At 33.5% G+C, this 50162-nt stretch carries 44 protein-coding genes and 1 CRISPR repeat array; of the genes, 5 read left to right on the top strand and 39 right to left on the bottom strand.

All coding sequences use genetic code 11. From position 1 onward, the window contains the following. Window positions 1–228 (top strand): transposase (locus BHF71_RS12210; protein WP_084024083.1); only part of this gene is annotated, 228 nt, incomplete at its 5' end. Window positions 229–329: 101 nt separating this feature from the next. Here the strand turns inward: BHF71_RS12210 and hydG are convergent. From hydG to BHF71_RS01715, 6 genes are all read right to left on the bottom strand, one after another. Further along, on the bottom strand, window positions 330–1745 hold the full coding sequence (gene hydG / locus BHF71_RS01740; RefSeq protein ID WP_069655947.1) for a [FeFe] hydrogenase H-cluster radical SAM maturase HydG: 1416 nt from the start codon (window positions 1743–1745) through the stop codon (window positions 330–332). A 47-nt stretch (window positions 1746–1792) separates the two neighbouring features. Next, entirely contained in the window at window positions 1793–3538 is a 1746-nt protein-coding gene (locus BHF71_RS01735) for an NADH-dependent [FeFe] hydrogenase, group A6 (RefSeq protein ID WP_245683801.1), read from the bottom strand. A 4-nt stretch (window positions 3539–3542) separates the two neighbouring features. Next, window positions 3543–5411 (bottom strand): NADH-quinone oxidoreductase subunit NuoF, encoded by a 1869-nt coding sequence (gene nuoF / locus BHF71_RS01730; RefSeq protein ID WP_084024081.1) that lies wholly within the window; start codon window positions 5409–5411, stop codon window positions 3543–3545. Window positions 5412–5427: 16 nt separating this feature from the next. Beyond that, window positions 5428–5931, bottom strand: a complete 504-nt coding sequence (gene nuoE / locus BHF71_RS01725; protein ID WP_069655946.1) for an NADH-quinone oxidoreductase subunit NuoE — start codon at window positions 5929–5931, stop codon at window positions 5428–5430. A gap of 188 nt (window positions 5932–6119) precedes the next feature. After that, window positions 6120–7178: a [FeFe] hydrogenase H-cluster radical SAM maturase HydE gene (gene hydE / locus BHF71_RS01720; protein WP_069655945.1), complete on the bottom strand. Its 1059-nt coding sequence runs from the start codon at window positions 7176–7178 to the stop codon at window positions 6120–6122. 154 nt (window positions 7179–7332) lie between these two features. Then, a complete protein-coding gene (locus BHF71_RS01715) occupies window positions 7333–7569 on the bottom strand; it encodes a post-transcriptional regulator (RefSeq protein ID WP_069655944.1) in 237 nt (78 codons plus the stop codon). Between the two features lie 184 nt (window positions 7570–7753). Here BHF71_RS01715 and spoVB point away from each other — a divergent pair, with 184 nt between their 5' ends. Then, entirely contained in the window at window positions 7754–9316 is a 1563-nt protein-coding gene (spoVB, locus tag BHF71_RS01710) for a stage V sporulation protein B (protein ID WP_069655943.1), read from the top strand. Here spoVB and BHF71_RS01705 read toward each other — a convergent pair. After that, window positions 9294–9980 carry a DUF421 domain-containing protein gene (locus BHF71_RS01705; RefSeq protein ID WP_069655942.1) on the bottom strand — a complete coding sequence of 229 codons (687 nt, stop codon included), beginning with the start codon at window positions 9978–9980 and terminating at the stop codon, window positions 9294–9296. The two genes, spoVB and BHF71_RS01705, sit on opposite strands and share 23 nt — an antisense overlap. Window positions 9981–10153: 173 nt before the next feature. Between BHF71_RS01705 and BHF71_RS01700 the strand changes: the two genes are divergently transcribed. Together BHF71_RS01700 and BHF71_RS01695 are read left to right on the top strand one after the other, a co-directional pair. Further along, window positions 10154–10543, top strand: coding sequence for a TIGR04086 family membrane protein (locus BHF71_RS01700; protein WP_069655941.1), 390 nt, complete (start codon window positions 10154–10156; stop codon window positions 10541–10543). Window positions 10544–10641: 98 nt separating this feature from the next. Further along, entirely contained in the window at window positions 10642–11442 is an 801-nt protein-coding gene (locus BHF71_RS01695) for a phosphatase PAP2 family protein (protein ID WP_069655940.1), read from the top strand. Between the two features lie 51 nt (window positions 11443–11493). Here the strand turns inward: BHF71_RS01695 and yajC are convergent, their stop codons facing one another. The 10 genes from yajC to BHF71_RS01645 all read right to left on the bottom strand — a co-directional run bounded on the left by yajC (window position 11494) and on the right by BHF71_RS01645 (window position 22882). Then, window positions 11494–11790, bottom strand: coding sequence for a preprotein translocase subunit YajC (gene yajC / locus BHF71_RS01690; protein WP_069655939.1), 297 nt, complete (start codon window positions 11788–11790; stop codon window positions 11494–11496). A 54-nt stretch (window positions 11791–11844) separates the two neighbouring features. After that, on the bottom strand, window positions 11845–12978 hold the full coding sequence (tgt, locus tag BHF71_RS01685) for a tRNA guanosine(34) transglycosylase Tgt (protein WP_069655938.1): 1134 nt from the start codon (window positions 12976–12978) through the stop codon (window positions 11845–11847). A gap of 68 nt (window positions 12979–13046) precedes the next feature. Further along, window positions 13047–14075: a tRNA preQ1(34) S-adenosylmethionine ribosyltransferase-isomerase QueA gene (queA, locus tag BHF71_RS01680; RefSeq protein ID WP_069655937.1), complete on the bottom strand. Its 1029-nt coding sequence runs from the start codon at window positions 14073–14075 to the stop codon at window positions 13047–13049. A gap of 76 nt (window positions 14076–14151) precedes the next feature. Then, complete coding sequence (locus tag BHF71_RS01675; RefSeq protein WP_069655936.1) at window positions 14152–16278, bottom strand: SpoIID/LytB domain-containing protein; 2127 nt, start codon at window positions 16276–16278, stop codon at window positions 14152–14154. 152 nt (window positions 16279–16430) lie between these two features. Further along, window positions 16431–17525 (bottom strand): CaiB/BaiF CoA transferase family protein, encoded by a 1095-nt coding sequence (locus BHF71_RS01670; protein ID WP_069655935.1) that lies wholly within the window; start codon window positions 17523–17525, stop codon window positions 16431–16433. Between the two features lie 183 nt (window positions 17526–17708). Beyond that, window positions 17709–18497 carry an enoyl-CoA hydratase gene (locus BHF71_RS01665; protein ID WP_084024077.1) on the bottom strand — a complete coding sequence of 263 codons (789 nt, stop codon included), beginning with the start codon at window positions 18495–18497 and terminating at the stop codon, window positions 17709–17711. 65 nt (window positions 18498–18562) lie between these two features. Then, on the bottom strand, window positions 18563–19714 hold the full coding sequence (locus BHF71_RS01660) for a thiolase family protein (RefSeq protein WP_069655933.1): 1152 nt from the start codon (window positions 19712–19714) through the stop codon (window positions 18563–18565). Continuing rightward, on the bottom strand, window positions 19714–20577 hold the full coding sequence (locus BHF71_RS01655; RefSeq protein ID WP_084024076.1) for a 3-hydroxyacyl-CoA dehydrogenase family protein: 864 nt from the start codon (window positions 20575–20577) through the stop codon (window positions 19714–19716). Before BHF71_RS01655 ends, BHF71_RS01660 begins: the two co-directional genes overlap by 1 nt. Window positions 20578–20626: 49 nt before the next feature. Next, window positions 20627–21715 (bottom strand): CaiB/BaiF CoA transferase family protein, encoded by a 1089-nt coding sequence (locus BHF71_RS01650; RefSeq protein ID WP_069655932.1) that lies wholly within the window; start codon window positions 21713–21715, stop codon window positions 20627–20629. Between the two features lie 21 nt (window positions 21716–21736). Further along, window positions 21737–22882 carry an acyl-CoA dehydrogenase family protein gene (locus BHF71_RS01645; RefSeq protein ID WP_069655931.1) on the bottom strand — a complete coding sequence of 382 codons (1146 nt, stop codon included), beginning with the start codon at window positions 22880–22882 and terminating at the stop codon, window positions 21737–21739. Window positions 22883–23147: 265 nt separating this feature from the next. On the opposite strand from BHF71_RS01645, the gene BHF71_RS01640 reads away from it, so the two are divergent. Then, the gene (locus BHF71_RS01640; RefSeq protein WP_069655930.1) at window positions 23148–24419 is read left to right on the top strand and encodes a methyl-accepting chemotaxis protein; all 1272 of its coding nucleotides are present in this window, start codon (window positions 23148–23150) and stop codon (window positions 24417–24419) included. Window positions 24420–24579: 160 nt separating this feature from the next. Continuing rightward, window positions 24580–25874: a CRISPR direct-repeat array (repeat unit 37 nt; unit sequence GTTTCAATCCCCTTATCATCGGGTCTAGCTGTGTAAC). A 181-nt stretch (window positions 25875–26055) separates the two neighbouring features. On the opposite strand, the gene BHF71_RS01635 is transcribed toward BHF71_RS01640, so the two are convergent. The 22 genes from BHF71_RS01635 to BHF71_RS01530 form a co-directional block, all read right to left on the bottom strand. Next, entirely contained in the window at window positions 26056–26748 is a 693-nt protein-coding gene (locus BHF71_RS01635; protein ID WP_069655929.1) for a hypothetical protein, read from the bottom strand. A gap of 9 nt (window positions 26749–26757) precedes the next feature. Beyond that, complete coding sequence (locus BHF71_RS01630; RefSeq protein WP_218064911.1) at window positions 26758–27687, bottom strand: DevR family CRISPR-associated autoregulator; 930 nt, start codon at window positions 27685–27687, stop codon at window positions 26758–26760. A gap of 15 nt (window positions 27688–27702) precedes the next feature. Beyond that, window positions 27703–29382: a hypothetical protein gene (locus BHF71_RS01625; RefSeq protein ID WP_069655927.1), complete on the bottom strand. Its 1680-nt coding sequence runs from the start codon at window positions 29380–29382 to the stop codon at window positions 27703–27705. Beyond that, a complete protein-coding gene (gene cas3, locus BHF71_RS01620) occupies window positions 29373–31814 on the bottom strand; it encodes a CRISPR-associated helicase Cas3' (protein WP_141705312.1) in 2442 nt (813 codons plus the stop codon). The genes BHF71_RS01625 and cas3 overlap by 10 nt, the downstream gene beginning before the upstream one ends. 31 nt (window positions 31815–31845) lie before the next feature. Then, window positions 31846–32823 carry a CRISPR system precrRNA processing endoribonuclease RAMP protein Cas6 gene (gene cas6, locus BHF71_RS01615; protein WP_084024074.1) on the bottom strand — a complete coding sequence of 326 codons (978 nt, stop codon included), beginning with the start codon at window positions 32821–32823 and terminating at the stop codon, window positions 31846–31848. 62 nt (window positions 32824–32885) lie between these two features. After that, the gene (gene cas4, locus BHF71_RS01610) at window positions 32886–33461 is read right to left on the bottom strand and encodes a CRISPR-associated protein Cas4 (protein ID WP_069655925.1); all 576 of its coding nucleotides are present in this window, start codon (window positions 33459–33461) and stop codon (window positions 32886–32888) included. 2 nt (window positions 33462–33463) lie between these two features. Further along, window positions 33464–33748 carry a CRISPR-associated endonuclease Cas2 gene (gene cas2, locus BHF71_RS01605; RefSeq protein WP_069655924.1) on the bottom strand — a complete coding sequence of 95 codons (285 nt, stop codon included), beginning with the start codon at window positions 33746–33748 and terminating at the stop codon, window positions 33464–33466. A gap of 1 nt (window position 33749) precedes the next feature. Beyond that, complete coding sequence (gene cas1, locus BHF71_RS01600; RefSeq protein WP_069655923.1) at window positions 33750–34751, bottom strand: CRISPR-associated endonuclease Cas1; 1002 nt, start codon at window positions 34749–34751, stop codon at window positions 33750–33752. 109 nt (window positions 34752–34860) lie between these two features. Next, complete coding sequence (locus tag BHF71_RS01595; protein WP_069655922.1) at window positions 34861–35661, bottom strand: PKD domain-containing protein; 801 nt, start codon at window positions 35659–35661, stop codon at window positions 34861–34863. Next, complete coding sequence (locus BHF71_RS01590; protein WP_069655921.1) at window positions 35627–40675, bottom strand: Athe_2463 domain-containing protein; 5049 nt, start codon at window positions 40673–40675, stop codon at window positions 35627–35629. The genes BHF71_RS01595 and BHF71_RS01590 overlap by 35 nt, the downstream gene beginning before the upstream one ends. 5 nt (window positions 40676–40680) lie before the next feature. Then, window positions 40681–41529, bottom strand: a complete 849-nt coding sequence (locus BHF71_RS01585; RefSeq protein WP_069655920.1) for a copper amine oxidase N-terminal domain-containing protein — start codon at window positions 41527–41529, stop codon at window positions 40681–40683. Window positions 41530–41887: 358 nt separating this feature from the next. Next, window positions 41888–42457, bottom strand: coding sequence for a Fic/DOC family protein (locus BHF71_RS01580; protein ID WP_069655919.1), 570 nt, complete (start codon window positions 42455–42457; stop codon window positions 41888–41890). Continuing rightward, window positions 42450–42632, bottom strand: coding sequence for an antitoxin VbhA family protein (locus BHF71_RS01575; protein WP_069655918.1), 183 nt, complete (start codon window positions 42630–42632; stop codon window positions 42450–42452). Before BHF71_RS01575 ends, BHF71_RS01580 begins: the two co-directional genes overlap by 8 nt. Before the next feature lie 195 nt (window positions 42633–42827). Further along, complete coding sequence (locus tag BHF71_RS01570; protein WP_069655917.1) at window positions 42828–43046, bottom strand: DUF2905 domain-containing protein; 219 nt, start codon at window positions 43044–43046, stop codon at window positions 42828–42830. Beyond that, window positions 43030–44040: a Holliday junction branch migration DNA helicase RuvB gene (gene ruvB, locus BHF71_RS01565; protein WP_069655916.1), complete on the bottom strand. Its 1011-nt coding sequence runs from the start codon at window positions 44038–44040 to the stop codon at window positions 43030–43032. Before ruvB ends, BHF71_RS01570 begins: the two co-directional genes overlap by 17 nt. A 13-nt stretch (window positions 44041–44053) precedes the next feature. Then, window positions 44054–44671, bottom strand: a complete 618-nt coding sequence (gene ruvA / locus BHF71_RS01560) for a Holliday junction branch migration protein RuvA (RefSeq protein WP_069655915.1) — start codon at window positions 44669–44671, stop codon at window positions 44054–44056. Next, the gene (gene ruvC / locus BHF71_RS01555; RefSeq protein ID WP_069655914.1) at window positions 44668–45168 is read right to left on the bottom strand and encodes a crossover junction endodeoxyribonuclease RuvC; all 501 of its coding nucleotides are present in this window, start codon (window positions 45166–45168) and stop codon (window positions 44668–44670) included. Before ruvC ends, ruvA begins: the two co-directional genes overlap by 4 nt. A gap of 120 nt (window positions 45169–45288) precedes the next feature. Then, complete coding sequence (locus tag BHF71_RS01550; protein ID WP_069655913.1) at window positions 45289–46524, bottom strand: MFS transporter; 1236 nt, start codon at window positions 46522–46524, stop codon at window positions 45289–45291. A gap of 190 nt (window positions 46525–46714) precedes the next feature. After that, complete coding sequence (locus BHF71_RS01545) at window positions 46715–47293, bottom strand: BofC C-terminal domain-containing protein (RefSeq protein WP_069655912.1); 579 nt, start codon at window positions 47291–47293, stop codon at window positions 46715–46717. A gap of 68 nt (window positions 47294–47361) precedes the next feature. Then, window positions 47362–48108 (bottom strand): YebC/PmpR family DNA-binding transcriptional regulator, encoded by a 747-nt coding sequence (locus tag BHF71_RS01540; RefSeq protein WP_069655911.1) that lies wholly within the window; start codon window positions 48106–48108, stop codon window positions 47362–47364. 106 nt (window positions 48109–48214) lie between these two features. Then, a complete protein-coding gene (gene nadE, locus BHF71_RS01535) occupies window positions 48215–48967 on the bottom strand; it encodes an NAD(+) synthase (protein ID WP_069655949.1) in 753 nt (250 codons plus the stop codon). Between the two features lie 192 nt (window positions 48968–49159). Beyond that, window positions 49160–50162 (bottom strand): RNA-guided endonuclease InsQ/TnpB family protein (locus BHF71_RS01530; protein WP_069655910.1); only part of this gene is annotated, 1003 nt, incomplete at its 5' end.

Below are 50162 nucleotides of genomic sequence, written 5' to 3'. Positions count from 1 at the left end.
GAAAGAGTATTTGCAGATATGAAAGAGAAACATGGTTTGCGTTGGACTACGTTAAGAGGTTTGAAAAAAGTCTCGATGCAGGCGATGTTAGTTTTTGCTGCCATGAATTTGAAAAAGCTAGCGAATTGGACGTGGAAGAGACGTCCGAATCGCTCTCAATTTTTTATTTCATCCAAGATTTTAAGCATTTTTGACAAAAATAACCTCATACTAGGTAATTTAGCATGAGGTTAGTCTTCAGTCTGAGACCTCACATAAAAGTAAGGTCTTTATGTCTACAAAATTATTTTATCTCTTATCTATAACTTAGGCAAATTACAATTTAGCCACTAAAATCTTAAATCCCTTTCTCCTTCTTCAATCTTCTTTAACCTTTCAATAGTTATCTTTTTAGTTCCTTCCCTAGGTATCTCATTTAAACTCTTATTAATTAATTTTTCTCCTAGTTCAATCGCTTCCTCGTCGCCATAATCTAACAGATACTCTTTTAAGGTTATCAAGGCATTGGGTTGACAGATATTTTGTATTTGTCCAGATTTAGCAAGGGACATGAATCTATCTCCGGTTCTTCCTTCTCTGTAACACGCGGTACAATAACTTGGAATATATCCTCCCTTTATAAGACTCTTTATTATTTCAAGGGGAGATCTATGATCACCAACTTCAAACTGAGGCTTTTCCCCCAAATTTTGTTTTCGATACTCTTCGACATAGCCGCCCACTCCAGTACAGGATCCGGCACTTATCTGCGAAATTCCAAGTTCTAGTACTCGATCTCTAAATTCTGGTTTTTCTCTTGTGGATAATATCATTCCAGTATATGGTACTGATAGTCTTAAAATAGCTACTATCTTCATAAAGTCTTCATCTGAGACTAGATATGGATAACTATCGAGACTAACGTTTTCTGCCGGTTGAAGTCTAGGAACAGAAATTGTGTGTGGACCAACCCCAAATTTTTCTTCTAAATGCTCTGCATGCATAAGCATTGCAATGGTATCATATTTATGGTCATACAATCCATATAAAACTCCGATTCCTACATCATCAATTCCGGCCTTCATAGCACGATCCATTGCAGTAGTATGCCAAAAATAATCATGTTTAGGTCCCTTAGAATGAATCCTTTCGTAGGTTGGTCGATGGTACGTTTCTTGGAATAAGATATATGTCCCAATTTCCGCTTCTTTTAACTTCCTATAGTTTTCTTCAGTCGTTGCAGCTATATTTACATTTATTCTTCTAATACTACCATTATCGTGTTTTACAGAGTAGATAGTTGAAATACATTCTAAAATATAATCAATTGAACAATTTATCGGGTCCTCACCAGCTTCAAGTGCTAATCGTTTATGACCAAGGGTTTGAAGTACTTTAACTTCTTCAACAAGCTCTTCCATCGTAAGTTTTCTTCGTTTAAAGTCTGAGTTTGAATATTTATAACCACAATAATCACAGACATTTACACAATAGTTACTTACATATAAAGGGGCAAATAATACGATTCTCTTGCCATAAATCTTCTCTTTAACCTGATTTGCTGTTTTAAAAATTTCATTTAAAATATTTTTATCTTCTACATGTAGTAATACTGAAGCTTCTCGGTGAGTTAAACCTTTAAATTGTTTAGCCTTATTTAATATTTTTTTTACTTTTTCTTGGTCTTTAGCTGCATCTTTTCCGTATTCGATCGCAGCATTGATCTCTTTGTCTTGAATAAAATCAACAACTTTTTTTTGTTGCATCTTAATCGCCCCTTATATTTTGTTTTGAAGTGGTGAGACAGCCAATATTAGAATTTCTCTCTAGCAACGTAGTTAGTGTGTAAAAGCTGATGACTTAAATGACTATTTGGTTCACCCAAGAACTCATCGTATATTTTCTTAATGTATGGATTCTTATGGGATTTTCTAATTGGTAAAGATTTATCCTCATCATAAATCGCTTTACTTCTTGCTATTTTGACGTCGATGTTTTCTCTAGTTTCTTTATCAACAATTGGTTGTCCACCACCATTAATACATCCTCCTGGACAAGCCATCACTTCAATAAATTGATAGTTCTTTTCGCCTTTTTGGATTAATTCCATAACTTTTCTCGCATTTCCTAGTCCGTTGATTACAGCAGTATTTATTACAGCCCCATTTGGAAGTTCAATTGTTGCTTCTTTAATTCCTTCGATTCCTCTTACAGCATTAAAATCTACAGTATCCAAATCCTTACCGGCAACAAGTTCAAATACAGTTCTCAATGCTGCTTCAGCAACTCCACCGGTAGCTCCAAAAATTACTCCAGCTCCAGTAGCCTCACCGAATGGATTATCAAATTCTTCATCCTTTAGGTTAACAAAATCTATTCCAGCTTCCTTGATCATTTGGGCCAATTCTCTTGTAGTTAACACGTAATCAACATCCTGCATTTGTTGGTTAGATAGTTCTTCACGTTGACTTTCAAATTTCTTAGCTGTACAAGGCATTATGGAAACTACAACAATATTTTTAGGATCAACATTCATCCTCTTAGCAAAATAGCTTTTTATTAAAGCTCCTTCCATCTCATGTGGAGATTTACATGTAGATAAATTTTCCAACATATTAGGGAAATTATGCTCAACGAATTTAACCCAACCCGGACAACAGGATGTCATTAACGGTAAATTTTCTCCTGTTTCTAACCTTTTTATTAGCTCAGTTCCCTCTTCCATAATTGTCAAATCAGCAGCAAAATCAGTATCAAAAACTTTATCGAAACCGATCTTTCTTAGAGCAGCTACCATCTTACCAGTTACCCTTGTGCCAATTGGTAGGCCAAATTCTTCCCCTAATGCTACACGTACTGCTGGAGCTGTCTGTACAACAACCAATTTATCTGGATTTTCAATTTCTCTCCAAATGTCATTGATATTCTCATGTTCATATAATGCCCCAACCGGACAAGCAAGAATACATTGACCACAGTTAATACAAACTGAATCAGCAAGTGGCTTATCAAATGATGGACCTACAATTGTTCCAAATCCTCGATTGATAAAACCAATAGCATTAACTGTTTGGACATTACTACAAGTTGCGATACACCTTCCACATAAAATACATTTTTCAATATCTCTAACAATTGCTGGAGAACTGTAATCTATTTCAGCTCTAGTTCTTTCTCCTTCAAACCTTAATTCTCTAATATTCAAATTATTAGCCAAGCTTTGTAATTCACACTTTTCATTTCTTAAACAGGATGTACACTCTCTTTTGTGATCGGATAAGATTAACTCAACTACCGTTTTTCTTGCTTCCCTAACTTTTTTGGTATTCGTTTTAATATTCATACCATCTTCAGCTTTTAGTGTACAGGAAGCTATAAGCCTTGGTCCTACTTCAACCACACAGGCTCTACAGCTTGATGGTTCGTTTACATTTTTTAAATAACAAAGGGTTGGAATATGAATACCTACTTCCTTTGCAGCCTCTAAAACTGTGGTTCCCTTTTCAACTTCTATTTCTAAGCCATCTATCATAATTTTTACCTTTTCCAATTTATTCACCCTCTTATCCTCTAAATATCGCTTTAAACTTACATGATTCAAAGCACACACCACATTTAATACACTTTTCTGTATCAATTACATGTGGCTCCTTAACTTTACCGCTTATCGCATTAACAGGGCATTTACGGGCACATAACGTACAACCCTTACAAAGATCTGGATCAATAACATATTCAACTAGTGATCTACATACACCGGAAGAACATTTTTTATCGACAACGTGAGCAATATATTCTTCCTTAAAATATTTTAAAGTAGATAATACTGGGTTTGGTGCTGTTTGACCAAGTCCACATAATGATCCAGCTTTTATCTGTTCAGAAAGTACTTCGAGTTTTGTAATATCCTCTAATGTTCCTTTGCCTTCTGTAATTTTTTCTAAGATCTCCAATAATCTTGTTGTACCTATTCTACAAGGGGTACATTTTCCACATGACTCGTCCTTAGTAAAATCGAGATAGAACCTAGCAACGTCAACCATACAATTGTCTTCGTCAAGGACAATCATTCCCCCGGACCCCATCATTGAACCTAGAGCAGTTAGGGTATCATAATCGATTGGTGTATCTAAATGTTCTGCTGTTATACAACCTCCAGACGGTCCACCAGTTTGTACAGCCTTGAAATTTTTACCGTTAGGGATTCCTCCGCCTATTTCATAAATAACTTCCCTTAAGGTAGTTCCCATAGGAACCTCAATTAAACCTGTATTGACAATCTTTCCACCAAGAGCAAAGACTTTTGTGCCTTTACTTTTTTCCGTTCCAATACTAGAGAACCAGCTAGCCCCCTTATTGATGATTGGTGGGATATTAGCAAAAGTTTCTACGTTATTGATTACAGTAGGTTTTCCAAATAAACCACTTACTGCTGGGAATGGTGGTTTAGGATTTGGCATACCCCTTTTTCCTTCAATGGAGTTCATTAGAGCTGTTTCTTCACCACAAACAAACGCTCCAGCACCAAGTCTTATTTCTACATCAAATTTAAATCCAGTGCCTAAAATGTTATCACCTAAAACTCCATATTCCTTAGCTTGTTCAATAGCCACTTCCAATCTCTTTACAGCTATTGGATATTCAGCCCTTACATAGATAAAACCTTTGTTAGCACCAATAGCATAACCACCAATAGCCATTGCCTCAAGCACAACATGTGGATCTCCTTCTAATACTGAACGATCCATAAACGCACCTGGGTCACCTTCGTCAGCATTACAAATAATATATTTTTGGTCATTTTCTTGTTTGGCTGCAAATTCCCATTTCAAACCGGTAGGGAAACCGCCACCTCCACGACCTCTTAGGCCAGATTCCTTAATTTCCTCAATAACTTGTTGCCTTGACATAGAAGTTAAAACTTTTTCTAATGCCTTATAACCATCCATTGCTAAATATTCATCAATATCCTCTGGATTAATAAAACCGCAATTTTTTAGTACAATCCTCTTTTGTTTTTTATAAAAAGGTAAATCATCTAATTTTTCAATCATGTACTTTTCGGCTTGTTCGTCTTTACATAGCAATCTTTGAACAACTTCACCTTTTAATAAATGTTGTTCCACAATTTCTCCTACATCTTCAGGTTTTACTTGTGTGTAGAATGTTTTTTCAGGATGGACAACGATAATTGGCCCTTTGGCACAAAGTCCGAAACATCCTGTTTTTATCACACGTATATTCTCAAGCTGATGTTTCTCTAATTGTTTTTCTAGCTCTTCCATTATCTTTGGTGATAATGAAGAAGTACATCCTGTTCCACGACAAACTAATAGGTGTTTTTCATTTGTCAAAGATTCATTACCATTTCTTGCATTCATCTTCTCCAATGTTTCTTTTCTTATTTGCTCTAATTCTTGTAGAGTTTTCATTTCCAATTTCTCTCCCCTACTTATTGTATTTTTCAAGAATCTCATCGACCATTTCTGGAGTTAGTTTTCCATAAACATCATCATCGATCATGATTACAGGTGCTAAACCACAAGCTCCTAAACATCTTGAAGCTTCAAGTGTGAATTTTTGATCTTCTGTTGTCTTATTTACTTCAACATTCAATTTCTCACTTAATTTGTCTAAAACTTGTTGTGCTCCCTTTACATAACAAGCTGTACCAAGACAAACCCTGATAACATGCTCTCCCTTAGGCTCTAATGAGAAGAATGAATAAAATGTTGCAACCCCATATATTTCTGACATTGGGACAGCTAATTCTTCAGATACAACTTTTAAAGCGTCTTCATTTAAATAACCATAAATTTCTTGAACGCCATGTAATACAGGAATGAGTCCACCTTTTACATCCCTATATTTCTGTATAAGTTCATTCAATTTATCATTTCTTTCATCTTGCTGATTACCACAGTTACAGCACATTGTTTGCGTTTGTTCCATAAGAAACCCTCCTTGATTTTGTTAAATTATTCACAATTTACATTGGGATATAGTGTCTTTACATCATAAAAATACTTGTTTATATCTTATGTTTATGACCATTCTTTAAAAATCAACATTCCTTCAATATTATGAATATGAATTTGTTGTGAATTATTTCACATTGTATTTTAATAAATTATGAACTTTCATAAATTCATTTGATTCTCACCAATCCGTATACAATCTCCCTTTGATAGGTCTACTTCATATCCAGTAGATTTTATTCTGTTCTCTATGCACCATCTACAGCTAGCAGACTCATCACCCAAACAAATTTTATTATCATATAATTGATATTTTGCCCGTACTTCCATTGGTGATAAATTAGGCATAACCACATTAGCACCTACTTCTAATGCTGCTTCCCTACCACGATAATCTAAAGATCCTAATGCAGTAGTTGCTGGAATCAAACTATCAGGAACTAACAGTCTTGCCAGGGCGACCATAATCAACGTATCCTTCAACTCACCTTTCCTCTCATTTTTAAGTGGCGTCTGATGATGAGGAATAAATGGGCCAATACCAATCATATGAGGTTGGAGGTGATTTAAAAATAATAGATCTTCTGCCAAATCTTCCACAGTCTGATCGGGAAGTCCAACCATAAACCCTGCACCTACTTGATAACCAATTTCTTTTAGTTCTGCTAAACATTTGATTCGATTTTCAAATTTCATCGTAGGATGTAACTTCTCATACAATCTTTTGGAAGCTGTTTCATGGCGGAGCAAGTATCTATCTGCTCCAGCATCAAAAAGTTCTTTATAGGTATCGTAATCTCGTTCCCCCAAAGAAAGGGTAACTGCAACGTCTGGAAACTGACTTTTTATCTTTTTAACGATATTAACCAACTTATCTTTGGTATACCAACTGTCTTCGCCACTTTGTAATACAAATGTACGGTAACCTAAATCATAACCGAGCTCACAACATTGAATAATTTCGTCTTCGGTTAAACGATACCTTTCCACTTCTTTATTTGACTTACGAATTCCACAGTATAAACAATCTTGTTTACAAATATTTGAAAACTCAACCAATCCTCTAAGATAAACTTTTTTTCCATATTTTTCTTCTCTAAGTTTTCTAGAGTAAGAAAACAACTCCTTCATGGATTCTTCATCTAAATGTTGTAATAAGTAAACCAATTCCTCCTTGGTTAAAGTATTCTGGTTATACAATTTTTCCAGTAGTCTTTTCATAGTATCCCTCTATTCTATCCAAGTAGGAAAAACCAAACAAAATTTATTGAAAAAACTAAATCAATAGTACAAAGGTATTATAACACCTAGTTTTGCTGAATTTCTTTACGATACTATGAATGAAATAATTTCCATAAAAAAACAACCATATATTCTATATGGTTGACTTGTATACTTTAACCATCATCCAATTCATATAGGTTGTTACTTTTAATGTAAGAATATCATTAACTATTTGATGTAAAGGAGGAAGTTCATTTTCATTATAATTTTCTGAAACACACTCCCAAATCGATTTGCCAGTAATATGTTCATAGCCCATTAAAGCAAATTCTTCAGCTTTACTATTGCATAATTCTTCTATTTGCCTACTTATATCATTCATTTCCATCATAAACCACCACTTTTCAATGTATCCTAATTCTTACCCTTTATTAGGTTATACGATATAAATCAAGCTTTTCCTTCTTAAACCTATAAAATTGGTCATCAGTTCTACTTTATTAACATATATCTAGACTAGCATCAATATCATGTATCTTGACTAATTAATATCTCTGAAAGAAGGGACAAAGATGAAACAAAACTTTATTCAAGGGGCTATGATTTTGGTGATAGGCGGTCTTATTACTCGAGGACTAGGCACAATCTATCGTATTTTCCTATCTAGAGTTATTGGTGCTGAAGCTATCGGTCTATATCAAATGACTTTTCCTACACTTATAATGTTAATAACCATTGTTACTGCTGGATTGCCAATCGCAGTTTCTAAAATAGTTGCTGAAGCAGAGGCTAAAAATGATCCTGTGATGATAAAAAGAACCCTTAGAATTGCCTTAATATTAGTATCAGCAATTTCCATTATCATTTCAACTATTTTTTATCTATTAATCCCATTTATTAAAAACTATCTATTAACTGACGAGAGGGTATATTTAACATTGTTGGCTATCGTCCCGATCATACCTATAATCTCAATCTCCTCTGTTTTAAGAGGTTACTTTCAGGGAAGACAAAACATGATTCCCAGTGCTACTTCTACAATAATTGAAACGATTTTTAGAATGTTTTCCGGAATGTTTTTATCTTACATGTTATTGCCATATGGTGTGAAATATGCTTCTGCAGGTGCAATGGTAGGTATGGTGATTGGTGAAATTGCTGGTTTTTTTGTCTTACTAATCGTATATCTGATCAACAAAAAAAAAGATCGGAAACGCAACCCGCTTTTAGCTAATGAAAGTTTAGATATTTATAAAAAGATTACCCATATTGCTATTCCGGTGACTACGAGTCAAATAATTGGTTCATTTGCATATTTTATTGAACCAAGTGTTGTTGCCCATAGTTTAGCTTTTGCAGGGGTTTCGGTTAGTGTAGCCACTTCTCAATATGGACAACTTGCTGGAATGGCTTTATTAATCATTACTTTCCCAACAGTAATTACATTTTCTTTATCCCAATCCCTGATCCCTGCCGTAAGTGAAGCTGCTGCAAAGGAAGATATGAATACTATCTTTAAGCGACTCCACCAGGCACTTAAAATAGCCTACATTATTGGTATTGCCTCTTCAGTTTATTTTTTTATCATGGCTGAACCTATAGCCCTAGTTTTATTTGATACCCCTGAGGTAAGCCGTCTAATCAAAATTATCGCTCCATTTGCAACATTTTTATACTTACAACGCCCTTTGGCGGCCACTTTACAGGGATTAGACTTAGCAAAAGTTTCTATGAAGAATAGTATTACTGGGGCAATCGTTAAGACGATAGCCATATTTATCTTAGCATCACGCCCAGAATTAGGAATAGATGGTGTAGCCATGGCTATCAATTTAGGTATGACATTGATAACCATTCTTCATTTTCGAAGTATTATTTATTTAATAGGTTATACCATAGAGATTAGACCAATATTAAAGATCACTTTATCTGCGTTAATAATGGGGTATATCTCTTATTACCTAACAAAAGAATCATTTTTACAGTTCCCGCTATCAATTCGCTTAATCATCATAACATTATTTAGCAGTATAGCTTATTTATATTTATTACTACTCTTTAGAGTGATCAAAAAGCGAGATTTTCAAAAAATACCTTGGATTGGGAATGTAATTAACCGTCTTTGGGATCTATAAATAGTTCACCCGAGGACCCAATACTTGCAAAATAGACGTCATCTAAATTTCGATAACCTTTCTTTGCTAACTGTTTCATTAACCACTGATCGTCCCTATCAATTTTTTTTAAATTTTTACTCAAAATTCTCCCGTCAGCAACTAAGGGGATCGGCATTCCTTTATATTTATCTAGGGCAATATTAAGATCCCCCTTATAAACTGGAAGTTGACTAGGCTTAGGGAACACACTTAATTTACCTGATGTTTCTAATATGGCAAGCTCCACATCAGCTATCCTTTTAATATTTTTTTCTCTTAATTGAGTAAGAAGGTCATCAAGGGTATATCGCTGCCTTGCCATTTCTTTATCTCTGATTTTCCCGTTGGAGATTAAGATTACCGGTTTTCCTTCCACCAATTCCCTAATTTTCTTACTCTTTAGGCTAATATAGGAGATAATAATCTGAGTGAACATTAATGCTAGGATAGGAACAATTCCTCTAATCATAGATATTTCAGTATCTTCAATTACCACCACAGCTATTTCAGCCATCATGATTGAAACTACCAAATCAAAGATAGACAACTTACCTATTTCCCTTTTTCCCATCAACCTCAATACTATTAATACAAAAAAATACATAAATAAAGTCCTATACAGTGCGATAGAAAAAGACTCCATATCAAGTTCTCCTTTAAAATAAAGTTCAAATAATATTGTTTGATATTTATTGTGATTTCATGTATTAGCTTTCCTCGATAATTTGAGGGTCATTAATTAAAGATTTATTGCATAAGATGTACAAACTTAATTATTAAGTGTAGGAGTTAGGAAATTTAAGGAGGGGAATGCTTATGAAACACAATCAAGCAACAAATGAGTCTAAAAGGACCCGTCCAATCTTAACCGGACTCACATATACTATTGGAATTGTGATAATTTCTTCATTAATTTTTGCAATCCTTTTAGATTTTACATCATTATCAGATACTAATTTACCATTGTACAGTTATACTGTGACTGCAATCAGTTTACTTGTAGGTGGGTTCGTAGCTGGCAAAAGAGCCGGAAATAAAGGATGGTATTATGGAGGAATAACTGGATTAATTTATGGAGTTATCCTTGCTATCGTTGCTTTTTTAGCGTTGAATATTGACTTTAACCTAAAAAACCTAGTTTTGATAGTTTTAGCATTTTTATTTGGAGCAGTTGGCGGGATAATTGGTGTAAATATTAATAAATAAAAATTAAAAAAGTAAATTTGATAGGGTATAATAAAAGTTGTAAAACATTACATATACAAATCATAAAATATTATTGAAATATATCTGGGGGCTTTGAAATGTTTAGTTCAATGAAAATCATTATTCTTTCTGTAATGTTTTTAAGCTTTATTATACCTTCATTTATTTTGAGAAAAAATCCTTTTACTGTATCCAAAATTGCGTTTGGCAAATTAATAACCGATAGAAAAATGTTACTCCATTTTACCGCTCTTTTCTTGATATTGTACTTTAATAAGATTGAACAACGTTTTTCAAAAGATTTATCTGTTGGTGACTATACTCCTATCATCAGACAATGGGAAGGCGATACCGTATATTTAATACAACAGTTCTTTATGAATGATAATTTAACTTATATATTAACACTTTTTTATATAACTATTTTCCCAACATTGATGGTATCTTCCGTTATTATTTACCTTAATGATAATGATCTGAAATCATTTTACTCCTTTGTCTACGCTTTGATGTTAAATTATGGTCTAGCAATTCCATTTTTCTTGTTTTTTCCAGTTTTCGAAGTTTGGCATCATAATCCTGATGTTCAATTCCTAATTCCACAGGTTTATCCAAATTTCGAGATAGAATATCGACCCTTGTCTGGAATAGATAATAATTTTCCTAGTTTGCATACTTCAATATCGGTATCGATGGCACTAATTGCTTTACAATCAAAAAATAGGTTATTTGGCAAAGTTACTCTAATAGCTTCCGTTTTCATTTTATTCTCAACCATTTATTTAGGAATACATTGGCTATCCGATATGACAGCAGGCATATTATTAGGAATTATTGCAAGTCAAACAGGTTTAAGAATTGCCGAACGTACTGTTGAAGAAGAACAATTTTCTCTGTAAGATTAGAAAAACCGGCAGATGCCGGTTTTTCTATGTATTGATAATCAAGGGCTATTTGTTTTCAATTACACCATTAATTGCTCCTCGGTCAAATGTTAACTTTGTAGTTTCGTTAACACGAAGAACCACTTTATCATCGGTTAAATCAACAATCGTTCCATGGATTCCACCAATTGTGATTACCTTATCATTTTTCTTTAATTCTGAAAGCATTTGATTCCTCTTTTTATTTCGTTTCTGTTGCGGACGAATTAAAAACAAATAGAAAATGGCAAACATCGCAACAAGCCAGATAATTGAACCCCATGGACTTGCCCCAGTAGTTGTAGCTTCAGCTAAGTTAAACATCATTTTACCTCCCTTCTTTAAAGTATAACCTTAAGATATAGGATATCATAAATATTAGAATGAACGTAACTTATTTATTCCATATTGTTCGAAAAACTCTTCTTTGTATTCTAACAATCTGTCCTCAAGGATCGCTTGGCGAATATTTTTCATTAAATCCAATAAGAAATACAAGTTATGATATGAAGTAAGCCTCAAACCAAAGATTTCATCCGCTTTTAATAAATGACGTATATAAGCACGAGAGTAGTTTTGACATGTATAACAGCCGCAATTAGGATCAAGTGGAGTAAAATCCCTAGCATATTGGGCATTCTTAATAACCACTCGTCCTTCACTGGTCATAGTCGTACCATTTCTCGCGATCCTAGTTGGTAAAACACAATCAAACATATCTATTCCCCGGATAACTCCTTCAAACAATGATTCCGGATCACCAACCCCCATTAAGTAACGAGGTTTATTCTCTGGTAATAACGGAGTCGTATATTCCAACACTTCATACATTAACTCTTTTGGTTCACCAACACTCAATCCCCCAACAGCATATCCTGGAAAATCTAATGAAGTTAGCTCTTTTGCACTCTGCTCTCTCAAATCTCTATACATCCCGCCTTGAACAATTCCGAATAAAGCCTGTTCATTAGGTCGAGAGTGGGCATTTAAAGACCGTTCAGCCCAACGTGTTGTCCTCTCAAGAGAATTTTTTACATACTCACGCTCTGCCGGATATGGTGGACATTCATCAAAAGCCATAATTATGTCAGCACCAAGTGCATTTTGAATTTCAATTGATTTTTCAGGGGAGATAAATAATTTCTCACCACTTAAATGGTTACGAAAATGAACTCCCTCTTCAGTGATTTTGCGCAAGTCGCTTAAACTGAATACCTGAAATCCACCACTATCAGTTAGAATTGGACGATCCCAATTCATAAATTTATGGAGGCCACCAGCTTCCTTAACCAAATCATGCCCAGGTCTTATAAATAAATGATATGTATTACTTAAAATTATTTGAGCATTCATATCCTTTAACTCTTCTGGACTCATAGCTTTAACGGTAGCCTGGGTACCCACAGGCATAAAAATAGGTGTTTCTATCACACCATGTGGGGTATGTAGCCTCCCCAAACGAGCCCCAGTTTTCTTATCCTTTTTAATCAGTTCATATCTTATTGCAGACATTAGTTTTCCTACCTTTCAAAACAAAAGAAGTTTCGTAAAAGCTTTTACATTATAAAAGTTAGAAACGATTAATAGATAAACATTGCATCACCAAAGCTATAAAAACGGTATCTATTCTTAATAGCCTCTTGATAAGCGTTCATTATATTCTCTCTTTTAGCCAACGCACTAACAAGCATCACTAAAGAAGATTTAGGTAAATGGAAATTGGTAATCATCCCATCTATCGCCTTAAATTCAAAACCAGGATAGATAAAAATATCTGTCCAGCCATCCTTTGGCATAAATCTTCCCGTTTGTTTATCAACTATAGTTTCTAATGTTCTAACAGAAGTTGTACCGACAGCAATAATCTTTCTTTTTAAGTCCTTTGTCTTATTTAATGTTTCTGCAGCTTCTTTGGTCATGGAGAAATATTCGGCATGCATTTGATGTTCTTCAATATTTTCTACACTTACAGGTCTAAAAGTACCTAGACCTACATGCAATGTGATATAGACAATATTGATTCCTTTTTGCCTAATTTGATTCAATAGTTCTTCAGTAAAGTGTAATCCTGCGGTAGGAGCGGCAGAAGAACCAACATTTTTTGCATATACAGTTTGGTACCTATCTTTATCTTCTAATTGTTCTTTTATATACGGTGGTAACGGCATATTTCCGAGTTTATCCAAAATCTCATTAAAAATTCCATCATATTGAAAACGAATAATTCTTCCACCAACTTCAGTGGTATTTTCTACTATACCGGTTAACAAACCATCTCCAAAAACAACCTCATGCCCAACCCGGAGTTTTTTACCTGGTTTTACTAAGGTTTCCCATCGATTATTATCCAATTGCTTTAGTAGAAGCACTTCTACTTTGGCACCTGTCTCCTTTTTATGGCCATACAAACGAGCTGGTAATACTTTCGTATCATTCAGCACTAAAGCATCACCAGGTTGTAGATATTCGATGATATTCTTAAATTTTCGATGTTCGATTACTCCTGTTTGACGATTTAAAACTAGTAGCTTAGATTCGTCACGATGTGATAATGGAGTTTGTGCAATTAATTCTTCTGGTAATTCAAAGTCAAATAGTTCTATTTTCATCTGTATTATTCATCCTCTATCGGTAATCTTTGAAGCTTAATATTTGATGTTATAACTAAAAAAATAATCTTTGGGACTAATAAATTTGCTTAATTACAATATCATTGTAGTAGTATTCCAATATTTCTTGGTATGTATACCCAGATTCCGCTAAGCCCCTTGCCCCCCATTGGGACATTCCTAAACCATGCCCTAGACCACGACCACGAATAATATAGCTTTGTTCCTTTGAAAATACTTTAATTTGGTCATCGGCACCTAAAACAAAATAATTATCTTGGCTAAAATTGGTCTCTGATAATACATATTTGGAATTTGCAGACTGAACATAAATCTGTTCTTTTTTGTTAACTAATGATTCAGTTCTACCATAAGCTGCTAAAGTTTCAATTCTTCCCTGTTGCTCAATATCAAACAGACCACTTTGAACTCCAACAGACAGTCCCCCTAGTAAAGTTCGATAGTAGTCCGGATATTTAACTTTGATAGGTGTGTCACCATCTGCTAATAAGGTTACTCTTCCAGATGGACCACGTTCCATAACTTTTAAGTCAAGAATTGGCTCATTAAATGGTATAGAACTATCCAATTGATATTTATTGACATTTTCTGTAATGAATTCTGTTGATAAAGGGCCTGCTATCCATGAATAAGAATTATTTTCGTAGACGGTATCTAATATAACAATCTCTTCTCCTTTTGGCAAGGTGGTTATAATCTCAGAACGATAGATATTAGGTCTATTTCGAAAATTGACTTTATCCCCATTTAAGACTCCATAGGGTAATCCAAAAGGATGTGTTTTCTCTATAACATCAACATAGTCACTGCGGACATACCCTATTTGTCCATTTGATCTAAGGACATAATACCAATCCATAACATTTTCTAAAGCCTTCCCATCTTCAGGAGATGGTTTTGATGAGGTATAAGGTATTTGAGATCCCCAAACTTCACTACCATCAGAGGTAATTCCTCCGGCATTTGAGTGATAAAAAGCTGTGATCGGTTTTCCATTTCTGGTTAATACGATACCTTTTGTCTCATCAACTGCCTGTCTAATTCTATCAGTTTCTTCAGATACACCATAATAGGCTTGATCTGCTATCGAATCATAAATATGGGCTATTTTATTTCTTGGATTTAATAATTTTTGGTAGGCAAATGTTCTTGCAGCTACAGCTTGAGACTTTAATGCTTCAAGTGGCCAACTATCATACATTTCAGAACCTACTACAGAATACAAGTAAGAATCTAAATTAAGACGGTTTACAACTGCAATCTCACCTTCAAAGAGTTGAAAGTTGATCTCTCCACGATAACTAAGATTTTTCCCTTGATAAGTACGTTCATTTATCGTTAGTGTTGACTGACTATCCGTTGGTTTAATATTAACAATCATGGAACTTGAAAAGACGAATAAGGGATTTGTCATTATTTCATCTTGTAATATCGTACCGGATAGTTTGGAGATAACATAAATATCTGAATTAACATCAACTAAGTTAAAATCAGGAAAAATTTTTTGAATAGAGTTTTTCAATTGTTGGTGTTCTTCAAAGGTAATTGAATCACCTATAAACACCTGATTTTCCCATTTGTCATTTATATAGACCTGGGCCAGGTATCCAGTAAAACCATTAGCATTTAATTCCATTATTATTTTTTCAGCTTCAGCCAAGTCAACAATATCACCAATAGCCCAATGAAGTGGCCCTAATGGTTTCCCATCGATTTGCATCTCTTTTTGAATTAATTGTCTGATTTGGTCTAGTTCTTCAAAAGTATCATATCCCCCAACGATTACTTGGTAATAATCACTTTTATCTTTATATACAACTTCAATGCTTGGAAGTAATTTAACCTCTTCAATTGCTTTGACTTGCTCAATTATTTCCATTGCTTCGGATAAATCCATGGTCTCTACTAATTGTAAATGATACCTATCAAACTGAAGACTAACCTTTTCATTTTCTTTGCTACTGAACATGTAAGGAATAGTTTGATTTGTAGTTAATTGAATTCCCGAAGGACTACTTACTGTGATAAGATGCTCACCATCTGTTTTACCATTTATCAATAAGACCTTAATTTCACTTAAATCTTGAGATTTTACAATCGTAGGAATCATAGTAATTATTAATAGTCCAAAAATTAATACTATAATACTGATTTTTTTTACGCTATACATAAGATGGTACATAGTTTAACAAATCCTTTCTTATGTTCTTAACCTCAAAATGTTTTTATCTTCAAAATCTTCCTAACCCCAAAAATTCGACATTAATAAATCTTATTCCTTCAATCATTACTAGGTACTTTTTCCCGTTTTTATGATTTATTTGTTGAAATTTGTTATAATATGACCCCTCTATTTTTAAGCTCAACAATTTCTTGCTCTGATTTATTAAGCAACTCTTCTAAAATTTCTCTAGTATGTTCTCCTAGTTTTGGAGAAAAGTTATCTTTAGTAGTTACCAAATGTTTCTTTGCATTAATAGAATGCATCTCTACTTCTCCAACTTCCAATATTGGTGTTAAACAACAATCAACATCTAACCCAAAATTTGTCCATTCTTCTAGAGTACGACTTTTAAATAGATCTTTAAGCTGATTGAAAATTGGATTCTGACTTGACTTGGTAGATAAGTGATAAGGTATCCACTCCTCATGCCCAACAGCTAAACAAAAATTTTCCCAAAACTTCGACTCTAACGCTGCTAAACTAACGTACCTACCATCCTTTGTTTGATAAATGTTATATGAAATTAATTCTCCATCCAATTGGGAGATCACATTGTCTTTACCAAGTTTTTTATCAGTAAAAATTCGTGTTTTCATTAAAGATAGCATGGTATCCATCAAAGAAATATCCAAATAGTTTCCTTCTCCGGTCTTTTCGTGCATAAATAAGGCTGCAATTATCTTTTCACTCGCCACAATTCCACCGATTATATCCGCAAAAGTGATGGAAGGTAAAATCGGTCTTCCTTTCTGATCAATTAATTGTGATAAGATTCCACTTAAAGCTAGATAGTTCAAATCATGGCTGCCATATTCCGCCATAATTCCACTTTGACCATATCCAGACAAGGAACAATAAATAATATCATTTTTTATTTCTTTTATCTCCTGATAGTCAAGTCCAAAACGTTTCATAACCCCTGGTCTAAAACTTTCTAACACCACATCTACTTGCTCAATTAACTCTTTAGCTAATTTTTGTCCTTCTACGTCTTTAAGATTAATGGCAATACTTTTCTTGTTACCGTTATAAGCTTCAAAAACTACTCCCTTTTCTTCTGGAGTTTGTCCAAAATTTCTTAACGGTGATCCAAAAAGCGGTTCAATCTTTATCACTTCAGCCCCAAGCTCAGCCAACCGAAGACTTGTATAAGAACCAGGAATATATAATGAAAAATCGATTATTCTTACACCATTTAATACCATAATATATCCTCCCAGTATTACATAACTAATAAGCATTATATCGCCCATTTACAGCTTAGGCTAGTAATTTATTTGCCTGCTAACGCACCTTAAAGACAACGGACTATGTGAGTTCGTTGCAAATTACCACTTTATATAAAAAAAAGACTGAGAACTATCTAAGCTCTCAGTCTTTCGCTCGAATTATTTCCCAGTAAATATTGGGTTTCTTTTTTCTAAAAATGCCTGTAGACCCTCTTTATGATCAGAGGTTTTCCGCATTAAATATTGACCTTCCTTTTCCATTTCTAGAATTCTTATCAGCTCTACCTTGCTATTTTCAGTATATATTTTTTTAGTCTTGAGCATTGCACTAATAGGCATCTTTAACCATTCTTCGGCCTTCTTCTTCGCAGCTAATAATACATCTTCATTTACTATTTCATCTATTAGTCCCATTGTTAAGGCTTCTTGTGAAGTATGAACTTTTCCTTCCCAAATCAAGTGTTTTGCCTTAACTTCACCTAAACGTTTATTAAGGAAAAAATGTCCTCCACCATCAGGTATTAAACCAATCTTAATAAAATTCATAGCAAAGACAGCTGATCGTTCTGCCATGATATAATCTGATGCTAATGCAAAGCTGAAACCGAGCCCGGCAGCCGGTCCATGAACCGCACTAATTACTAATTTAGGTAATGTATAGAGTTTTACCACAATCTGATTAATGAGATCCATAATTCCATAGAATTCCTCTTTATTTGTGTCTGTTAGCATAAACTTTATATCTCCGCCAGCAGAAAACCCCTTACCTTCACCCCTAATTATGAGAACATCCAAATCAGACTTTGCAACTTTATCTAGTTTTTCATTAATTTGTTCCAATATTTCTAGATCAATGGCATTTATCACCTTGGGTCGATTCAATTTTAAGATTCCAATTCTACCTTCTGTCTTTAAAAGCACTTTCTCAGTTTCATTATGTGAAGTCAATATTATCTCTCCCTTGCAATATCAAATTATATTTTTTTCAATATTTTATAATCTGATTTATATTCTTATAGTCTTTCTATAATTGCCGCCGTAGACATTCCGTGTCCAATACATATTGTTAGTAGACCATAACGTCCATTAATTCTTTCTAACTCATGAAGTAGTGAAGTCATCAATTTTACACCAGTTGCCCCAAGAGGATGTCCTAAGGCAATTGCCCCACCATTAACATTAACCTTATTCATATCTGCCCCAATTTCCTTTTGCCAAGCCAAGACTACTGGAGCAAATGCTTCATTTATTTCGATGACATCCATTTGTTCAATTTTTAAACCAGTTTTTTGTAAGACCTTTTTAGTTGATGGAATAACACCATCTAACATTAGTTTTGGATCTGAACCAACTACTACTCGGCTTAATATTTTCGCTCTAGGTTTAAGGCCTAACTGTTTTGCTTTATTATGTTCCATTAAAAGGATAGCAGCAGCACCATCACTCATTTGACTGGAGTTACCTGCTGTAATGACTCCATCCTCTTTAAAAACCGGTTTAAGCGATGCTAAGGCTTCTAATGAAGTATCAGCTCTTGGACCTTCATCATTGTTTACGATAATAGTATTTCCTTCTTTATCTTTGCCTTCAATCGGTAAGATTTCTCTCTTGAACCTCTGTTCTTCTAGCGCTAGTAAAGCCCGTTGATGACTTTGAAGTGAAAATTTGTCAAGTTGCTCACGAGCTAAGCCGTATTTTTCTGCTATTAATTCAGCTGAAATTCCTTGCCAAACAAGATTATACTTTTTATGTAATGAAGCAGGAATCGTTTGTTGGTTACCGTCACTAAACATCGGTACCCTAGTCATACTTTCAACTCCTGCCGCTATCGTGATATCCATATCTCCAGATAAGATCTCTTGACTAGCAAAGTGAATAGCTTGTTGTCCAGAACCACACATTCTATTAATTTGAACTGCTGGAACTTCAACTGGAAAATCTGCTTCTAAAGCTGCTAATCTACCAATGTTATACCCTTGTTCACCAGTTGCTGTTACGCATCCCATCACGATATCTTCAACTAGACTTTTCTCAATACCAACCCGTTTAATAACTTCGTCCAATACTTTGGCTGCCATATGAACAGGATGTACTTCTCTAAATACTCCTTTTCTTTTACCAACCGGTGTACGGACAGCTTCTACAATCACAACTTCCCTTTCCATCAATGTTGCCCCTCCTCCGAATAATCATAGAAACCCTTGCCACTCTTTCTTCCATAATGTCCTGCTTCAACAAGTTTTCTTAAAATTTGTGGCGGACGAAAACGATCGCCATATGCTTCTACCATTCCTTCACTGGCATAGAGCATGGTATCTAAGCCAACATAATCTGCTAATTCCAATGGCCCCATCGGATAATTTAATCCTAGCTTAATAGCTTTATCGATATCTTCTTTACTAGCTACTCCTTCTTCATAAATCCTCATGCACTCTAGCATATGTGCTGCTAGTGCTCGGGATGTTACAAATCCTTGACTATCATTGACTAACACAACTTCTTTGCCTATTTCTTCTGAAACTTTCCTCACAATATTTACAGTTACTTGGGAGGTATCCACCCCTTTTACAATTTCAATTAACTTCATAACCGGAGCTGGATTAAACCAATGCATACCTATTACTCTTTTTGGTCTTTTAGTAACAGCTGCGATGGCGGTAACACTCAATTCCGAAGTATTAGTTGCCAGTATCGTATTTTCCTGGGCATATTCATCTAACTGTCGAAAAATCTTTTTCTTAAGATCCAAATTTTCCGGAACAGCCTCAATAATAAGTTCCACATCTGTTGCTGCTTCTTTGAGTTCCAATGTGGTAGAAATCTTTGAGGTAATATTTGCCGCATCATTTTTGGATAGGTAGCCTCCCTTAACAAAACGGGATAAACTTTTATCAATTGACTGGATCCCTTTTTCAAGGGCAGCACTAGAAACATCGTATAAAACAACATCTTTTCCACCCATTGCCATCGCTAGGGCAATTCCGCTCCCCATCAATCCAGCTCCTATTATTCCTACACGACTTACCACTATCACATTCCTCCTTAAAAGATTTTATTTTTATTTATAACAAATTTTTTCAGATCACCCCTTTTGCTTGAAACTGGGCCACTTCTTCCTCAGATTTTTTTAACAAATCTATTAAAATTCTTTCAGTATGTTCACCTAAACCCGGAGATAAGTTGTTTTCAAAAAGATAACGATTATGCCTATTCAAAGGATGGTTTTCTACTTCACCTACTTCTAGAATTGGAGTTAAACAACAATCTACTTCTAGGCCAAATCGTGTCCACTCATCCAACGTTTTACTTAAGAAAAGTTCTTTTATTTCTGTATAAACTACATTTTCCTTAATCGCCTTGGAAAAGTGAGCAGACAACCAATCATTCCGCCCTACGCCAAGACAAAAATTTTTCCAAAATTTTGGTTCTAACGCTGCTAGACTTACATACCTTCCGTCTTTCGTTTCGTATATATTATAAGAGATTATTTCCCCTGTTATTTCTGGAATACCTTTATCACCACCTACTTCATTTTTAGTAACGATATGAAAGTCCATCAATGAAACCATCGTATTTGTAATAGAAAGATCGATAAATTGCCCTTTTCCTGTTCTTTCCCTATGTATCAAAGCACTTAAAATCTTCTCGTTGGCAATGATCCCTCCAATTAAATCTGCTAAAGTAATACTTGGCAAAATAGGTTTACCCTGCTGATCTTTCAATTGAGATAAAATGCCACTTAATGACATATAGTTAATATCATGGCTACCCAGCTGTGCAATTTCACCCTTTTGTCCATACCCAGAAATAGAACAATAAATAATGTTTTCTTTAAATTTTTTAACTTGCTCATAGCTAAGACCCAATCGATCCATTACACCTGGACGAAAACTTTCAACTACCACATCAGCTTTTTCTATTAATTCTTTAGCAAGAATTTGGCCCTGTTCACTCTTCAAATTTAACGTCATGCTTTTTTTGTTGCGATTATATACTTCAAAGAATATTTTATTACCATCTTTAACCCTTCCAAATTCCCGTGCGGGTTCACCAGTTAAAGGCTCTATTTTAATCACTTCTGCACCCAATATTGCTAATCGTTGAGTAGCATATGGTCCCGGTAAATACTGCGAGAAATCAATTACTCTTATCCCCTCTAATGTCATCAAGACTTCCTCCTAAATACGTCATAATCCCATTTGTTTGGCAATGATCATCTTCATAATCTCATTTGTACCTGCGTAAATGGATGAAACTGGAATATCACGATATCTTCTAGCAATCTCATATTCTTCCATATAGCCATAACCTCCATGTAATTGCATAGAATCTGTTGCTATTCGCTTTGCCATATCAGTTATCCACCATTTTGCCATGGATACTTTATTTACCACATCTTCCCCATTCATATGCTGCTTGATTAAATCATCAATAAAGGTACGTCCAAGCTCAACTTCGGTAGCCATCTCTGCTAACTTAAACTGGATAGATTGAAATTTACTTAGGGAATTTCCAAAGGCTTTTCTTTCTTTTACGTACTCCAAGGTAAGTTTTAACATTTCCTCAGCAGCAACCTGTGCCGAAAGAGCAACTATCAATCGTTCCTGTTGCAATTTATCCATCAAATAATAAAAGCCTTTACCTTCTTCACCCAATAAATTTTCCTCAGGAACTTTAACATCCTCAAAAAATAATTCTGCCGTATCCTGAGCATGAAGGCCTACTTTATCCAATTTTTTACCTCTAGAAAACCCTGGCATACCCCTTTCAACCACAAGTAAACTGATACCTTTATGAGGAGGAATAGCTTTGGGGTCTGTTTTTGCTACAACAACAATTAAATCTGCATTGATACCATTGGTAATAAATGTCTTTTGACCATTTAGGATGTAGTGATCTCCTTTTTTTATTGCTGTTGTTCTGATACCTGCAAGGTCTGAACCTGCTCCTGGCTCCGTCATGGCAATAGCTGTAATTAGCTCCCCAGTTATACATTTAGGTAGCCAACGTTTTTTTTGTTCCGATGTTCCATAACTGTTAATGTAGGGAACAACAATGTCATTATGTAAACTTATCCCTATTAAACTAGAACCTACTCTTTCTAATTCTTCATTTAAAACGACTGAATAACCAAAATCAGCATTCAAACCACCATAACTTTCGTCAAGCCAAGGGCACAAAAAACCATTATCACCCATCTTTGTCCAAAGTTCTCGTGGTATGATCCCCTTCTTTTCCCATTCATCATAAAAGGGATAAACCTCTTTAACTAAAAATTTTCTCAGGGCATTACGATAAATATCATGCTCTTGACTTAACACCTCTGTTTTCATGGTTAATCGCCTCCTTCATCTCCCTATTAATCATTTTAAAACTATTTGTAATTTTCTGAAATATATTTTTAATTTTTTTAGGCAAATATTCGCGTGATAAATAAGACCAAATTCTCAGTTATTGACAGACTTTTTTCTTGTTAGCTCTAGATCTTTATAAAATAATATAGTATTCTTTAAAGAAAAAGTTTTGAAAATTGCAGGAATTTTCTGATAAATAAAGAATTAAATATTTAGTAATTTGCTACGATGGGAGAGTATATGAATGAATAATCAATCAAGTGTATCCGCTTTTTCTTATATCGGAAAAACTTTATTAACTGTTATTCCAGGCTCAGCTACCCTTGGTGGTGTTGCTAGTCTAGCAATCGGCTTAGAAGGACTAACATTTTGGTTAAATGTCGGTTCTATAGCCCTTGGAGGCGTTGTATTAGGCATATTGGCTGGTGGACTTAATTATTATCGTTTCGTCCGTCCAATTCGTTATATTGTCACCTATTCAAATAAAATATCCAATGGTGATTTTACTGAAAAATGTTCAGTGGAAAATGTCGGTTACTTAAAACCGATTGCTATTGCACTTAATAAAATGAGAGACAATTTTATCCAAGTATTCGATAATATCCAATCTTCTAGCAAACATTTAAATATAGCTAGTGATGAGTTGACTACATCTGCCATTCAATCTAAAAATAGCGGTGATGAAATGACTGCCATCATTGAAAACACGACTTTATCTATGCAGCACCTTGCAGAGTACACCCAAGAAAATTTAGACCGATTAAACTACATTGCTGAAAAATGGGATAAAATTGAACAGTATTTAGCTAATACTTACCATGCAAATACTAAAATTTTAAATCAAACTGAAGAAGGGTTAAATGATATCAAAAACACCATTCAACAAATGTTAGATATAGAAAATATTATGGAAGAAGCTAATAAAATAATGCAAAAACTTCACGATAGTTCAAACCAAATAACTCAAATTGTTGATGTGATAACTGACATAACTGAGCAAACTAATCTTTTGGCCCTAAATGCATCTATTGAAGCTGCTCGGGCGGGTGAGCACGGAAGTGGATTTGCAGTCGTTGCCCATGAAGTAAAAAAATTAGCCGAACAATCTTCAGAGTCCGCTAAACATATTTTTGAAATCGTTGAAAACAATCTTCAGGAGACAAAACTTGCGGTAAAGTTGATGGGTAACGGTAAAAATGAAACAACAAAAGGAAAATTAATGGTTAAAGAAGTTTACAACTTTTCTCAAGAGATTGCGAATTACTTAAAAAATACGATCGGTGAAATAAAAATATACATGGATAACACCTTAGAAATTAAAGAAAAACAAAAGGAACTGCTTGATTCAATGATTCAACTAAATGGCATTTCACAACAAACTGCTTCTGGAACTGAAGAAACTACAGAACTCATTAAAGAGCAATTCTCAAACATGGAACAAATCGCAAATCATGCTGAACTACTTAATAAATTATCGAATAAATTAAAAGAGTCTATCTCCAATCTTAATATATAATTACACATAAATATATCTGTAAAATTTATAAATTGTCCCCCTTAAATACCTATGAAAACCTCTATTCAAAAATTTGAATAGAGGTTTTCTCATCTTTACACATCTTCGTATAATTAACATCAAATCTAGCTGTGCAACCAATGGTTACACTACGTTATATGTTTCAGTCCCCTTATCACCGGGTCTAGCTGTGTAACAAATTAACCGATAAACACACAATGATACTAAACATAGTTTCAATCCCCTTTTCATCGGGTCTAGTTGTGTAACGTTATTAATGCAAGCAGTTATGTTTCAGCAAATAAAAGGTTTCAATCCCCTCGTTATCGGGTCTAGATGTGTAACGACGATCGGCTCAGTGGTGAAGATAGTAAGAATTTGTGTTTCAATCCTCTTATCATCGGGTCTAGATGTGTAACTGCACCTGAAGGAATAGAAAAAGGAATGGAATACATGTTTCAATCCCCTTATCATCGGGTCTAGCTGTGTAACTCACATAAAAGGAGGATGTTTATATTGGATATTTCAGTTTCAATCCCCTTATCATCGGGTCTAGCTGTGTAACGGAAGGGAAAATACAAGCTAAAAAAATAGGTAAAACATGTTTCAATCCCCTTATCATCGGGTCTAGCTGTGTAACCTCAAAAACCATATAGGGGAATAAATGCTTTATTATGTTTCAATCCCCTTATCATCGGGTCTAGCTGTGTAACAAATTTATGTGGATTGGACTTTTACGTGATATTGCTGGTTTCAATCCCCTTATCATCGGGTCTAGCTGTGTAACACTGACGTTGCTGGATTATGGCAGAAAATTCTTGGTGTAGGTTTCAATCCCCTTATCATCGGGTCTAGCTGTGTAACAAATTTCTATCCTCCTTTCAAAAAAGTAAAAGGCGAGTTTCAATCCCCTTATCATCGGGTCTAGCTGTGTAACCACCAGTTCCACCGGATACGACTTACGACATAATTGGAGTTTCAATCCCCTTATCATCGGGTCTAGCTGTGTAACTAAATTTGCTCCACAGGTTTATCTATGGACAGAAAAGTTTCAATCCCCTTATCATCGGGTCTAGCTGTGTAACGTGCCGATGAAGCGTGAATAAATCGAACACTTGCGAGTTTCAATCTCCTTATCATCGGGTCTAGCTGTGTAACAATACATTGACTAGAGCAATTCAAGCATTATATATTGGTTTCAATCCCCTTATCATCGGGTCTAGCTGTGTAACGAAGGGGAACTAAAGTTCTATCGATAAAAATGATTGGGTTTCAATCCCCTTATCATCGGGTCTAGCTGTGTAACTCCGATGGCTGCAATTATCAGCCCAACCGGACCAAGTAGTTTCAATCCCCTTATCATCGGGTCTAGCTGTGTAACATAGAAAGGAGATAGATAATTATGGCTGGTAAATTCAGTTTCAATCCCCTTATCATCGGGTCTAGCTGTGTAACCGCGATTTTTTTGTACAATAAACGCTTATATGACGCGGTTTTTAAAGTCAAAGAAGGTGAGGAAGTTTCGAAGATATGATTTTTGTTCCAAAACACCCTTAATCTTCGAAAACATCCTCTATTGTCTTATTTGTATCAAGTTTATCATAAGTTAAATTTGATCGTAATACCTAATTATTGATTAATTGGACTTATGATAATAACTATATCCCCTGCTAGATGATTTAAGCACATACGGAATAGCCGTCGGGATTAAAATTCTATCCATTCCTAACTTATTTTTTGATTCGTCAAAGGTATTTATGTTGCTAAATTTAGCCTTTTCGCCAATATCATCTAGGTGCTGGAATACGACTAAACTGTTAAAACTTTCTCTTTTATCTCTTAAATCCCAAGTAAACTCATCAGACAGTTCATATTCATCTAATAATTTGTAACCTTTAAACTGTACAAAACTTCCCTTTTTACCGAAGTAATTGATATGGACCAAGGCCATTTTCAATAATTCTATCTGTTCATCTTTCAAATTAGACAATTCCAATGCAATTTTTAGTTCTCCTGAAAAATATACAAACTCTCGATAAGCTATTGATGAGATGAAGGCTTTTTTTTGTTTTTCTTTGGGCTCCCTTAATATTTTAATAAAACTGTTATTAATAATAGCATATTGGGGAGGTGAAAAACGAATGGTTAGTTCTTTTATCCAATTAAAATGCTCCTCACCATTTTCTCCCAATTTATAAAGTGCATCTATAATAGCTAGTTTTACTGAATACATAGTTGGTACCAAATTAGTTTTACCACCAGAGCTTGTTGCGTTAGTATTTTTCAAACTAAACAAAGACGTATGGTCATAGGCCACTGTTAACCACATATTGATCACCTATATTTTTTCTATCAAATCAATCATAACTTTGGTAAACTCTGATTGTGACTTAAACGGAAAAGTAATTATACTTTCGGATTTCAAGCGATTCAATTCTTCAGTTACATGCTCAATTTCCTCAAGATAATTTGATTTTAATGGACTGACTGTAGGAGCAGGTATACTTGTATTAGAAATCGATACTATCCCTTCAAAACCAAGTATATGTGGATTTTGGGTATTTCTTGATGCACCAGAAGGTTTAATGAAAGTAAAGATTATACTCTCCAATATAGATTTTAATCTTAGTTTCCTTTCTTCATCATTTATTACATACTCTTTTGTTACATCATTAAAACCTATTCTATCAAGTTCAACATTAAGAACTAATGCATATTCTCCAGAATTGGCTGGACGATAAAAAATATTCTGACCAGTATTAGATCCATCATTGGAGCCCGAACCATCTTCTCTATTATTATCAAATTTCACATGAAAATAGGATTCAGTGTGATTTTTATTAGGAAGACCAATTAACCAACCGAATTCCACAACTGATTTCCTCGGAGTTGACCTATTCCCTTTAGTAATAAGCACCCCTTGAGTATCATCCATTGCACAGTATTGTAAAAGTTCAGAAGTAATCTTCGCTATATCTTTTTCTTTACCTAGTTTTTTAAAAAATCCATCGTCAATATTGATCCGATTAGCATCCAGTTTGGAACACCCTTCACACAATTCAACTTCTTTTTCTAGATAGATATTATGTAAATGTTCTGTTTGAATATGCTTTAACATATCACCAGAAACAGCGTTAACAACTTCCAATTCACCCTGTTCATTAACGATATGAACCATACGTGATTGTAGATGATTTCCTTCGGAGCCCTCATTATTTAGTGAATGCATATCCAAAATTAATCTTCCACTAATTGATAACGACCTCATATCATCCATCCTTTCTTATTCCTCAATAATTATTTCTTCTTTACTATTAGTTGAATTGCCTGTTCCATCGCTACGTATAGTTTTTGAAGAAGCATAAGCAATCAATAACATTGCTATTGTTTCAGATTGTTGACGGTATTTATCAAACAGTTTAATAAAGTCATCTATATCTTGTGTAGAAACCAATGGTCTAAATATAGTATTCTTATCTTTATCCTTTTGCTCTATCTTTCTAGCAGTCTCTTTATTATACTCGTTGATAAACTCTAATAACTTTCCTAAAAACTTATCTGGAAATGTAGCATTTTGTTTTATTTGTTGAAACAATTCATAATGAATTTTATAATTATTCCTACCTTTTGACTTAGCTATCTGCTCATTGATTGTAGCATTTCTAACAGCTTTCGCAATATTTTGAAAACCAGTGTTTCTTATTATTTCGCTGTATGCAGGATAACTTTTCATTACTAACCTCCTTAACTTATCTTCTGTAATAGCGGGTACATAATTTTTTCTGTTTTTGTCTGTGTTCAACTTACGCATTCTATGTATCCCATACCCAGCTAAAAATTTAATGATTTTACCTAAGTCATCGCCTGATAGACCATCACGGTATAATTGTAATAATTGTGCCTCTTCACTCTTTTTTTCGTCTAAATACCTCAAACAATCCATGTGTTCTTTAATTATCAATCGCATGTCGTCTGCATCATCATTAGAGTTAATCGGAAACCATCCAGGTAATCTGATGAAAGATTGGTTCATCAATGCTTTAACCTGTCCCATATCTTTGAAATTTGCAATTTGAATCCCATTTAAAATTTGATTAACTTTATGATTCTTAACTATATCTAAGTAATCTAATAGAATTAATGCGAGAGTGAGAACAGCCATCACATCAACTTTAATTGTTGTCCACCCAATATTTTTTGAGCGAAAATCATGCATAATTTTAGTACTTAAGATATCAAAAGGAATTTTACCAGGGGAAACAGCGATAAATTTTATATCTTTGTCAATAAGATATGAATGGAATGATGATGCAATCCCTAGAAAACGTAAATACTCTTGAAACCAATCAACCATTGATTTAGGAAAGGACGAAATAGCTGCTCCATCAGGCTTGGTACGATTAACACCTTTACCAATGGAAGGATTAAATGCTTGAACAGCAGAAACTGATAATGAATATTTAATTCCTCCACTTTCTGATAATTCTCCGATAGAATATGCTTTTAATTTATGCTTTAAATAAGCTATAAATTTTTCTTTATCAGCATTCCTAATATTTTCATGCAATTTGTTGTACGTATTTAAAGCTTGAATAATCTTTAAATTCTGAAATAAAGACCAATCATCCCGTGGTTTCTCTTGTTCAAGATGCTGTCTCTCCTCTTCAGTAAGATTACTAATATTTTTACTTTTTTCACGATAAGCTTTAGCTTGTTCTTTTATTTTTTCATATTTTTGATTATCCATTGCTTCATAACCAGGATCATCTAGAAGGATATGATACGGCAACTTTTCCAAGTCAATTTGATTGGGTAATGTGATATAGAAAAAACTGTGTCTATCTTCAATTTTCGGATATTCACCTGTAAGATGATAAATTAATTGTGCTAGCCCTACAGCTGCTAAAACATCAGCATAATTTCCTTTGTTTTTCCAATAGGTAAATGAATTAACTAATGCCATTTACTCACCTCCTTTTCTGTATTAATAAATTGTGAATATTGATCGACTAACCTAACACATCTAACAACAAACCAATACCAAAGCCATCCTTTTTCTTCAGATGGATAGATAAAATATTTACTAAAATTGTATCCTCTATTCCATGAGTCGTTAACTTGTAATTCGATATTCTTAAATCCTAATTTAGTTAAAGTTTTTACTAAGGTGCTTTTAGCCTTTTGATGAAGTTTTCCATCTCTTTTTAAGCTAGAAGTATATGAGTTATGATGTCTCGCAATTGCAGTAAATATTGCTTTGGTGAGAATTTGACTTAAATCCTCATCATCAGTTATAAGTGCTAGTTTCTTTTCGACCATCGGCAATGTTATATAAGCACTCTCAATAGCATGGGGAATTCTCTTTTGTTTTTTCCATTCCAAAAAATCCTCAACATTGGTAGGGTCATAATCAGTATGTGCTAAAAATTCTTGACACACTTCTCCCCTTCTAATTTTTTGCCAATTCCAAAACTTAGTTACTATTTCTTCATTTAATTTACCAACGTCATGAAATGCTATGGCCATTTCAATAACTTTTTCCAGCTCCCCAGTTGGTATTTTGAATTCTTTAGCAAAATAAGTTAATCCTATATGGATCCTTTTCTTCTCCTGATTAAAAATCTCTCTAACAGACTTTATATGTTCAATATATTTTTCCTTATGATAAGAAAATTGACGATGATAACCTCTTGGTTTGTCCAAAATATAACTAGCAACGTAAGGTTGTTGGTCATTTAATACGATATTGCTATCTATTTCATCCCGAAAAATTAGTCCTATTTCACCATGATAAAGTACAATATCAGGATGGATACAGACTAATGGATATTTACTTATATCATCTAAATTAGTGATTTTCACCCACTGCGATTCATTCATCTCCTCTTGGAAACTATATCCCCATACCTTCCCATTGAAATCATTACAGCTATCCAAATATCTTCTTAAAGTACTAGTTCTAATAGAAAATCTTTCAGGAATTAGTTCCATATCTAGATTACTAGGATGATCATGGATAATTAAACTTGTGTTAGGAATATCTCTAACCAATTGAGGAATAAAATTATACTCTCCTGCAACTAAACTTTTATTCACATTTTGCTTGGCTTTTGTTGAAGGTACTTTTCTTATCCTTTGTAAATCGATTTCTCTATGAATTATATCTACCATTTCTAATTCTTTATGTAACGTCATCTTGAATGTCTTCAGTTCTTTCAAGTATTCCTTTGTTTTATACACTAATTCTCTATCTTGATTAAAATATGGACTAGTATCCAGTTTTCCATTAGCTTTTTTAGGTAGATCAAATATATACACTTCTCCTGTCTCATTAGGAAAACGGGCACATCTTCCTGAACGTTGAATTAGTGAATTGGCCGGCGCGAGTTCACTAATTAACACTCTAGCCGATATATCTACTCCAACCTCAATAACTTGTGTAGCGATAACAATAACATGTTCGTTTTTATTACCATTCTTCCCCAAAAGTTTTATAACCTGTTGCTCTATATTTTTACGGTCCTCTGGTAGGAACCGAGAATGAAGTAAGAATATTTCGTCTTTTAAATTTAGTTGTTTAAACAAAGCCTTTATTTTTAGATAAAAATGCTGTGCTTTATCTACACGATTAATAATAACAATAGTTCTTCTTTTCCCTTCTTGCTTCATGTGTAGGTCAATGATCTTGTCTACATTCAATTCTTGATCATTCCAATATAATTTTCGCCTAGTCAAATTTGTACAAGTTACCCATTTTTCAGATATTATCTGTTCATTAGAAACGAAAATCTTTTCTCCTTCTATTCTTTCAACAACTTCATCTAACACTGTGGTTGGTATAGTTGCTGTCATTAATAGAAAACGAGAATAATCTTTTAATCTTCTAACCATGTCTAGTATTGTAGGCATTGCTTCCCTTGGAACAGCATGAATTTCATCAAATACAAAATACGCCCCCAAATAAGCTCCTGGAGGAATATTAGACTGTCCGATAGAAGTAGAAAGGGAAGCACCAATATAATTACTTAATAATTGATCAATAGTAGTTATTATTATGTCCCCTTCAAAAAAAGGATCGTCCATTTGCTCTCCCATTTGGATTGTTACTTTTAAATCTAAATTCAATTCATCAATTTTTTCACTTATTTCACTAAATATGGATCTTGTCAGGGTCCTCAAAGGTAAAACATAAAACAACTTATCAGCAAATATCTTGTTTTTAACCTTCGCATAAAGAAAGGGAAAGATGCCAGCCCATGTTTTTCCTGACCCAGTAGGTGCGCTTAAAACAACTGGTTGACCACTATATAAGTATTTTATTGGTTCCAATTGAAAAGGACGTGGATAAAATTTCCCACCTAATAAAGTCTTAAAAAATTCAAGTGCCTCACCCATAAAATAATCCCTTCTATATTCTTTTTTGATGTCAATTAAGTTTTTGAACAACTTTAATTTTTCCTAGTCCAAACACGGGATTTTTCCCTACATGGATCCACTCAGCTATAGCTAACCAGTCAATAAATTCTGTAACTTCTCCAGCATACAACGCCTTGCCAACGATTCCTCCTAATTTAATCCGATCTTTTTGCCGATTGGAATATCTTTCCCAATCTAGCCAATTAGTTTTATATTCTTCTAACTTAACAGATGATGCACTTTTAAAGAATTCACTATAATCCATCTGTAACGATAAATCTTGGTGAAAAAAAATGATAGAGGAAAACCTTCTGATGATAGCTTTAATCAATTCTTCAAAACTTGGAGCAGTATTAATATAATTACCTTTGCTTTTAATTCGGGTCGGTGAGATAAAGTGAATTAATACATTATCTTGATTCAAATCAAAGTTAAAATGATCAACGATCTCCGCTCCTAAAAGATAGTTCCAATCACTATATATTTTATATTTCGTACCGTCATAAACTAGATTTTCAAAATCACCATTAACATTAACCTGAAAGATTTGACGTAAGTAAAGTCGTCTACGATGCTTTCCCAAGCCATATCTTCCCATTTCTTGTAGTGAAACAACGAAATATGGAAGGTAATCTATAGCCTTACCATAAAGGGTGAAGGAAAAATAAATCCTCTCACCGGGGGAAAAATAAGTTCTAGGATCATAAATTGTTTCAAAAACAAAAGGTCTTGGGATGTCCTTTGATTTATTTATTACTTGGAAGTTCATAATTGGTTTTGTCTCAAAAACATATGAATAAACACACCCGTCATTATGCTTTGCCCCAGCACAATCACAACCAATTTGTTTGAAGCTTTGACCAAATGCACCCCTCAATGTTGAACCTTTATATTCCGGTAAATATATACCTTCATCTCCCACTTCATAAATAGCTGTAAATTTGGCTAATTTAAATTTTGATATTAGTTCTCTACTATTTCCTATCATAACTTTGCCTCTCTTTTTGTGATAGGTAACTTATTCAACAGTAAGATTGTTATTTCCTGCTATTAATACAAATCATTACAAAACTTTCTGAATTCACAATCATGACATCTCCTCTTTGATTTAGGATCTGGAAAATGTTCTTTTTCTATAATGTTATGAATCGCAGAAATTACTTTTTGTGCATATTCTTTCATTTCTTGCGAAATAGGAATAGTATGAATTTCTTTCTTCGGAATAATATAGATAAACCCTTCATCAATGGAAGTATTATACTTTTCCTCTAGCAACAACGCATATGCTCCTAACTGGTATTTAATATTTGCTTGAATACCTTTGAAAGTGTATTTCATTTCCACTGGGTATGCAGGTTGACTAGAATTATCGGTTTCTATTAATAAATCTAACTTTCCCGTTAAACCCAATTTTTCAGATTTGAGTTGATAATCAAAATATCTTTTCCCTTCAATTAAACTATAGGACTTGAGTCCCCTTCTTTTTTCTTTTATCATTTCTAACCTATGCTGTTCTCTTCCATGTTCCATTTTATATGTTACTTTTTTATTTACGGGCATCACGTAAGTATAATATATTACTCTTGGACAATATACATATTGTTTGATATCCGTTACCTGTATCACTTTTACCCCTCAACCTTCTTTTCAGATTCTTCTATATCTATATCAAAATTTTCTAACTTGATTATCTGGCTCCTATCTCTTTCGCACACCGGAATCAAAATGATACTTCCTTCAGTTTTTGATAGCAAACCTTGGATACGGAACATCAATTCCTCACGACGATTCTGGTTCAACTTTCCCCAAAAAGCACTATATTGAACCCGTTTTAATCCATAATCTTTAAGTCTTTCAGCGATCTTATTTCTGATCTTATCATCAGTAATATCATATATGAGCAGGACATACATCTTACCAACTCCCAATGAATGTATTAAATGGCGTGTTCTCCCTAAAAAACGAGGCCACCTCCCTGGCCTGAATCTGGATAATAGTTTTTATTCTATATTTTTTGCCATTGTAAGGTTCTTTACTTTCTAACCTGTTGATAATTTTATCCTTTAATTTATTTCTGGTTTCTAAGTTCAAAAGATTATCCTCTATTTTTGGTGTGAATCCTTTAGATAATAATGAAATTACTACTTTGTCAACAACAGGCTGTCTAAATATTTCAATAAGATCGTACTGTAGTGAGCTTTTACCTGGCCGATCGGTGTGCAAAATACCTGCGAATGGTTCTAAACCTGCCCTTAGTATTGCACTTTGCACATATCCCCCCAAGATAGCGTAGCCATAATTAAACATCATATTTACTGGATCATTGGTACCTCGATGTTCCCTTCCAGGAAATGCAATCCGCTTTTCTAAAATCTTTTGAACACCATCCCAGTACTTTTTGGCAGACCTAGCTTCGATTGAGAAAAACTTGTCCCTAACATCAATTATGGAGTTACCAGTTGTCTGTTCTAACTCTTCCAAATGTGCTATCACATGATTAGCGTAGTCCAAGATAATTTGATATTCTTCCTGGCCTTTTCTACTCTTTAAGTAATACTTTAGTAATCTATGTTGGTTTGTTATCTTCGCCCTTAATATTTTCTTAGTCATTTCAACACTACGATAATCTTTAACACTTAATATTTGTTCTCTTCTAGTTTTTACAGTAGCATGTAACATCGGTGAATAAATAGAAGCAATTGGTTGTTGTTTGTAATCTAAAAAATGAATCTGAATACCTTGTTCCATACATTCCTTAATTACATCTGTAGAGAGTACCGCTCCATTGGTCATGAAGAAGATAGCTTCCACATCAAAAAAAGGTATTTCTTGAATAAGCTTCCCCTTCTTTTTAACTACTAATCTTTCACTCTTTTTATACAATCCCATGCCAAAATCATCGATAACGATATTCATAATAAAACCTCCAAACTACCAAATTATTACTTTTATTGGTAGTTTAGAGGTTATTTATACATTTTGAGTAGTCTAAAATGCCACTATTTATTATTTTTAGCAATACAAGTTAATATAACGTATGTTGTCTCCAATAAGGATCATCATCTATTTGAATAATAACATCAGTGTACTTTGTTATTCCACTAGAATAGGAGGCTGAAAATCTAAAAGTTAATGTTTGGGACGGCCATTTAATCATTTGTTGATCCCATAATTCACCCTCCCAATTTTCACTTCCTGAATAACTAAGTTCAGTAATGTATCCTGTCTGCAAAATACTAACAGAAAAACTTTCTACGGATAAATCACTATCCGGATCAATGATCATGGAATTACCATTTAGAATGAACTTTTCACCCGGGAAAAAGACGTCATACGTCCTAGGCAAATTTTCTGTTCCCGTTTTAGAAAGATTATATTTTATCCGATTTTGATTCCACAGAGTTGTATGTAAAACTTGGCCACTTACCATTAATTCATTTACTATTATCACTACCCAGTCAGTTTCATCCCAAGCTCCAGCACTATCTGTTACTTTCTTCTTAACCTGATAAGTACCGGGTTGTACATTAGTTATTGTTGCATTTTGAGTTGATACAGTATATGTTGAACCATCAGGCTTTTTAATGGTCCACAAATGACTAGAAATATTGCCATCAGGATCGGTTGATGTGTCTGTTAATGTAATCGTATCTCCTTCATAAACAGTTGATGGGGTATAAGTAAAATTAGCTGTTGGTGGTGTATTTCTAACTATTTTAAAGTAAACCTTATTTGAAACATTAGACCATACACCATTAGAATAGACTTGTCCTTCTACTCGTATTAATCGTTCATCTGATACTAACTTGATATTGTTTATTAGCATTCCAATGCTCGATCTGTAACGCTAATTCGTTTGAATCATTATAGTAAAATTCCAATTTATATCTTTCTTGTAAGTCACCATCTTGATCATAATAATTCCATTTCACAAGAGGTTCACTAGATACTACAGTTGGATTTGCAGATGTTCCATTTGGTGATGTAATAGTCATAGTCGGTTTACGTTGATTTACAGGTGGCAAATTATTTTTATAGATCCTCTGTTCAGCCCAATACGACCAAGCACCATGAATATCCTTAACTCTTTCTTGTATTATTAATGTTACCCCTGGTCGGTCATAGTATTGTTTTTTACCGTACTTCCATGTAGTTTCATCAGAATATTTCCATCTAAATTCTTTATCAGTTATTAATGTTAAATCAGGGTCATAAGAAGTATCATAAGTATCGTAATCTAGTGATTCGCCTTCTACATATACCTTACCTGTAAATCTAATGTCAGGTTGAGCTATTGGTCTTCTGTGAACATACAATTCTTTCATAACTTCTTCTGACCACAATCCATACCCAGCTAATCCCGGATTATCTTGTGCTTTATAATAAATCTCGTACTTACCTGGTTTATCAAAAACAGTTATTGGAGAAGAATATGTTTTATTGTGATAAACACTATATCCTTCACTATTTTCAAAGAAATTAGGATAATGTACATAGCTCCAGGATTCAGCGTACTTAGAATCATTTTCAGGGTCAGTAAACATTGTTTCATAATTTACTGTTTCATCAACAAGAACAGCTCCGTAAGTTGGTTGTGTTTCATATTCTACTATCGCAGTACGTTTAATATTATTGAAAGAAACATTAGATTGACCTAACGACATAATTCCTACAGAACCGTCTATATAAGTAGAATCATTTACATCCATATACTTTATATCGTTTATCAGTATTTTAATATTTCCGTTATAAGAATCGATTTTCACATGATAATTAGAAAAAGGTGTTCTATTTAAAGAAACACTACCTAATACAGTTTTTGTTCCATTAATAACTCTATACAAAGTTAAAGTATTTTTACTCCATTCAATAGAATACAGATTTTTTTCGTCTTGAATATTAAATCCTGCTCCGATAACTTTATCGTTTTTTAAATCATTTACTGAAACATCAAATTCAAATGAATAGTTAGATGAAATATCATTTATGTCGTAAAATAAACCTCCCCAGTTGTCGTCTATTACTTCAATAGTATTGCTATCTATTACCTTAGGATAAGTTGCACTATTTTGTTCTCCTACTACAGATACCTCTTTTGTATAAAGATTTTCTCCAAAATAATATAAAGAATTATCGGGAAACCATAATAATTTTAATTCGCTTTGAGGACTCGAGCTTCCACCACCTCTAGGAACTGTTTTATAAACTATCTCTTTTAAAATTTCTCTATTAATAATGTTGTGGATTACCCAAACATACTTATAATAGTTTGGATCTGAATAACTATCAAAGGACATTCTTACCATTAAGCCTTTTCCGTTAGATTGGAGATAAGTATTAGGTAATGTTCTATCTTGAGTAGTTGAACCTCCCCATGATGGAGATTTTATATATGCACCTTTACTCAAAACATTGCCGTTATAATCTAAAATAGCATACTTACTATTGCGTTCATAAATTACATAGACCCTACCATTAGATAGAACAATAGGATTAGTTAATGGTATACTCTCTCCAGCATACATTTTACTACTAGACCTAACTCCATAAAGATACTCCTGTCTTTTAACAGACAAATCTACAGTATTCAATGTTTCAATATAAAATTTTCTATAATATTTTCCTCCTGATTTATAAAAATCTACAAAAGATACATATACATATTTGTTATCGTTAGAAAATACAGGATAAGTAACATCTTCTGCGTCATAATTATTACGACTAGCTTCTATAATTCCTGTGTTATTGTTTATCTTAATAAGTCTAAATGATACATAATAACTAAATCCTGACTGATAAAAATCTTTATGTAGATAAATAACGTAAACATCATCATTATAATCTTTAACTAATTTAAAATTATATAGACGACGCCTATTTCCATAAACATAGTCTAAAGCAGACCAGTAAGTCATCTTCTTAGATTTAGAATATTTAACAACTGCCAATTGAACATCAAAATTTCTATAGTCAACATAATTTGGTCTAGTTAACATAATTAAATAAAGCGTATCTTTATCTTTATCGAAATAAATATCCTGAACTAGAGGAACAAAATATTGTCCAATCAAAACTTCTTCAATAAAATTACCTTTATTATCAAAAGATACTAAATATAAATTTTCCAATTTAGTATTGGAATCAACCGTACTTCTTTTAGTGAAATAAAAAACTTCGTCATCATCCCCTATAGTTATAAATTCATTAGTGTAGCCATTAATAACTCTAGGAACTGAAAAACTTGAAATAATTTCACCTGTCTTAGCATTTCTTTCAAAAAAATCATAGTTGCCCGTAGTGGAATTATACTGATAAGAATAAACTCTATGCCCTGGAAAAACCTTCTTTATTATTGTACCGTTATATGTCCAAGTTCCTAACAACTCTAAATTACCGATAGTTTGATTAGTCCTTCCATTTGGACCATTTCCCATGTCAGGGTAAAAAGTTGAAAAATCTACTTTAACAGCATTTTTGGTACTTAAAGTACCATTAGAGTTTTTCCAACCAATCTTGCTTAAATCTCCTCCAACATATGGACTTTTAAGAGTCCAGGAATTGAAAATTGTATCAGAAGAATAAGAAATAATCGGTGCTTCACTATCCTGTTTTGGTTGAGATGTTAAACCAAAAGTGTTAAAGTTAACAGTTGGTTGTTTGTTAATTACATCTATTACAGTCGTAGCAGAAGTACCTTTACCGTATTCTTCGTAAACAATGGCTTCGTATTTTCTTTTACCTACGGTTGAATGAGTTATTTTATAAACATTTGTAAATGGTCCATCATAGACTGTATTCCAAGCTTCATCTGAATAACTACCATCATTATCTGAATCATATTGATAAGAAATAACTAATCTATTTAACTTATCAAAATCGGGACTTGTAGCTTCGATATACAAAGTATTTTCTATATTTCTATAAGTCTGATTAGCGGTAAATAAATTTACAATTGGTGCTTTATCTTCGACAACTTCTAATTCTAATCTTCCCCAATCACTTACCCTTCCGTCTGAATCAGTTACTTGTCCTTCTATGTAATAAATTCCTGGATCATTAGGTGCTTTAGTGGGTAAACCATTTGTATAAGAAGAATCCGTACTCTTTTTCCATCTAAATTTGTCGTATGTATGATTTATAGTAACACCTCTATCAGCTATTGGAGAATAGGAATTTAATAGATGATATTGATTAGGAAAATCTCTCCCTTGAGTGATTTTATTCACACCTGTAATAATAGCAATCGGCTTTGGATCTATAACTCGTAAGTAAGCTGTATCTGTTCTACTTGAGCCATCATTTTTCATAACCTTAATAGTTGCGGAATATGTACCAGGAACACCAATAGCATTTGTTTTAGGTTCAAAAGCATTTTTATCTATAATATAAGGTTCTAATTCAGGAGAAAATGTCCAAGAATAACTATCTAAGCCATCAGACATATTAAAAATTTGAGAGCCCTCACCAATAATTATTCTATCTGGATTAAAACTAATATCAGCTTTTAATTCTGCTGGAGGTGGTGGTGGATCACTAACATTCACCTTTAATTGTATCCAGCCCGATTCTTTACCCGATTTGTTTTTTACATATAATTCGATAAAATAAGATTTATTATCTATACTCGTAATATCTTCATTGTTAGGTTTTTGGTAAATATATTGAGACCCTATTTTATCTTCTTTATATCGCCAATACTTTTCAGTTATCAGTTCTCCACCTGGATCATATGATAAACTATCATCTAATTTTAAATCTGTTCCAGTTTGAACAGTTATTGTACTAACAGTTCTTGTATCCCCTTGTAAGTGTGAGATTATCGCAATCGGTGTTGTTGGTTCATTTTTCTTATTGAGGTAAATAGCAAAAGGGTACACGTTATTATCTTCATTAGATTCCACTACTTCCCCATTTATATCTACTTTAGCACTTAAATTTTTAAGTCCTGTCGAGCTAAAGGAAAAGTTGAAGGTTAATGTTTTAGTAGCCCCTGGTGCTAAATTAGTTACAGATTTAGATGAAACCGTAACACCAAATAAACCTACTTGAAATAAACCACTATCTACATCACCGTTGTTTTTAACAGTTACATTAATAGTTATATTCTCATTAGTATAGGCAGCGTCAGGATAGTTAATTTGAGTAATCTCTAAATCAGGCTCTGTAGGGATATTATTAATATCAATTTTCTTTTCAGGTGGAATATAGAACGTTTCATACCACCATTTGCCACCAGAACTATTCCACATCGTAACATATCCTGGTGCAAAATCATAAGGTCGTTGGGTCATAATAGCGTAATCTTTAAGGGTATTAGCTGTCCAATTAGAACCTGTCAAAGCGTTATATGAATCTAGCCAATTAGATGTTGGATTATTATAGGTATCAACCATTGAAGCTAACCATGTTGTGTAGTTTGGGTCGGTTAAATAATCCTTGATAGTCTCATTTATACTTGAACTTAAATTCCAAGGTTGTTTTATCCAATTCTTTGCTACAGATGGTTCAGCCAAAGCGTCATTAGGAAAATCTATATTCCAATAGGGATTACCATTAACATCGTAACCAAAGTAACGCCATTGACCATTCTTTTTCTCATTTCCTGGTACTTCTTCAGGTGTTCCATAGACAACAAGAGCTTCCCCTACACCCATTTGATCTAGTAAATATTTTTCATTTAATGTTTTACCATTGGCATTTGTAGTAGCAATACCGTAATAATCTATGATCTTTTGTGCTTCTAAGCTATAAGCCAGTGTTTCTTTAGGTAAAGGAAAAATAGAAAATACCAGTATGAGAGATAACAAAATATTTATCCCTCTTTTATATCTAATCCGCATAGACATCACTCACCAATATAGATTTTAATTTGGTTATTTAACGGAGATACTAAGAATTGACGATTATCATAGGTAGTTAATATTCTTTCTCGATTAACGAAATGCTTAATCGCTTTTTCATATTCAGTTGGATAATATACTTTTAGAAAATCTTTAATAAAGTTAACTTCATCCTCATTAGGTTCGTTTTTAAATAAAACTATTTTATATTTAGCAGTCATAGGAACATCATACAATCTTATAGGTTCTTCAAAAGTAGTTACCGAAATTGTTAAGTCCTTTGAATTCTCGCTACCTTTTAAATTAATAACTACATCACCTAAAATATCTACAATTGTTGTACCACTAAAACTCGGCAAACTCTGCACTAACTCAATCATTTCGTCTCTATTATTAGGCATAAACTGATAAGTTATCTTTACATTATCGCTACTATTTAAAATTACCGTTTGGGTATTACCTTCCCAACCTACTTCAAGTCCTAAGGCTTCGGAAATAAACCTTATAGGTACTAGAGTTCTTCCGTTTACTAATTTAGCAGAAGTATCTAATTGATAAGTCCTACCATCAATTTCGGCTGTTGTTTTTCCGATAGATAATTCAATTACTCTATCATCTTTTGTTACAATTACCGTTTGGGTACTTCCTTCCCAAGTAACTTTCGCACCTAATTCCTCTGATATAAAACGTATAGGCACTAAAGTACGATCATTTTCATCAATGATAGGTGGTTGATCAAACTGAACATACTCTCCATTCAGCTTTACTTTGATCATTCCTTCCGCAAAGCCAACTTGTGGCAAAACTGATACTAATAAAATTAACGTAAATACCATAATACTAAATTTTTTCATTAATCTTCACTCTCCCATTTTTTATATTTTTTTACTTGATGGTATATTTTGAATATTATATAATTAATAATGAAAAAGGGATGAGGCAAGTTGCCCCTCCCGGAAGGATGAGCTACCTACTCTTAGTCGGGTTGGTAAGGGACAAGGACGGGTTGCACCTTACCGAAAAAGGATTGGTCCTCTACTTTGGTCGGTGGGAGTCATCCTTTTTTCTTTTGGTCAGATTTTGGAATCAAATATTAGTGAAGGATATGAAAAGAAGAAATCTGAAAAGTTTTATATGGCGAGAATGACTAAAGAAAGAAGGATGAAAAGTGGAAAATATTGAGGTCTTGAGAGGCAAATTATAATCCACTTCTTAGCGTGTGATACTATTTCTAATTACTTCAACCAACTTTTTAATATCGTAAACACTAGCTACTTGAGCTTCGAAAATATCTTTTGCCGGAATTTTACTCCAATCCAAATTAAAACCTGCATTTAGACTTAGAATCCTAATAAATTCCCTTTGGGTTCTACCGTTTCCTTCTCTAAATGGATGTAAAACGTTAATTTCAGCCAAATAATAAGCTGCTCTCTCTGAAAATTTATTAATATCATAATCCTTTAGATAGTTCTCTTTTTTCAATTCGCCAAATATTCTCCTCGATTCATCAGTAATGAACAATGCTTTAGCAAATAACGTATTGCCCTTAGCAAGATCTACAGTTCGTATTGTTCCAGCCCAACTATAGATATCTTGAAATATATAATAATGAATATCCTGTAGATGCATTAAATCAAACCTACCCAAAATAGGCTTGATTCCTAATTCAAATAATCTTAAATATGTTAATTTACGTTCCAGCATTTGCAACTTATCTTGATCTTTAATATTAAATTTGTTAATTAGTACATTAGTTTTGGGATAACAATATTTACTACTCATTTACTAACTCAACACACTTTTCAATATATTCATTCCTTGTTATTTCACCATTTATATACTTCATTAGTAACTTTCTATCTTCGTCAGTTACATGAAGTCCTTCAACTTTAAGCGATGCTTCAGCATTTCTAATACTTTGTTCAATTTGTTTTGCTTTTTTATCTTCTTTACCCATATTAAATATCACCCCTAAAAAATTAAAACTACATCACCCATTTCCAATGGTTACTTCTCCTATTTCTCCATTATTCATCATTTTCCTTCAAAATTTTCAGTATATTTCATCTGCCAATAATATAACTTCCAAATAAAAAAACCGAACTACGGATATTACAATCCATAATTCGGCGTTAGATAGACTGGAAAATAATTATTTAAATAATCGAAATAGATAAAGGATCCCTGTTAATAGAATGCTAAGCACAATACTAGTCATTAAGGGGAAGTAGAAGGTAAAATTACCCTTCTTGATGAAAATATCTCCTGGTAATCTGCCAAGTGATAAAAATTTACCACCTAGTTGCCAAATCACCCCAATAATGATCAATACTATACCAAGACTTATAAACATTTTAGGTACTGGATTCATTAGGTATACTCCTTCCTAAATGTTGATAAGCTAAATTAGTAACCATTCTTCCTCTAGGTGTACGCTGCAAAAACCCTTTCTGCATTAAATATGGTTCATATACGTCTTCGATGGTATTTGACTCTTCTCCTATGGAAGCGGCCAATGTATCCAAACCGACAGGACCACCTTGGTAATTATCAATGATAGTAGCAAGCAATTTATGATCAATATGATCTAATCCTAGGCGGTCAACTTGAATTTGTTCCAATGATTGTTTAGCAACATCCTCAGTTATGACACCATCAGCCATAACTTGAGCAAAGTCTCGAACCCTTTTTAATAAACGATTAGCAACCCTAGGAGTTCCCCTAGAACGTAATGCTATTTCTTTCGCTGCTTCACCGACAATTTTTACTTCCAATAATTCAGCAGCTCTAATAATAATTTGAGTCAATTCTTCTTCATTGTAATATTCTAATCGAGCCATCACACCAAAACGATCTCTTAGGGGAGAAGACAATAAACCTGCCCTAGTTGTTGCACCAACTAATGTGAACTTTGGTAAATCAATCCGAACCGACCTGGCACTTGGACCCTTGCCAATGATTATGTCTAATGCATAATCTTCCATAGCTGGATAGAGTACTTCTTCAACAGTACGATGCAATCGATGTATTTCATCGATAAATAACACATCTCCTTCTTGAAGATTGGTTAAAATCGCTGCCAGATCACCTGGCCTTTCGATTGCTGGTCCCGATGTTGTTCGAATGTTTACTCCCATTTCATTAGCAATAATGTTGGATAAGGTAGTCTTTCCAAGCCCCGGTGGTCCATAAAGCAATACATGATCTAATGCTTCATTACGCATTTTTGCCGCTTCAATATATACTTTTAAATTTTCTTTAACTTTACTTTGCCCTATATATTCAGCTAAGCTACGAGGACGAAGACTAAATTCAACTGTTTGATCTTCAGTTAACATCTGTGATGATATTATACGATCTTCCATCTTTGTCTTCCCCCTAATCCTTCATCAATAATTGTAAAGCTCGTTTAATTAGACGATCTAATGATTCCTTAGAATCGATAGAATCAGATAAAGTAGATAATACTTTGTTTATCTCTTGCTCTTGATAACCTAAGGCTAATAAAGCATCATGTAAATCGGAAACAATTTGAGATTCAGCAATATTATTGATACTATCTATCTCTCTTTCTTGAATAGCTCCCGTAAATTTTAATCCCTTCACTTTATCTTTTAAGTCTAAAATTATTCTTTGAGCAGTCTTTTTTCCAACACCTGGTAATTTCACTAATGACTTTTCATCTTCATTAGCAATTGCTTGAATAACATCATTTGGATTACCTTGGGCGATGATCGCTAGGGCGCCTTTTGGACCAATACCAGAAACATTTAACAACAAACGGAATAAATATCGTTCATCTTTTTCATTGAATCCGAATAAGCCCATCCAATCCTCTCTCATGTAATGATGGGTGTAGATAAACACAGATTGATTGATCTTTTGACTATATCCTTCCGGCCGTGGAACAAAAACCTGATATCCTACCCCATTAACATTGATTACGATGCTATCTTCTTCAACAGAAAACAGAGTCCCTTGTAAAAAATCTATCATAATAAATTCTCCTTGATAATATTTGTCATTTTTACAGAATGGGCATGACATATTGCTATGGCAAGAGCATCTGCAACGTCGTCTGGTTTTGGTATTTCCTTTAAATTCAAATACATTTTAACCATTTCTTGAATCTGTTTTTTTTCTGCCCTTCCATAACCAACAAGTGCTTGTTTAACTTGCAGTGGAGTATATTCATATATTGGCAAGTTAGCCTCTACTGCGGCAAGCATCAAAATTCCCCTGGCCTGTCCAACTGTCATTGCTGTAGTCACGTTTTTATTAAAGTACAATTTTTCAATCGAAACAGCATCAGGTTTATAGGTATTGATTATTTCCTTTGTGGCATCATAGATTTGTTTCAACCTTATCCCCGTTTCCAATCCTGCTTTAGTATTAATACTCCCATACTGTAGCGGACGAACTAGGTTTCCTTGTTTCTTGATCACCCCAAAACCAACTATGGCAATTCCAGGGTCAAAACCTAAAATAATCACAATAATTCCTCCAAATAATAAATACGAACATATATTTTCATACTGCTGATTATATCAAAAAATCTCAGCAGTTAAAAGAAAAGAAATAAGTTCGCCAATAATACTAAAGGAACTAAGAAATTACCGATGGACCTGTTTTTTTTCTCTGAAAATATAGGTTGTTATAAACATGATAATAGATACAAGCAAGAATGTAATATTGTATCCAAAATACTCAATAAATGTTCCCCCTATTAAAGGAAGTATGACAATAAAAATACTTAAAGTCCCATTAATTCCGATATAAGTTGTCCTTTCTACTTCAGGTGAAATTTCTAGCAAATATTGATCAAAACCTATTTTTCTACCACTTATCACAAATCCAACTAAAAAGAATACCAAGGAATATACACTAGGTCCGAATCTACTAATAATTAATGCAAAAATCGGGATTATAGCTCCAAATAAAATGCATAAATTGACGACAGCTTTATTCCCCCATTTACTATTTATTCTACCCCAGAAAAAGTTAGAGAGAATCGTACCAGATATTTGGAATATTAGATAGATACCTATATAACTATTATCTAATTGGAAAGTTTCTTTAGCATAAACCATATAAAATGGTAAAATCATCAAACTTATACCTGTTAAGTTTTGAACAACTATAAACCTTGAAAAGACTTTATCCCCTTTCAAAATTGCGGGTATTTCCTTAAAAAAGTAGGTGGACAATTTAACATCTTCCTGTTTATTTGATGGTGGTTCTTTGATTAACCAAAATAATAAACTGGCTAAAAATAAACCACCAAATGCGATAAACAAAATTATTGAGTAATTATTAGGAAACTCTAAGCTTTTTAAATCAAAAATCTTCTTTATTATTAGCCCACCAACTAAAGCAGACACACTACTAACCAACTGCTTATAGGTGAAAAATTTGTTTCTATCCTTTTCGTCGATAACCTTTCCGATTATATCAAGATAAGCTATTCCCGCAAATCCACCACTTATAGAAAAAACAAATATCCAAAAAAACAAACTATATACCACTATTGCTGAGCTTTCTATTGAAAAATAATAAACAAAAAAAGCCATACCCAAAAAGGACAATGCACGCAGATTTATCCCTAACAATAAATATTTCTTCTTATATTGATCCCTTCTCATAATATGGCTGAAAAATAAATTAAATATAAAAGGAACCCCTAACATAATGGAATATAATGCACCAAAAATAACTTTTGAATCGGATAATTTATTAACTAAAGATGGAAAAACGGTATTAAAATCAATCATCGACATGGTAATTGCTAACAACATTCCATGTCCTAAAAAAATTACGTAATATCTGTATTTGTTAAATAATTCTATCATCTCTTCCTCCCCCGATGTTCTCTATGTTCTTATAATATTTTAGCAAATAGATACTATTGTGACCATCAAATTAATTCCCAAAGAGCTATCCTAATGAACTTCTGTATTAGGTATTGTATTTATGTCTGATTTATCCACAAAAAAAGTGCCCTGGCTTTCCAGAACACTAATTATGGTCTATGTAAAATGGTTACTCTAATGAAAATTCACTAAATGTTGATAAAACGCTGTTAAATTCTGCTAAATCCTGAATAGGTATCCCTTGATATAATTGATCAACTGGTTCCTTTGGTAAACCAGTCTCTAGCTTTTCAATATCGATTCGGAAAAAAGTCTCAATTACTTCCCTCACCTGATTATTTTCTTTAGGGGTTCCCTTATATAGGGTTAGGTATCCATCGGGCCCTAAACTGAAATAAACCCCTCCTTTTAATTCGGGAGCTAAATCCTCTACCTCCCTTTCCAATCTGATCTGCTCATCCGTTATCTCAACGACTTCAAAATCTGGGAACTTCTCTTTAATCTCTTCATATGATTTAATATTTTCTATTTTTGTTTCTATTAGATCAGAACCAACTCGATAATGTGTAATTAAAACAAGTTTTTTTTCCAACCCTACATTAACCTGTTGAATCTCTTGTTTAGTCATTTCTCCTTCATCTTCGTTAGTTAACATATATTTAGGAATAAGTACCATTGCTAAAATTATTATAGTGATCAAAAATAGAAACGTATATTTTAATGTTTTCTTCTCAATGAAAAAAAACATAGAAAAAACCCCTCTTTTACGGTTTTTAATACATTCTAACCAAAAAGAAAGGGGTTTATACCTTATTTTTAAAAATCTAACACGCTTTCATCAATGTCAGCATTAGATTGAACAGATTGAACATCATCTAAATCCTCTAATGCTTCAATTAATTTTATCATCTTCAAAGCATTTTCACCTGTTAAAGTTACAGTGTTTTGAGGAACCATTGTTATTTCCGCAGAACTAAATTCAATACCATCTTGTTCTAAAGAATCTTTTACAGATTCAAATTGCTCTGGATCAACGATTATTTCGTATGAATCATCTTCAACCTGTAAATCAAGAGCTCCAGCTTCCAATACCATTAACATTAAGGTGTCTTCATCTAAATCTATCTTCTCTTTATCGATAGTTAAAATGCCCTTACGAGAAAACATCCAGGTTACGCTACCAGATTCACCTAGATTACCATCGTTTTTGTTAAAAACGTGTCGAACATCCGCTGCTGTACGATTTCTATTATCAGTTAACGCTTGTACCATCACCGCAACTCCACCTGGCCCATAGCCTTCGTAGGTGATCTCTTCAAAATTACTACCACCTGTCTCTCCCATCGCTTTTTTTATGGTACGTTCAATATTGTCATTAGGCATATTATTTTGTTTAGCCTTGGCGATTGCTAACTTCAACTTAAAGTTAGTATTGGTATCAGGGCCACCATTGCGAACGGCAGCATATATTTCCTTGGAAATTTTAGTGAATATTTTAGCCTTAATGGCATCTTGTCTTCCTTTTCGATGTTGGATATTTTTCCATTTGGAATGACCTGCCATAATAATTCTCCTCTCAAACCAAAATCATTGATCTAATTGAACATAATCATTATTTTAGGTTTTCTTTATCAATCTAGGTAATAGTTTAACACAATAATTTGAAATATCAAATGGTAGGCATTAAGACTCGTTTATGCTCACTGATTCTGTGTAGTCTTTCTATCTTTTCGATTACCTCTTTGTTACCTTCACCTGTTAACAAATACCTATCCAAATCTTCATAGGTGAATCCCATCTCTTGTTCATCAGTTTGTCCAGCCCAAAGATCGGCCGAAGGTGCTTTTTCAATAATCTCTTTTGGAATATTTAAATGTTTTGCTAGTAATCTTATTTGATGTTTAGTCAAACTTCCAACCGGATTAAAATCTGCTAAACCATCTCCACCTTTTGTCATATAACCAACATATATCTCAGAATAGTTACAGGTATCAGATACGAGATAACCTTTAACACTCGCAATAGCATATAAAGTTGTCATTCTCAATCTAGCTTTGGTATTTCCCTTCGCTAAATCATTTAAGCTAACAATCTCTTCTATTTCCTTTGCTAAATTATTAAAAGTAGAACCCAAATCTACTGTAACTAAATTAAGATCTATTGCACTAGCCAACGCCTTGGCGTCTCTTTCATGGATTGGATCAGAATATGCAGGCATCCATACCCCGATTACATTCTCTTTTCCCATAGCGATGATAGCTAATGCTGCAGTGACCGCACTATCAATCCCTCCGGATATGCCAACAACAACCCCCTTAGCATTAGCATCTTTTACATAGTTACGGATAAACTCAACTCTTTTTTTAACATCTTCTTCGATATTTTCTTGATAAGAGTGAAGTATTTCTTCAAATTTATCCACTCTACTTACCGTTACCAAATACCTATAAAAACTTATAAATAAGCTGAAATTTATAAGTTTTATGCTTTGTTCCTCGTTCATTGAGTCCGATTTCATAGTTAAAATGACTATTACTTTCGTTTGATATAACTCTCCGAAGGCTTAAATTCCCCATTAACGAATGGGTACATATCAGTAGTATCTTTTAAGTGATTAAGCTACTGATGGTCTATGCTTTATAGGATAATCTTTAAGGTTAATACTTGCATTAAGGTCTCTGTCAAGCTCTAATCCACAACTGTCGCATCGATATTTCCGATTAGAAAGTTTTAAATCCAATTTTATATGTCCGCAATTAGAACATATTTTACTTGAAGGAAAATATCTATCAGTTATGATTAAATTAATATCATACCATTTACATTTGTACTCTAATTTTCTTCTAAATTCTCTTAGAGATTGTTCAAATATTGCTCTTGCGAGTTTCTTATTTTTTAGCATTCCACTTACGTTTAAATCCTCGATCACGATATACTTTGGTTTTGCTTTCACCAAAGATGTTGTAATCTGATGGGTATAGTCATCTCTGATAACTTTTATTCTCCTATAAAGTCTTTTTAATTTCTTTTCAGCTTTTACTATATTTTTTGTTTTCTGGTATTTGTAACGGTTTTCCCTCCCTTCAATTTCAGTTTTATTCATATCGTATTTTCTTGAAATTTGTTTTTGTAATCTTTTATGCTTTTTTATTAACTTCTTCATTTTGAATGATTTATTAATGTTTTTAAACTTCTCACCATTACTTATTACTGCTAATTCTTTTACACCTAGGTCAATACCTATACCTTCAGTCTGGTATGAAGTATTATTTTCTTTTTCTTCTTTAACACCAATGCTGATCCACCAATTAAGTCCATCATACGTTATTCTTGGATTAATATACTTAATATTTTTTCCTGTTGGTATTCTGCCTTTTTCAGCTAGTTTGATCCAATTAAACTTCTGCTTATTTCTTTTTCTACTTGTAGTCAATTTTTCTAACTTAACATGGGTTTTAGTAATTTTAATTTTTTCTGTGTCTTGATAAAAACTGTGCCTAGATTTCTTCTTGGACTTGAATTTAGGGAAATTGCTATAACCATTGAAAAACTTTGTGAAGCTATCGCAAGCGTCTTTAATAGCTTGCTTAGTTACATTATTTGAATAATTATTTAAC

Origin of the sequence: Vulcanibacillus modesticaldus, from assembly GCF_001730235.1 — a bacterium.
GTDB classification, from domain to species: domain Bacteria; phylum Bacillota; class Bacilli; order Tepidibacillales; family Tepidibacillaceae; genus Vulcanibacillus; species Vulcanibacillus modesticaldus.
This window is presented reverse-complemented; position numbering and strand designations above follow the sequence as displayed.

What these genes read in the sequence shown, in the direction of transcription:
- hydG (WP_069655947.1), bottom strand. Translation starts at nt 1,745, where the DNA reads ATGCAACAAAAAAAAGTTGTTGATTTTATTCAAGACAAAGAGATCAAT.
- nuoF (WP_084024081.1), bottom strand. Translation starts at nt 5,411, where the DNA reads ATGAAAACTCTACAAGAATTAGAGCAAATAAGAAAAGAAACATTGGAG.
- nuoE (WP_069655946.1), bottom strand. Translation starts at nt 5,931, where the DNA reads ATGGAACAAACGCAAACAATGTGCTGTAACTGTGGTAATCAGCAAGAT.
- hydE (WP_069655945.1), bottom strand. Translation starts at nt 7,178, where the DNA reads ATGAAAAGACTACTGGAAAAATTGTATAACCAGAATACTTTAACCAAG.
- BHF71_RS01715 (WP_069655944.1), bottom strand. Translation starts at nt 7,569, where the DNA reads ATGGAAATGAATGATATAAGTAGGCAAATAGAAGAATTATGCAATAGT.
- spoVB (WP_069655943.1), top strand. Translation starts at nt 7,754, where the DNA reads ATGAAACAAAACTTTATTCAAGGGGCTATGATTTTGGTGATAGGCGGT.
- BHF71_RS01705 (WP_069655942.1), bottom strand. Translation starts at nt 9,980, where the DNA reads ATGGAGTCTTTTTCTATCGCACTGTATAGGACTTTATTTATGTATTTT.
- BHF71_RS01700 (WP_069655941.1), top strand. Translation starts at nt 10,154, where the DNA reads ATGAAACACAATCAAGCAACAAATGAGTCTAAAAGGACCCGTCCAATC.
- BHF71_RS01695 (WP_069655940.1), top strand. Translation starts at nt 10,642, where the DNA reads ATGTTTAGTTCAATGAAAATCATTATTCTTTCTGTAATGTTTTTAAGC.
- yajC (WP_069655939.1), bottom strand. Translation starts at nt 11,790, where the DNA reads ATGTTTAACTTAGCTGAAGCTACAACTACTGGGGCAAGTCCATGGGGT.
- tgt (WP_069655938.1), bottom strand. Translation starts at nt 12,978, where the DNA reads ATGTCTGCAATAAGATATGAACTGATTAAAAAGGATAAGAAAACTGGG.
- queA (WP_069655937.1), bottom strand. Translation starts at nt 14,075, where the DNA reads ATGAAAATAGAACTATTTGACTTTGAATTACCAGAAGAATTAATTGCA.
- BHF71_RS01675 (WP_069655936.1), bottom strand. Translation starts at nt 16,278, where the DNA reads ATGTACCATCTTATGTATAGCGTAAAAAAAATCAGTATTATAGTATTA.
- BHF71_RS01670 (WP_069655935.1), bottom strand. Translation starts at nt 17,525, where the DNA reads ATGGTATTAAATGGTGTAAGAATAATCGATTTTTCATTATATATTCCT.
- BHF71_RS01660 (WP_069655933.1), bottom strand. Translation starts at nt 19,714, where the DNA reads ATGGAAAGGGAAGTTGTGATTGTAGAAGCTGTCCGTACACCGGTTGGT.
- BHF71_RS01650 (WP_069655932.1), bottom strand. Translation starts at nt 21,715, where the DNA reads ATGACATTAGAGGGGATAAGAGTAATTGATTTCTCGCAGTATTTACCG.
- BHF71_RS01645 (WP_069655931.1), bottom strand. Translation starts at nt 22,882, where the DNA reads ATGAAAACAGAGGTGTTAAGTCAAGAGCATGATATTTATCGTAATGCC.
- BHF71_RS01640 (WP_069655930.1), top strand. Translation starts at nt 23,148, where the DNA reads ATGAATAATCAATCAAGTGTATCCGCTTTTTCTTATATCGGAAAAACT.
- BHF71_RS01635 (WP_069655929.1), bottom strand. Translation starts at nt 26,748, where the DNA reads ATGTGGTTAACAGTGGCCTATGACCATACGTCTTTGTTTAGTTTGAAA.
- BHF71_RS01630 (WP_218064911.1), bottom strand. Translation starts at nt 27,687, where the DNA reads ATGAGGTCGTTATCAATTAGTGGAAGATTAATTTTGGATATGCATTCA.
- BHF71_RS01625 (WP_069655927.1), bottom strand. Translation starts at nt 29,382, where the DNA reads ATGGCATTAGTTAATTCATTTACCTATTGGAAAAACAAAGGAAATTAT.
- cas3 (WP_141705312.1), bottom strand. Translation starts at nt 31,814, where the DNA reads ATGGGTGAGGCACTTGAATTTTTTAAGACTTTATTAGGTGGGAAATTT.
- cas6 (WP_084024074.1), bottom strand. Translation starts at nt 32,823, where the DNA reads ATGATAGGAAATAGTAGAGAACTAATATCAAAATTTAAATTAGCCAAA.
- cas2 (WP_069655924.1), bottom strand. Translation starts at nt 33,748, where the DNA reads ATGTATGTCCTGCTCATATATGATATTACTGATGATAAGATCAGAAAT.
- cas1 (WP_069655923.1), bottom strand. Translation starts at nt 34,751, where the DNA reads ATGAATATCGTTATCGATGATTTTGGCATGGGATTGTATAAAAAGAGT.
- BHF71_RS01595 (WP_069655922.1), bottom strand. Translation starts at nt 35,661, where the DNA reads ATGCTAATAAACAATATCAAGTTAGTATCAGATGAACGATTAATACGA.
- BHF71_RS01590 (WP_069655921.1), bottom strand. Translation starts at nt 40,675, where the DNA reads ATGCGGATTAGATATAAAAGAGGGATAAATATTTTGTTATCTCTCATA.
- BHF71_RS01585 (WP_069655920.1), bottom strand. Translation starts at nt 41,529, where the DNA reads ATGAAAAAATTTAGTATTATGGTATTTACGTTAATTTTATTAGTATCA.
- BHF71_RS01580 (WP_069655919.1), bottom strand. Translation starts at nt 42,457, where the DNA reads ATGAGTAGTAAATATTGTTATCCCAAAACTAATGTACTAATTAACAAA.
- BHF71_RS01575 (WP_069655918.1), bottom strand. Translation starts at nt 42,632, where the DNA reads ATGGGTAAAGAAGATAAAAAAGCAAAACAAATTGAACAAAGTATTAGA.
- BHF71_RS01570 (WP_069655917.1), bottom strand. Translation starts at nt 43,046, where the DNA reads ATGAATCCAGTACCTAAAATGTTTATAAGTCTTGGTATAGTATTGATC.
- ruvB (WP_069655916.1), bottom strand. Translation starts at nt 44,040, where the DNA reads ATGGAAGATCGTATAATATCATCACAGATGTTAACTGAAGATCAAACA.
- ruvA (WP_069655915.1), bottom strand. Translation starts at nt 44,671, where the DNA reads ATGATAGATTTTTTACAAGGGACTCTGTTTTCTGTTGAAGAAGATAGC.
- BHF71_RS01550 (WP_069655913.1), bottom strand. Translation starts at nt 46,524, where the DNA reads ATGATAGAATTATTTAACAAATACAGATATTACGTAATTTTTTTAGGA.
- BHF71_RS01545 (WP_069655912.1), bottom strand. Translation starts at nt 47,293, where the DNA reads ATGTTTTTTTTCATTGAGAAGAAAACATTAAAATATACGTTTCTATTT.
- BHF71_RS01540 (WP_069655911.1), bottom strand. Translation starts at nt 48,108, where the DNA reads ATGGCAGGTCATTCCAAATGGAAAAATATCCAACATCGAAAAGGAAGA.